Raw genomic sequence first — 54,677 nt, forward strand, 5'->3', positions numbered from 1 at the left:
AAATGTCGTCAGCGAGTTGTCCCGATTCTGCATTACCAGGATGATGATCGAGCGTTGAGCGCGCCGGCGGAAACTCAACATCTGACGTCCGCTCGTCGGCTCTGCGATCATTCGGTCAATCATTTTGCGCCAGCGGGCTTTTCCAGGGTCTCCATCGGTCAGCGGCGTGAAGAGCCCGCCGATCGCGTTAAACCCCGGCCCGAATCGGACCGGCTCGATATGTGTGTCGTCACGCGGATAGAAGGAGGACGTGATGGCGATTCCCTGCGAAGTGTCGCGAGCCGCGTCGTAACGGCGCCGGGTGGCACACAGTATCGATTCCGAATTCGTCCTCGTGAGATGTCCGAGCCTCGGCGACATCAGCGGCAGTTTGCCGCGCCCGCTCGAGTGATGCAAGAGGCGCTGGGTGTTGTACGTCCCTGCCGCTACCACCACGTGATCAGCGGTGATCGTCCGTGGTCGCGGACCGATCGGCCCCCACGAGGAAGACGACGCCGTTCTGACCTCCCATCGATTACCAAGTGGTTCAATCGATTTCACCGTCGTCCGATCGATGATCCGTGCGCCCGACCCCTCTGCGAGCGCAAGGTAGTTCTTTATCGTGGTGTTCTTAGCACCCACCCGGCATCCGGTCATACACGAGCCGCATTCGGTACATGACACTCGATCCGGCCCGGCACCACCGAAGAAGGGATCACCTGCTGGCGAACCTTTTTGCCCTTCATCGCGCTGCCCTTTGTCGCCGAAGTAGACCCCGACCTTTGTCGGCGAAAAGGTATGGGACACACCGAGATCGCGCGCGACATCGCCCATGATCTGATCACTGTAGGTCCGCAGCGGGTTGGTGACCACCCCGAGCATGCGTTCGGCCTGGTCGTAATGCGGCTCCAACTCGCTACGCCAGTCGGTGATGGCGGACCATTGGCGGTCCTCGAAGAATCCGGCCGGTGGGCGATAGAGAGTATTGCCGTAATTCAATGAACCGCCGCCAACCCCCGCCCCGGCGAGAACCGCGACATTCCGCAGCAGATGCACCCGGTACAGCCCGTACATCCCCAGCTTCGGCGCGAATGCGAGTTTGTGGAGCTTCCAGGCGCTATCGGCGAAGTCCGTATCGGCGAAACGGCGCCCAGCTTCGATGACGCACACCCGATACCCCTTTTCGCTCAGTCGTAACGCCGCGACGCTTCCGCCGAAACCTGAACCGACGACCACGACGTCGAAGTCAGATGTCGATTCGGTCGATCCATTGACTGCGTTCCTCTTCTGCTGCATCATCAGCACTATGATGACACACAGAGATGCTTTAGTGTCAAAGGTTCTCCCGGCAATCGATCGAGCCGACGTCGAGTTCAACCGACTTGATCGCCCCGACTCACCCCTGCGGCCCATTCCTCCTGGCCGGGACTATTTCGCTCCACGCTGGAAGCGTAGCCGCGAGTTCCTGTTCGGCCCGTGGATCGACATCGAGGAGGAGGCCGCGCCGAGTGAATTCACCCGCTGGCGGGACGACTATTTCTGGCAGGCCGACGAACACATAATCCCGGTGGTCGACATGTTCGAACGCCTGGGACACGGCGACGCCCGAGCGATATTCGAGCAGGCGCTCACCAACGGGATCGACACCGTGGACTCGCCACCGCCAGAGTTGGTCCGGTTCTTCGATCGAATCGACACCTTCCCCGACTGGCTCGATCTGGCAGCGGCGCAACGCGGGCGCACCTTGGTGTCATCAGCGACGATGTTATCGGTGATGGCAATACTCGGCTGGGCAGTATTCGAGACCACGATGACCGGAGACATCTCGGCCGCTACCGGCGCGGCTGGACGATTCCAGCATCAAGGGCTGCGTCGTCAGGTGGAGACCGTACGCATGTTCGGCCTCATGTCTCATCCCTCGGTATTCGAGCGACACAGCGAGGCCTTTCACACCATCACCCGAGTGCGACTCATGCACGGTCTGGTCAGCCGTGGACTCAAACGCAAGTGGGGACCCGAAATCTATCTGAAGTACGGCGAGCCGATCGCCGCGAGTTCCCTACTCGGGTTCGGCAACGGTCCACTGCTGCTTCGTCTTGCCGACCACCAACTGGGACGCCGGTTGTCACGTGGTCAGCTCGACGACATCGCGATGTACGCCGCCTATACGTCGTGGCTGCTCGGCGCACCCGACAATCTGCGTACGCGAGATGGCATCGAGTTGGTGAAGTCGCTCAACTACGTCTTCGCGCGCGGCGGAGATCCATCCGCGTGGCGCGCCGAGTTACTCGATTCCTTCGCGGGCATGATCCGCGAGTCGACCGACATCCGGCTCCGGAAAGCCTCGCCTGCGGCGCGAGAGCGATCGGTCCACGTGGCCAAGGTCGGGATGGCATGCTCATCATTCGTTCCGCTCGCGATGATCTTCGGCCCCGACCAAGTCGACGCCATGGTCGAAGGAACCGAGTTTGAAAAACTGGGGATCGACTACACGCTCGCCGGCCGGTGGTTCGAACGTGCGGCGCGGATCTACGCGCGAACCGCGGCACTGCGCGAGCGCGCACCGGGAGTCACGCTGTTACGCAACCAGGTTCACGGCCGGATCGTTCCGCAAGCAGTTCTGCGGATAGTCAACGAGTCGGAACGATTGCTACTTGCCGGACAGGGTGCGGGATCGACCTACACCCATCACGACAAGTCGACCGGCGGCGCTGGGCTCACCGGTTAGAGTGTGCCGCTTGCGGTATTGCCACTCATAAACGACAGAAAGTAACCGCCAAGGTGGACAAGACCGATCGCGTCAACGAACCCGCGATACCCCACCTTCCGCTGGTTAATCATCTCCGGCCGCGGAATCGATAGTGGCCCGCCACAGCGCCCCGGCTCGCTCATCGGCTCCGATAACCGACCCGTTGAGACCCATCAGCGCTAGCACCGCATCGGCGGCGGCGTCGGCAGCGGTATCGACATCCACACCGAGTTCGCCCTCAGCCCAGCGACGACCGAATTCCACGACCGCGCCCTCGATCATCGTGGCGAGAACTCCATTGCGCGACTTCACTTCAGAATCGATGTCGTCTTCCGGCGCGGACACCAGGGTCCGGAACGCCGTCAAGGCATCGACCCGCTTTCCCTGCAACGCCGGCTCTGAATCCCGCCCCACCATCAGAGCCGCATGCGCACCGCGCTGCCGAAGATGCGTCAGACCTGAGCGGATGAATACCCGCAGTGTCGCCTGAGTGGAATCCGGCCGGGCAGCACGGATCGCGTCGAGCACTTCGGACACCAAGGCCACCGCAGCTTCATCGAACATCGCCCCAAGCAACTCATCGCGCGAGGAGAAGCTCTCGTGAAAGTATCGCCGGTGGACACCGGCATCGCGGCACACCGTCCGGATGGTCACATCACCGATGTCGCCCCCGGCGTCCAGCAATGCGAATGCCGCATCGAGAATCAGCCGACGACGCTCGCCGGTGCGCTCGGCCAACGACAATCCGGCCCACCGCGTGCGCGGTTCCTCGACAGCCATGGGTCCATCCTTCACCATCGGTGAATCCCCTCTCTCACCGTGTATCGCAACGGACGCGTTCTGCTGACCTCAGCGAGCTATGCCGGCTCCTGACAGACTCCCGTCATGGGCGACGTAATCGGCGCGGTTTCCCGCTGCTAACCGCTGCCGAAGGAATTTTGTCGCGGCGGTAAGTATTACCCCAATTGCCATGCGACGCTTGCGGATTAACTCGATTCCGGGCACGCGGTCACGGACGGCGGCGATCCGCACGAGCGGCCGCGCGACGATGCGTAGAATTCGCGCACCGCCTCTGATGCCAAGCCGTCGTTCCCAATAGGTATCGGCGAACATCCGCTCCGTCAGCGCCTCGCCGAGAAGTACCCCTGCGCACGCGGCGAATACCCGCGCGACGACGAGGGTCACCGGGTTGGCCGCGCCAGTGAGCGGGACCCCAATCAGGGCATCAAGGAGCTCGGCCCGCCATTTCGACGGTTTTCCGTTGCGCGCCAAGAGATAGTCCAAATTCTTGAGAGCGTCGACGCCGGTACGCGGCAGGATCTCGTCGGAGACACCCATCAACCACGACCAGTAGGACAGGAAATGCCACGCGTCGTCCAGGTCCCGCTTCGGGCACGGTCGCCCCAGCGAGTGGTCGATCAGCAGGCTCAGCATCATCGACTCAAAGAATCCGCAGAGCGCGGCGTTGGAGATCGGATTGCCATTCGCTGCGAAATATTCTGGCCCCCAAGCGATTCGCAGCCCCCTCCGGGCCTGGGCATGCATAAGTCTTACTCGTAGAGCAGCAGCATAGGCACGTGAACCGGGTCCCGGCCGAGAGGTGGTCAGGACCTCGGTGAAGAACAGCGCGGTTTCTACGCCACGCCGATTCCCGTCATGCCGGAACCGCCCGGTCGCGCCGGTAGCAGCCGAAACGTCCCCATTCATCACCGTGTCGATGACCGCGAAAGTGCCGGTGATCAACAGACTCGGAATAGTCGATGCCTGGATGCGATCAAGCCCCCGGTCTCCCCGCTGTCGGTCGTACCAGTGCGGCATACCTTCCACGGAACTGAAGAAATTGACGAGTTCGGCCGGCGCGTCGACTACTGAGTCAATACCACCCGCGACCGCCTGTTCGAATAGCGCACGACCGCGTTCGGCACCGATCCGCACGAACATGACGACGACCGCGTCCGCGAGTTCGTCCCCCTGCCACATATGGTCATCGAACATACGTGTCTGGTCGGTCGCGGCTACCGAATCGCTGACCTCGAACCACGGCTCGAATACGAACTGCCGACACGGAAGCCAGGCGTCGGCGAATTCATCCTTGTCCGGGGGGATCATCCGCAATGTCGTTCCGGGTCGATAGAAATAGTCGTTGACATGCGTCGACCCCGGCCCTTTGGTGTTACTCGCACCGTTTGCGGCCGTCGCTCCCACAGTCAATTCCGCACCGGTTGACTCTGTCGCAGTCATATCCAAACCTCCCGCCGTGCACGGACGATCCGTGCCGGACATCCCGACCGTATTAGATTGGCCCCAGGTGGGTCAATAATGTCGGACAAGTTATTGCCCCAGGTGGTGCCATTGTGATTAGCTACCTCTATGCGCTTCATCACACCAAGGGGCGGGCCGCCCAGCGAGGTAGCGGGGATATGACTTCCACCGATGTCACGACCGATCACCTTCCGGCCGACCGCGCCGATTGGGATCACTACCACCGGCCCGGCATGGCACTTCGTCCGGCGCCGGATCGAGCCGCCACTCCCTCATGGAAGACGTTGCGGCACAACCTTTACCGCAATTGGCTCGACGTCGGGCCGGGGTGGCTGGACACTCCGCAATCGAGACTCCTCGATGACCACCGATGGCAAGGTGATGAATTGATGGACGCCGTCGTCGACCTATTCGACGACCTGGGTTCTGCCCGCGGTCGAGAGTTGGTGGAACAGGCCCTCGCCCAAGGCATTTCGTCCATCGACGAGCCACCAGCCGAGCTCATCGCACTATTCGAACATCTCGATCGAGTTCCCAGCTGGTACCACGCCGAGCGAATCGAGCGAGGCCGGCTGATCCTCAACGACGTGACCCCGCTGGCCAAACTCGCCGCCGGCGCATTCGGTGTATTCGCTACCGCGACATCGCAAGACGTATCCGCGGCGACCGGAGCGACCGGCCGAATAGTCGAGCAGCCGGTCCGGCGCGCGGTGGAGTCCAACGAATTCTTCGAGAAGATCACCTATCAGGGCGCACTCGAGCGTGATAGCGATATCTTCGCCATGATCGTGCGGGTTCGGCTGATGCACTCCCAAGTCCGCCGCGGTCTGCGTCGTAGTTGGGGGACCGAAGACTTCCGGAAGCACGGAATGCCGATCTCCAATAGCCGCCTTGCCGAGGGATCGGCTTGGTTCGCGTCGATGCCACTGCTCGTCGACCATCTGCTCGGTCGGCGAAAAACCGCCCGTGACCACGACGACGTCGCGCTGTACTGGGGATATATCCTCTACCTCTTCGGTGTGGAGGAACGTCTTATCCCCACTACCGGCCACGAGGCCATCACCTTGGCCAACCATATTTTCTCCGACGCCGGGACTCCGTCGAAATGGCGACCGGAACTGATCGAATCACTGCTGGCCCCGGTCGCCGACGGCGCGGGCAGATTCGGCCGGGTCGCGGTGGGCATGTTCATCGGCGCCGCCGCAACGGTCATGGGAGTTCCGACGGTCGCCGCGGCCCTCACCGGCACTCGTTTCGAGTCGGTAGCTGTCCACCGATGGCACCTGATCCATCGATTACTCGGCCGACTACACGCCCGAATAGTCACCCGGACCGAACATATTCCGGTGATCGCCCGGCGTCGGCGTGCGAACGCGACCCCTGGCGACCCACTACTCATCGCCGCCGGCCGCGGCATCCGGGCCTTCGGACGACGCAACGGCGTGACCGATATTCCCTTCAGCCATCACGACAACAGCGTCTCGGGCACCGGACTCGCTTCGCACCAGTAGCACCTCCCAAACAACCACTAGCACAAGCTTTTCCACCGACCAAAGGACTCAGATTCATGACGCGACTGCGCTCCGAACACCTCGACCGCCAGCGCTTTTTCATCGACGGCAAGTGGGTCGACCCGGTCGACGGTTCCACCCGGGTGAGCATCGAGGCCGCGACCGGACAACCACTTGGACGCGCAGCACTCGCCGGGCCCGCCGATATTGATCACGCGGTCCGCGCCGCGCGCGCCGCACTCGATGAAGGACCGTGGGGTCGCAGCAGCCCTGCCGAACGTGCCGATGTCATGCGCCGCATGGCGGCCGCCCTGCAACAGAGCGCGGATGTCGCCGTGGAATTGGTGTCGCGTGAGAACGGTATGCCCAACGCACTCTCCCAGGTGTTCAACGGACAGGCGCCGGCGGGTCTGCTCGGCATCTACGCCGACCTCATCGGCGACTATCCGTTCGAAGCCGAGGGCGGTTTCGACAACACACTCATCCGACGCGAGCCGGTCGGCGTGGTCGCCGCTATTACTCCGTGGAATCTGCCGCTATCACTGGCGATGATGAAGATCGCGCCCGCTCTCGCGGCCGGGTGCACGATTGTGCTGAAGCCGTCACCCGAAACGGCACTGGACTCGTACCTGTTCGCCGAAGCCGCCGAAGCCGCGGGATTGCCGCCGGGAGTTCTTAACGTGGTGGTCGCCGATCGCGAGGCAGGCGGGTATCTCGTCGCACATCCCGACGTCGACAAGGTGGCCTTCACCGGCTCGACTGCCGCGGGCCGGGCCATCGGCGCCGAATGCGGACGACTCATCCGGCGAGTCACCCTCGAGTTGGGCGGTAAATCCGCGGCCATCGTGCTCGAGGACGCTGACCTGGACAACTTCCTCGTCGGTCTCGATACGGCGACATTCATGAACAACGGTCAGGTATGCACTTCGCAGGCCCGGATTCTCGCGCCGCAGTCACGGTATGAAGAAGTGGTCGATGCGGTCGCGAGTTACGTGCAGAAGCTGACCGTCGGCAACCCGCTCGATCCTGCCGTGACCTGCGGGCCGATGGTCAGCGAGCAGCATCGCGATCGGGTACTTGGCTATATCCGCCAGGGCGAGCAGAGTTCAGCACGGCTGATCACCGGCGGATCGTCGGCGGCTTTCGACGCGGGCTGGTTCGTCACGCCGACCCTGTTCGCCGACGTCGACAATTCCGACACCATCGCCCGTGAGGAGATCTTCGGGCCGGTCGCGGCGATCATTCCCTACGAGTCCGATGCCGACGCGATCGCCATCGCCAACGACAGCGAGTACGGGCTAGGCGGATCGGTGTGGACCACCGACGAGGAACGCGGCACCAATATCGCTCGCAAAGTGCGCACCGGCACGATCGGGGTGAATCACTACGCCTATGACCTGGGCGCGCCCTTCGGTGGCATGAAGAACAGCGGAATCGGGCGCGAGCTGGGCCCGTTCGCTCTCGACAACTATCTGGAACTGAAGTCGATCTACCGCAGCCCACGGGCCTGAGGAAAGTCTCCGAAACTATGAGCGCACAGCTCGACCACACCACCACCCGCGACATCGAACCGTTGAGCCGCTACTACCGTCCTGGCGATACCTTACGTCCCATTCCGCCCGGAAAGGACGCCTTCGCCGATGACTGGCTGCACTGCCGCCGCTTCTTGTTCGAGCCATGGTTCGCCGTCGAACAGGAGGTGACCCCCACCGAACAAACAAGACTGTTCGACGACCACATGTGGCAGGGCGACGAACTGATGGACGATGTCGTTGACCTGTTCACGCGGATCGGCGTGGAGCGGGGACGCGCACTATTCGAGCAAGCCGTTAGTAGTGGGATTGCCACGGTGCCAGCAGCGCCCGTCGAATTGGTGCGCTTGTTCACCTGTGTCGAGGCGGTGCCCGACTGGTATGACGCAGAGCGCGCAAACCGCGGCCGGGACCGGATGTTCGCCGCAACGCTGCCCGCCACGCTCCTGAGCGCGGCGTTCGCCGTCATCGACACCACGATGAACAGCGACGTGTCGACCGCCACCGGGGCGACCGGACGCTTCCGGCACGACGGCAACCGGCGACTGCGTGAGACCGCACTGTTCTTCGCCGAAGTGCTGTCGGCCGACCACCCGGGACCGGGCACCCCGGCCTTCGCCGCGGCCATGCACGTCCGGCTGATGCACGCTCAGGTGCGGCGCGGCCTCCGTGAGGCGTGGGGAGATGATCGGTTCGCGGAATTCGGTGATCCCATCTCCAACTCGGCGTTATGCGGATTCTTCGAGGCGATGCTCATCTTCGTGCTGGCCGACCATACGCTCGGCCGCCCGGTCAGTTCCCGCGAAGCGGACGACGCCTGGCACTTCCTGCGCTACTGGTCGTGGCTCATGGGCGTGTGCGACGAACTCCTCCCTCCGTCGGCCCTGGATGCCATGCGCAATCTCGACTATCTGCTGGCGCGCAACGGCGAAGCATCCCCATGGCGGATCGAACTCGTCAATTCCCTCGTCGGCACCGGCGAAGATCGCGGTGAGCACGACGCACTGGTCGCGCGGGGCCATTATACCCGTTATGGCGCAGCGGTTTTCGCGGCAACCGCGGACGTGATTCTGGGTAGCGAACTCGCCGCGAAGATGTTCGCCGGCACGTATTGGGAGACCGCGATCGATCACCGTCGAGACGGTCGTATTCTCCGCGCTATCACGTGGCCGCTGACCCGATTCGCCCGTTTGCGTGATCGCGTTCCGGGCATGAGCCGGTTCCGCAGACGCCGTGTCAACTTCGCCGGTGTCGCACTGGCACTTGTCATTCGGGCGTTCCGCGAGTCACCCGACGTCACTGACGACGGCTACCGGATGCATGATCACACGCCGGCCGCACCAAGTATCGAAAGATGAATAATCCAGCGCCCCAATCGTTTTCCACCAGTCCACTGACCGTCACCGCCTTTCTGCCGCGAGCCGCCGCCGTATTCGCCGACCGCCTGGCGGTAGTCGACGGCGACACCCGGTTGACCTACCGCGAATTCGCCGACCGCACCGGCCGCCTGGTCTCCGCGTTGCACGGATGGGGTATCGCCCCCGGCGACCGGGTCGCAGCGCTCTGCTCGAATAGTCACGTGATGCTCGAGTTGCATCACGCGATACCCGCGATGGGCGCTGTCCTGGTTCCGGTGAACACACGATTGGCCGCGGCCGAAGTTGCCTATATCCTCGACCACAGCGGCGCTCACGTTCTGGTCGTCACCGGGGAGTATCGAGAGCTAGCTCTGGCTGCCACCGCCGCTAAGCCCGATATTCGCGTCATAGTCGCCGACGGGCCCGGCAGCGAATACGAAAGTACCCTTAGCACAACCGGTTTCACCGAAATCGGACCCATCGAGGCCGACGACGCTTTGCTGGCCATCAACTACACATCCGGGACCACGGGACGCCCCAAGGGAGTCATGTACAACCATCGGGGCGCCTACCTCCAGGCGATAGCGATGGCCTATCACGCGGGGCTCACGCCCGACTCCGGTTACCTGTGGACATTGCCGATGTTCCATTGCAACGGTTGGTGTTTCCCATGGGCGGTGACCGCATCAGGTGGGACCCACATCTGCCTCCGAGCCATCGACACCACTCAGATCTGGCATCACTTGGCTGCCGGCTCGGTGACGCATTTATGCTGCGCTCCAACAGTTCTCACCATGGTCGCCGAAGATGATTTGGCACGCATTCTGAAGGCGCCGGTTACCGTGCTGACCGGTGGCGCACCGCCGAGCCCCGCGCTGCTCCGGCGCGTCGACGGGCTCGGTTTCCGAACAACACATCTGTACGGAATGACCGAGACCTACGGTCCCATCGTCGTCAATTGGTGGCAAAGCCGTTGGGATCAACTGACTCCCGACGAGCGGAGCCGCCTGCGGGCGCGGCAGGGTATTGGCAACATCGTCTCCGAACAGCCCCGCGTGCTACACCCCGACGGCGGCTCCGAAGTGACGCCGGACGGTACCGATGTCGGCGAACTGGTGGTTCGCGGAAACAATGTCATGGCGGGCTACTACCGCGACCCAGCAGCCACCGCCGCGGCTACCGTTTCGAGTTGGTTGCGGACCGGCGATCTGGCCGTGGTGCATCCGGACGGCTACCTCGAATTACGTGATCGCGCAAAGGACATCATTATCTCCGGCGGCGAGAACATCGCTTCGGTTGAAGTGGAGCGTGCGATCGACGAGCACCCAGATGTCATCGAATCCGCGGTTGTCGCACGCAGCGATGAGAAATGGGGTGAAGTACCCGTCGCCTTTGTGACGGCTCGCCGCGCCGACCTTAGCGAGCGCGAGATCATCGAACACTGCAGGGCCCGCCTTGCCCGGTTCAAGGCTCCCAAAGCGGTGTTCTTCACCGAACTCCCGAAGACGTCGACCGGAAAGATCCGCAAAAATCTACTTCGGGAGAGTTGAGACGAACACCGCCGTCATTTCTCGACGGCATCTAACTCCGGTTCCACTCCCTGCTCGGGAATTCCGGTGCCGCGCAACGATGCTCCGACCGTCTCTTTCAGGAATACCAGTGCGACCATGCCGACCACGCAGGCACCCATCATGTAGGCGGCTGGGAACAGATTCCATCCGGTGTTGTCCACCACGGCTTCGTTCACCAGCGGCGCCGTGCCACCGAATGCAGCGGTCGCAACGTTGTAGGAGATTGCGAATCCCGCGTAGCGGACCTGCGTTGGGAACATCGCGGGGAAGGTCGCCGAAATGGTCGCGAGCTGCGGGATGTAGAGCACGCCGAGCACGACGAATCCGACGATGGCCCACGCAAATCCTTGTCCCATAAGCCAATACATTGGCAATGCGAGTACGAACAGACCGATTAACGACGCCCACCACATCGGCTTACGACCGGTCGAATCCGACCATCGCCCGAAGAACGGTATCAAGAGCATCATCACGACCTGACCGATCAAGACGACTATCGATCCGTCGTCCTCGTCGAGTCCGATGGTGTTCTTCAGGTAGTCGGGTTGATAGGCAAGCAACGTGTAGTTGGCGACGTTCAGCGCCACCACCATGCCGAACATGATGAGGATCGGCTGCCAGTAGTTGCTCACGAGGTCGGTCAGCCGCGACCACGCTGAACCCTCGATGGCGTCGGCCTTTTCCAGTTCGTTGAACAGCGGCGGATCGTCGAGCTGGCTACGCAGGTAGAGACCGATCGCGCCGAGTGGCAACGCCAACAGGAATGGGATACGCCAGCCCCACGAGTTCATCTGAGCGTCGTTGAGCATCAGATTGAAGAGCAACACCAATGCGGTGCCACCAGCGAAACCCGCGAGCGTGCCGAATTCCAGGAAACTGCCGAAACGGCCACGTTTGTTATCTGGGGCATACTCCGCCATAAACGTTGCGGCACCGCCATATTCGCCGCCCGTGGAAAAGCCCTGCACTATTCGCAGCGCTATCAACAGGATCGGCGCCCAGACACCCGCTACCGCGTGCGACGGGAGCACACCGATAAGTGCCGTCGCACCCGAGATAAGCAGAATTGTCATGGCTAGCACGCGCTTTCGGCCTAGCCGGTCGCCGAGCGGCCCCCACACCATGCCACCCAGCGGACGCAGCACGAAGGAGATCGCAAAACCCAGCATCGTGCCGACGCCGCCCCATGAGCCGGGAAAGAAGGTATGCGTGAGATAAGTGGTGGTCGCGGCGTAGACGCCGTAGTCGTACCACTCGGTCGCATTGCCGATCGCCGACGCCCCGATCGCGCGGCGGAGAACCTGCGGGTCGGGAGTGACAGTTTTGGTCGCCTGGTCAGTCATCTACGCCTTCCGAATCCCCGCCTTTGGGCGAATTCTTCGTCGGCCAGGCGAGGTATACGTGTCTTCTCGAGTTACGTGCGTTAATAGGCAAAGTAAGTAGCTGCTCTTAGTTGTCTACCCGATCAACTCAAGCAAGGCCAACCACCTTGTCTCACCAGACACCGTCGGCTACCCCGCTGACCTGCGTAGATATCGCAAGGTCACGATGAGGCAACGGTCACTGTCAGCCAATACACAGGTTTCGGTTAGGTCATTCCAACGCGAGGCAACTACCATTCCGATGGTTGTGCATGCACAACTAACCAGTTGTGAGATCGGAGACGCGCTTGTCCGGGATCGTCGAAAAGGACACCGAATCGACGCCCGCGCCAGCACCGCCCAAATCCGACAGTCCACCCAAACGGCGCGATAAGCACCTCTACCAACTCGACCTCGTGCGGCTGGTTACCTTCGCCGCGGTCATCCTCGACCACGTAATGCTCGGCGTCATTCCGCTCACCAATGTCGCGGCAGGCGGCATCGAAATCTTCCTCCGGTATTCGCGCTACTCGTTCTTCGCGCTAACCGGCTTTGTGTTGGGCTATCAGTACCGCAACCGCGACCTCGACGCCGTGACGTTCTGGCGACGTCGCTTCAAACTGATCGGCATTCCGTATGTCGCCTGGACGCTCTTCTACTGGGTGTACTCGCGCTATCGCGTCGGCGGTTGGGACAATGTCTGGAACACCATCGATTCCGGCGAGCATCTAATCGTCACGGCCAAATCACTCGCTTACGACCTCGCGACCGGCAATGCTTGGTACCACCTGTATTTCTTGTTCGTGAGCATGCAGATCTACTTGGTATTCCCAGCGGTTCTGTGGGTGCTCAAGCGGACCTGGGGCTACCACCGCTACCTACTTCTCGTCAGCGGCGCGTTCCACGCGGTATTGCTGTTCGGCATGCTGCGGCCCCCACTCGGCGTCCTACAGCACGGCCCGCAGGGAGAGATCTGGTCGCACCTGCTGGTGACGATCCTCCCCTACCAGTTCTTCGTGTTGTCGGGATGTGTTGCGGCACTCCACTTCGAGGCATTTCACGCATTCCTCAAGCGTTACCGCCTCGCGAGTTTCGCCATCGGCGTCTCGGTAATGGCGGCAACCCTCGGCTACTACCTGTACCGGATCGACTCGGGTGAAGAAATGTTCCGGGCGACCAATGTGTTCGTGCTGCACAACGCATTTGCCTACATCGCGATCATCGTCATCCTGTACGGCCTTGGCTCGATCTGGCAGGAACGTCGCAATCCTGGTTCGATCGCCGATCGCTTCCTCAAGACCGCGGCCGACCGTTCGTTCGGCATCTACCTGGCACACGGCCTGGCGCTCGAAGAGCTGATGGATATCGTGCACGCCCACCCCACCTGGCAGGTGTGGCCGACGATGTTCCTCACCTACCTCGGCACTGCGATACTCACCGTATTCATCGTAGAAGTGTTGCGGCGCAGCCCAATTAGTCTGATGACCACCGGACGTGAAGCGCTAGCCGCCGACGGTCAGCGACCGTGGCGGCTGATCGGAGTCGGGCTTACCGGGATGGTGATCGGTGTCGCCATTCGACTGGTATTCGACCTCCGTGTCGGCGATCTGACCGCACTCGTCGGTGCGGTGTTGATCGCGACCGCGGGATGGGTCGCGGTGCGGCAGCGTTCGGAGGCGATGGATGTCGAAGGCACGACCGACGGCGAACTTCCGGTCTCCGAGAAAATCGGAGCAAATAGCTGAAGTACCCCACACGAAAATCGGGGTTCACGTCAATTATTGACGTGAACCCCGATCTATCTGGTGGCTACCGCTAGCCGACGCTCAACGACTCGCCGTCGGCGCTGACGTCGACCGGTACCGTGTCGCCGTCGCGGACATCGCCCGCGAGCAACGCCTTGGCGAGTTGATCGCCGATGGCCTGCTGCACGAGCCTGCGCAACGGACGTGCGCCGTAGAGCGGGTCGAATCCGCGCTCGCCGAGCCATTGTTTCGCCTTCGGCGTGACGTCGAGGGCCAGCCGGCGTTGTGCCAGACGCTTATTCAGCGCATTGAGCTGGATATCAACAATCGACGTCAACTGCTCTGGCGTCAGCGCGTGGAAGATAATCACGTCGTCGAGCCGGTTGATGAACTCCGGCTTGAACCGTGCCCGCACCGCACTCATGACCTGCTCGGCGTCGCCGCCCGCGCCCAGGTTGGACGTGAGAATCAAGATGGTGTTGCGGAAATCCACCGTGCGGCCCTGACCGTCGGTCAGCCGACCTTCGTCGAGTACCTGCAGCAACACGTCGAACACGTCCGGGTGAGCCTTCTCGACCTCGTCGAAGAGGATCACCGAATACGGCCGGCGGCGCACCGCTTCGGTTAGTTGACCGCCCGCGTCGTAGCCGACGTAGCCGGGTGGCGCCCCGACGAGCCTTGCCACACTGTGCTTTTCACCGTATTCACTCATATCGATCCGGACCATCGCCCGCTCGTCGTCGAACATGAACTCCGCCAACGCTTTCGCGAGCTCGGTTTTACCAACGCCAGTCGGCCCGAGGAACAGGAACGAGCCCAACGGCCGGTCCGGATCGGCAACGCCGGCGCGTGCGCGACGCACTGCGTCGGAAACCGCTTGGACGGCTTCGGATTGGCCGATGACGCGAGCGCCGAGTTCACTTTCCATCCGCAGCAGTTTGGCCGTCTCGCCTTCGAGCATGCGGCCGGCCGGAACGCCGGTCCACGCGGAGACCACGTCGGCGACGTCGTTGGGACCGACCTCTTCCTGAAGCATGACGTCCTCATCGGGGGAGGTACCGGTCTTCTCCAGTGCGGCTGTCAGCTCCTTCTCCAACGTCGGGATCTGGCCGTAACGCAGCTCGGCTGCCTTGCCGAGGTCGCCGTCGCGCTCGGCACGATCGGCTGCGCCCCTGAGGCTTTCCAGTTGCTCCTTCAGATCTCGCACAGCGTCGATGGCAGATTTCTCCGACTGCCACCGTGCGGAAAGCTCATTCAGCTTCTCCTTGTTGTCAGCGAGTTCGGCGCGCAACTTCTCCAGGCGATCCTTCGATGCCGCGTCCGTTTCCTTCTCTAGCGCAAGCTCTTCCACTTCGAGACGTCGGACGATACGTTCCACCTCGTCGATTTCGACTGGGCGAGAATCGATTTCCATCCGCAGCCTCGACGCCGCTTCGTCGACAAGGTCGATGGCCTTGTCGGGCAGGAAGCGCGAGGTGATGTAGCGATCGGAAAGTGTTGCGGCAGCGACCAACGCGGAGTCGGTGATTCGTACACCGTGATGCACTTCGTAGCGATCTTTGAGTCCGCGCAAGATGCCGATGGTGTCTTCCACCGACGGCTCGCCGACGTAGACCTGCTGGAAACGGCGTTCCAGGGCGGCATCCTTCTCGATGTACTTGCGGTACTCCTCGAGGGTCGTCGCACCAACCAGGCGCAGCTCGCCACGCGCCAGGAGCGGCTTGATCATGTTGCCGGCGTCCATCGCGGAATCGCCGGTCGCACCGGCACCGACGATGGTGTGCAATTCATCGATGAAGGTGATGATCTGGCCGTCGGCGGCTTTGATCTCATCGAGGACAGCCTTGAGCCGCTCTTCGAATTCGCCGCGATACTTGGCACCCGCGACCATCGAACCGAGGTCGAGGGAGAGAACGGTCTTACCGCGCAACGACTCTGGGACGTCACCTTCGACTACGCGGGCGGCGAGCCCTTCGACGATGGCCGTCTTTCCGACGCCCGGTTCGCCAATGAGCACCGGGTTGTTTTTGGTGCGTCGGCTCAAGACCTGTACGACGCGACGGATTTCGGTGTCACGACCGATGACCGGATCGAGTTTGCCTTCGCGGGCCCGTGCTGTCAGGTCGGTTGAGTACTTCTCCAACGCTTGATACGACGACTCCGGGTCCGGGCTGGTGACTCGCGCCGCCCCACGCACTGACACGAACGCGTCGCGCAGAGCTTGCGGAGACGCGCCGTTGTTGACCAGCAGTTTGGCGACGTCGGAATCTCCGGTTGCCAGACCCACGGTCAGGTGTTCGGTGGAGACGTACTCGTCGCCGAGCTCGGTGGCCAACTGCTGGGCGGCGGTAACCGCGGCTATCGACTCGCGGGAAAGCTGCGGCTGAGCACTCGTAGACGCCACTGTCGGCATGCGATCGACCAGGCCGTGAGCCTGACGCCTGATATCGGCGGGATCGGTACCGACCGCTTTGAGTAACGGCGATGCGATTCCGTCGGTTTGGTCGAGCAGAGCGACCAGAATATGGGCTGGGCGGACGTCGGGATTTCCGTTCGACGCCGCGCTCTGTACGGCAGCCTGCAACGCAGCCTGCGTCTTGGTGGTTGGGGTGAAACTGTCCACTCTCGCTACCTCTCGTTTGATACCTGGCCTGGGCACAGACGTGTCTGCATCCAGAATGCCAGAGTTAAGTGTTCTAGGCTCAGGTTTGAACCTTCGGTAGGTGTAACGCACCATAAGTTGAGTTTGTTCCGCTCAAGTTTGTCACGGCCCCAGGCGCGCGCCAACCAACGTCGGAACCGCGATGCACGCATCCAGGGTCGCGAAGTTGACGAGTCGCTCACGGATCCCGCCGCCAGGCATCCGCATCCAAGCCCGCGGCAATTGGTGTACCAATCTGCCACTTGTCCATGAATTGTCCGGGTGATTCATTGACTAGATTCGCGGGAAAGTCGCACCGCGAAACGCACACAAGGGCCTCGATATTAGATCAGGCAGCGTAATTCGCGATGACAAATATACCATTGGGTTCGAAAGCGCTCCGTCCTCATGCGACGTTGCTCATCAATCCGAAAAGCAAGCGAATGACTCAATTTATCGAGCCTGAGGCCCCATTCGGTAAACATGGTGACTATTGCCGTTCATATTGAATGAGTCAGCGAGTTGCGAATGGGCGCACCGCGACACGACGGAAATGCCCCTCTCCAACGTCCTCACGTCCCAACTCCGCGCAGCTTCATTCAGGCAGAACACGCCTCCAACGACCACAACGTGAGGGCTAGATACCGCGTTACCAGCCGATATACCCCGATGCCGGGTAACAAACTGTAGATAATTCGCGAAGGCGAAGGTTTACTCGAATTGATCAGTAAATGTGAAAAGTAGATGACGCAACGAACCAGACGCCCCACAATTCACTTTCTATATACCACGATCACAATCACCTGCGCCCATCCATGTGCGGTGACATTCGATAAGTATTTCCGTGGCTCTAATCGGCCAGTATGGAGTTGGCCCTAGCCGTGGTCAAGGCTCTGCGACAGTGACGATCACCACTACCCTTACCACTCGCCAAGTAATTCGCATTGTCTTAGCTTTTATTCATATAAGGTCCGCTAGCGACAGCAGGGTAGGAACCCTCATGACCACAATTCTTCGCCGCCTCGCATCATCCGAGTGCGGCTTTGTGGGGCCCGCTCCCACGACATGCGCCTTCGAACTGACGCTGCGCGGCGCGTTAGACCTGACGGCACTTAACGATGCCTTTGCCCAACTCCGTACCACTCACCCGGCCCTCGACGCCGCGGTGGTCGACGATGCCGACGGTTACGCATTCGTGGCTCGCGGAAATTCGAGCGCGGCGGCGTTCACCATCGACCGGGTCGATGCGCTGCCCGACGAGTACCCGCCTCTAGTGATCGACCCAACGGTGGCTCTCGGCCGGCTGCACGTGGAGTCCGCCGGCGACCGGCATCGCGTCACCTTAGGGGCGAACCACGCGCTCGCCGACGGCACATATCTTCTTGCTCTGGTCGCCGAATTATGGTCGCGCTACTCCGCTCTTCTGCGAGATGACGCCGTGGCAGCCGCGCCGCACGACTTCCCCGACTCGGCCCAACACGCGCTAAACACCGCTCGCACCGGCTCGGACACCGGCCGCGAGCGGCTAGCCGATATACGCTGGTACGGCGCGGCTCCCACTGGTGTTACCCCCGGCGCCCGCCTCCCCGAGGTGGCCTCGCTGCTGTTCTCCCCCGAGGTGACCGCTCGATTCGCAGCTGCTGCCGCGGGGATCGGGTTCAACGCACTGCTCTCCGGTGTACTGCTGTGCGCCGAGCGTGCCGGATTCGTCGACGATGCTCCCGACGAAGCGATCAAGGTCGGCGCGATGACATTGGTAGATCTGCGCCATCGGGTGCGACCAGCGCTCGCTGCCACCGACGTCACCAACTTCGTGGGTGCGTCCTTCGCCGCACCCGAACTCACCATCGCCGCCGATCCCGTTCACATCGGCGCGGCCATCGCCGATACCGTACGCGCGGATCTCGCCGCCGGACTGTGCCTCAACGTGCTATCCGCGGCGGCACCTCCGGGCCCCGGCGAACCGCCAGTGGTGTTGAGCAACCTCGGCTCGATCGCTCTCGATCTCCCCGAAGAACTAGTGGGCGAACGGCTCCGCCCGGTCATGTCGATGGACTCCACTCTGCTGCATGTCCCGCCGGGCCCGCGGCTTCCCTCCCCGTCAGCAACCATCTTCCAAGCGTGCACATTCGGCGGCCGTCTCGGCATCGAAGCGATCACGCTCGGTGGCAGCGCCTCACCGGTCGCCCGCGCGGCGGTCACCGAACGAATAGGCACCCTCGTAAACGCCGCCGCACAACTGGCCCCGGTGGCCTGATGAACGAGTCAGGAGATCGGATGCGGACCTACCGGGCACTGACCTTCTCGGAGGCATCTTTCGTCCACCCGACCTCGCGGGAGGTGATCGGCGGCTCATACGAACTTCGCGGATCGGTCGACGTCGACGCGTGGCGGCTGGCCTTCGGCGCCCTACTCAGGGAGTATCCCGTCCTCGCCGCCCGGGTCGTAACGGTAGACGGCAGACCGCATTTCGCCCCCGGCGATCCGGCGATCGCCGCCGTTACCGGATTTTCCGACGAGGCAGCTCCGTGGTCCGGCTACACCCAGACGCCACCTCCATTCGTCGGCAACGAGCAACTGTCAGCACTCACCCTCCGTGGACTCGATCAGTCCTACCAGCTCACACTGTGGGCCAGTCACGCTGCCACCGATGGGGCCGGCATAATTTCCATACTGGAGCGCCTGTTCGAGTTGTACACCGCGTTCGTGAGCGGAACTCCGCCAGTTCTGTTGCCCGACAACAGTTTCCCGGCCGAGCCGGATGCGGTGATGGCGGCGCGCGGCCACCTTCCCGGCAAGCCCGACTACGAAGATCGGCTCGTGGGAACCACCTGGCATGGCGCGGTGCCGAGATTCGACGAGACCGTCACCGATGCACCCGACGTCGACAATCCGTTTCGGGTGCGCTTCGACGCCCACCAGACCGCGGGCCTGCGAGCCGCCGCTCGCTCCCACGGCGTATCTATGCACGCGTTGGTGAGCGCGCTGATCGCGCGGGCCGAGCTCGCCGAATGCCACGACGGCGCCGCGATCGCACTGCTTACCCCGGTGGACTTCCGTGCACGTCTCGAGCCACCGATCCCACTCCGCTCGGTGACTGCTCTGTGCGGGTTCTCGTACGTGGCCGTCACCGACGACGTCGTCCCGGCGCTCGCACGCATCATCGCCGATTCGATTCGATCCGACGTCCGCGACGGAACCGTACTGCGCACCGCGGTGAGCCCGATGCCTGACCCGATGACCCGACGACATGGCCCACCGGTACTGATCAGCAATATCGGCGAGATGCCCGCGTTTGCCGTGCCGCCCGGTCTGGCGACGCTTGATTTCCATTCCCAACTCGTGCGCAGCGCGGCCGGGATACGCGAGTACGCGAAGGGGTGGACATCCGAAGGTGTTCCCCCCTCCCCGATCGGCTCGTCCTATCTGATCCTCACCTTTATGGGCCGACTGTCGGTCGAGCTGAGGGTACTGCCGGGCACCCTGAGCGACGACGCCCGCGCTCGCCTCCTGCGTCACATCGAACTGGGCGCACACGCGCTACTCGACGTCGGGGCAACGGTATGAGTCTGCCTCTCGCCGATACCGAATCGCCGCCGGCTCCACCGACGGCTCTGATACTTGACGTCGTGCTGCAGCTCAGCGTGTATTTCACGCTGAGATACCTGTTCGGCACTGATCAACTCGTGGCGCTGGTCGCCGGCACCACACTCGTCGCGGTTCGCATCGTGGTGCGCAGCGTAATTCGCCGATCAACCGATCCGCTGGAACTCTTCACTCTGACTCTGCTCGGGTGTTCGATTGTGGCAGCTGCCATCTCGGGCAGCCCTCGGGTAATTCTTTTGGTAGAGACCAGCATTGGCGCGGTTACCTTCTGCATGATCGCGGCGGGGCTGGTGCTGCGGCGTCGTGCCGCGGCCACGCTGATCATGCGGATGAGTGTCCACGGCGACACCGAGCGCGCACGTGCGTGGAACCGCCGCGTGCGGGTCGACCCCGCCACCGCGCGCAACGTACTGATGATCGACCCGCTGTGGCTGGTCGCCGTCGCAGTCAGTACCAGCGCATCTGTCACCGCGGCGGTGGGCCTGCCCATCGACTTCGCCGTGGTCGCCTGCCAGCTGATCCCATTGCTGGTTGTAGCACCGATCCTCGCGATCACATTGCTGTTGCTCCGCCCCGTGCTCGCCGCGCTCGCAACGACCGGCCGCACCTCCCCAAACACCGAAACTCGTCGTTGAAAGACGTCGAAAGGACGAACTGATCATGAAAGTGTGCATCCTCGCCATGGGCAGCCGCGGCGACGTCCAACCTACGATTGCGATCGGACTGGCACTGCGCGGACGCGGTCACGACGTGACGATCGCGGCGATGGGCGATCCGTTGGTCAAGCTGATCCGCTCCGCGGGCCTCGACGCGCATCGCCTCAACGACATCGTCCCCGATTATGACGACGACTACCGCGAGGTAATTCACCTACCAATGGAGCGGATGCGCGCGTACGGCCGGTTCCTGCTACGCAATATCGCGACTATCTCACGCGAGATAGAGACGGTGTGCAAAAGCGCCGACGTCGTGCTAACCCATTCGGACGCAATCGATTTCGCGCTGCCGATCACACGTCGCACCTCGGCTCCGATTATCAGCTATCGGTTTTTCCCGGGCACCACCAACAGCGTCTACCCGATGACGCAGTACACGCCGGCCGGGCTCACCAGTCATGTGCTGTCCCGAGCGCCAAAGATGGTCAAGCGCGCCACCTGGACTCTCGGCGACTCGTTCACGTGGATGCATGTGCGGGCAGCGGTGAATTACCATCGCGCTTCCGTCGGCGAGGTGCCCTACCGCTCACGACGCGCCAAGAACCGCGACGCGCATGAGATCGTCGATCTGCAGCTTTACGATCCCTCCCTGACCCCCGACCTGGTACCCGAATTCAGCCGTACCCGGCCGATGCTCGGCTTCCTCGAGGTGCCGTCGGACGCATGGCGCCGCGAGGGTGAACAGACCCGCACCGACGCCGAGTTGATGCGTTGGCTGCAAGCCGGCGACAAACCGATCTATTGGGGCTTCGGCAGCATGCGAATCACCGATCCCGACGGTAAGGCGCGAGTTTTCGCACAAGTATGCAAGGAGCGCGGCCGACGCGGTCTCATCGTCGCCGGCTGGAGCGATCTGCGGAGTGTCGATCTCGGCGACCACATCCGCGTCGTCGATGAGGTGGTCCACGCGGAAGTATTACCGCACTGCTCGGCCGCCGTGCATCACGGCGGTGCCGGCACCACCGCCGCTTCCCTTCGCGCGGGCCTGCCGACCCTGATCTGCCCGGTTCTCGCCGATCAGCCATTTTGGGGTGCACGGGTCGCCGACCTCGGCGTGGGAGCGTGCCTCCCGATGCGCAACATCACCTCGGAACGATTGCACGCCATCTTTGACATGCTGCTCGAACCAGCAACAAAACGCCGGGCCGAGCGAATCTCGTCGCTCATCGATATCGGGCAGATACCGGCCCGCCGCGCCGCCCTCATTGTCGAGTCGATCGCCGAAGACCACGGTGTGAAGCTGAATCCGTCTCTGGTACAAGGCATCTCGGAGCCCGCATCCGTCGACTTCGCCGTCTCGGCGCCCGCCACGGGCGACTTCGCGGTCCCAGTCCAGTCGCGGACCTCACCACTGGAAGCAATGGAGGTATGACATGCCGCGCCGCGACCTAAGCCCGCTGGAAATCCCGTATGTCGTCACGAACACCACTTCGAGTGGCAGTGTCGTCTTCCGCGGCTCGTTAGACGTCGACCGATTGGCGCAGGCATATGCCGCGTTGCGCCGGGAGTACCCCGACCTCACCGGCAAGATCGTGCCAACCGCGCTCGGTTTCGAGTTGGTTACCCCGGATACCCCACTCAACGAGACCGTCGCGCCGATCATCATCGAACACCGCGCGTTCACACCCAGTGACGTGCGGCTCGGCATACGCCCGGAAGTTGCGACCTCAGCGCTGCAACTCATCTCAGACGGGCCGCTGCACCGGATAACCCTCGGGGTCAACCACGCGCTTGCCGACGGCACGCGCGCCATGTTCTTAAATCTGCGTCTATGGGTGCTCTACACCAATCCGTCGGAATACGTTGGCCCGACTGCCGAGTTGCCGCTTGCCCCAATGGATTTCGCCGCGCGCCTCGGCGGTCCCGCCACTGCGCCGCCGGTGCACGCCGTCGTGCCGGCGGTATCGGCCGGGGTTCTACCCACTCCAGACGCGGTAAACGCGGGAGAGTTCGGGTTCGAGCGAATCCGACTCGAGGCAGGCGCCACCGACGCCTTACGACGGCGAGCGAAGGCTTCCGGCGTCAGCATGCACGGCCTGCTGGTCGGGCTGATCGTGGCGGCCGAACGCGCCGAGTTGGATGTCCCGGTCGATGAAGCGGTGACCATGGCGGTATTCAGCCCGGTCGATTTGCGCGGCTATTGCAATCCGCCGATCGAGCCCGCCGCGGTCACGAATTTCGCCGGGTCGTCGACCGTGTCGGTCTCGGTGCGCGGCGATTCGTCACCAATCGAGATCGGACGCACGGTCCTCGATCGTCTGCGTGCGGACCTGGCGGACGGCACCGCGGCTGCAACGCTGACCGGGGTGACCGGGGTGCAGGTCACCGGTGGCGCGCCGGTGCGGTTGAGCAATATCGGCGCGTTCCCCGCACCCCCGCCGCCCGACGGACTCGCCATACTGGATGTCCACACCAGTTCGGAGGTCGACATCGAACAGGTGCGGCTTCTTGTCCAAGGCGCGCCACCTGAGGCATTGGCACCGCTGGTAGGTATGCATTATCACGCGTTGACCTTCGACGGTCGCCTATCGATCGAGCTTCGACACGCGCCAGGCACCTTAAGCTCCGATGCGGTCACGCGGATCCGCGACCGCATCGAGTCCTCTCTCACCGAACCTGTGGGAGCGGCGGTATAGCCCGCACTCGCAATCTTCTGCGCTCCGTCACACCCAAGTTGCTCCTGCGACCCCTCCGCAAACCCGACACGGGCGGACGTTTCCGACACGGAAACTGGGTCGGGAACGTCCGCGCGAGTGGGGTTTGCGAAAAGGTGGGGCCTCCCCTGTCTCGTCGATAAGCCCCTCGCGCCGTCGCCGTATCCCGTTTCCGACAACGCGCGGATCGCCTACTGGCGCTGGGAAAAAAGCCCCGAAGCGCACCGCACCGCCCTCAATGAAGCTGTGACTCCGGTGCACGCTTGAGATCCGCGGTCATCGTTATTTGATCGTGATATTTTCCCCTCGCTCTTGCGTCGATCCAAGGCGAGAATTGCACCCATATCGACCTCACTAAGGATCGAATAGCCCTGCGCGACAAAGGGTTCTATTGGCAGACCGAACTCACCTCACCACCAGTTGCCTGAGCGTTATTCAATGTCCGGTATATCCGCTACGTGAGCCTTTGCAAGGTTGCATGTTCCGATCACCGTGCGTTTACTCGCTAACGAGTGCGGATAGCGAATCCCACTTCTCAGAAACCAATAATTCGCGTCGAAAGGTGAAGAACTGATTATGACTCGTACACCAGAACTAGACGCCGTTGCCCACTCCACCGTTTTCGACCACGCAGGTGAAAAGGTCGGCAAAGTTGAGCAGGTATACATTGACGATCGCAATAGCCTGCCAACCTGGATCGCGGTAAAGACCGGGTGGTTCGGTTCGTCCTCGCTGGTCCCCCTCGCCGGCGCGAAGCATCAAGGTGATCGTGTCGACGTCGCGACTACCAAGGACAAGATCAAGAGCGCGCCGCATTTGGACACCGCTGACGGGATTTCGACTCAGCAGGGCAAGGAACTCCTTGACCACTACGGACTGACCGAGACGTCGTCGGGCTGGGCGGACTACGGCAAGCACACCGGGCCTACACAATCCGATAAGACACCTGCCACCGGCTCCACCAGCAACGATGCTGATGGTGAAACTCTCGTACGGTCCGAGGAACAATTGAATGTCGGCACCGAGAAGGTAGCCACCGGGAAGGCCCGGCTGCGCAAGTACGTGGTAACCGAAGAACAGTCGGTGACCGTTCCGGTAACTCACGAAGAGGTTCGGGTGGTTCGTGAGCCGATCAGTTCCGACGCACCCGTCGGTGACATCGGCGAAGCGCAAACCGAGGTCACGCTGCACGAAGACCAAGTGGTCGCCGAGAAGAAGACCGTGCCAGTCGAACGTGTTGGACTCGAGGTCAATGAGGTCACGGACAAGGAATCCGTCTCCGACACCGTCCGCAAGGAGAAGATCGAAACCGAGGGTATTGAATCTAGCGGTTCAAATAAGTAATACCCCGAGTTCGCCCGCAGCACCACATATATGGTGCTGCGGGCAGGCTTGCGACATACCTGAATATCAGTCATCACACGACTACCCGAAATAGGATGGAAATACCATGATTTGGACCATCATCAGCGCTATTGTCATCGGCCTTATCATCGGCGGACTAGCTCGTCTGATAATGCCCGGCGATCAGAAGATCGGCCTCATCATGACGGTTATTCTGGGCGCGGCGGGCTCCTTTCTCGGATCGTGGCTCACCTACCAGCTCGGATACAAGAACTCCAACGGCGGGTGGGAAGTCATCCCATTCATCGTGGGTATCGTCATCGCAATCATTCTGATCGGCATCTACGTGCGCATTTCAGGTGGTCGCCAACTCAAACGCGCCACCGGCTCCCGCGACTGACGGGACCCCGGCCCATCACACGCCGATCGCACACGGCGAGCCGCTGACACGCCCTGGCGCAAGCCGCTCGCGTGTCTCGGGCACCGGATTCCACTGCCCCTCGACTCGACCGTAGTTCCACCGTGCACCCCGCTCAACCAGCGTGCCGACAGCGGCGATCAGCCGATCGACCTCATCGGCGCAGGTGCCCAACCCGATGCTGGCGCGCAGCGCGCCGTCCACTCCAAGCCGCGCCAGCAGCGGGTGCGCACAGAATCGACCATCTCGGAGACCGATGCCGTGTTCTGCTGAGAGGTACGCGGCAACGTGGCCGGGTTCGAAGCCGTCGATGGTAAAGGCCACGATTCCCACCCGGTCGGCGGTATCGGTCCAGATATTCAGAAACCGCACTCCCGCAACGGTTTCCAAACCCGATCGCAGACGCTCGACGAGATTTCGCTCATGGTCGACGACGGTTGCCTCGTCGAGCAAGCCGAGGGTGTCGCATGCCGCTGCCAGCGCCGCCACACCCAGTACATTCGGCGAACCGGCCTCATGTCGTTGTGGAGACAAAGCCCACTGGACATCGGTGCTAGTCACCTCTCGCACTGCGCCACCACCAGCCAGGTACGGCTCAGCGGCGTCGAGCCAATCCCGACGTCCAACCAGCACTCCCGCGCCGAACGGGGCATACAGCTTATGCCCGGAAAATGCCAGGTAGTCAATTCCGCTGGCGCGCAAATCAATTCGTCGATGTGGCGCGAGTTGCGCGGCGTCGACCAGGATTCGGGCACCGTGGCGATGCGCCAGCGTGGTCAATCGCTCTAGCGGCAGAATTTCCCCGGTTACATTCGAGGCGCCGGTAATGGCAAGTAGCGCAGCTGGTTTGGCACGCAACTCACTGGCGATCCGACGTATCGTCTCCTCGATGGTGTCAGCGCTGGCCACTACTCGCCGACCGTTGCGCGTCCACGGCAGAAAGTTGGCATGATGCTCGATATCGAGTACGACGGTGTCGCCCGGCACGCAGGCAGCCAACAGATTCAACGAGTCGGTCGTGTTGCGGGTAAAGACAACGACCTGGTCATCGGCGCCATTAACGAAGCGCGCCACTGAGTCTCGAGCCGACTCGTAGCACTCTGTCGAGATACGAGAGGCGTACCCAGCGCCCCGGTGCACGCTGGCGTAATACGGCAGCAACTCCGTCACCCGGTCGGTAACCTGCTCGAGCGCGGGAGCACTGGCGGCGTAGTCAAAATTGGCGTAGGCGCGAAATCCGCCCTGTACCAACGGAACTGAAAGATCGCTACCTGAAACACAGGCAATGGGTGCACAAAAGCGGTCGAGCGTAGAAGTCATCAAGAACCCCTTGGTCAGGGACCCCGGGGTACGACAGTCGGAGTCCGCGCTTGCCGCACCCAATCAGGCAACGGCCTGGTCGTCACCCGGAGCACCCCGCCGCGGTGGAGGGTTGCCGACCAGCAAGCCGGGGCTTAACGCTGGTACTCATGACCTGTGCCGAGGTTCGCAGATCGCGCGCCCACTTGTCAACCGACCCCACGTCGGACGAACTGGCCGCCGCGTCCGCGAAAATCGTCCGATAGTCAGCCAACCTGGGGCGATATGCCCTTGGTGCAGTCTTATTCGGACGATTTTCGCGAACTATGTCACGGCACCAATAGAGCGGAGACACCCGGGATCACGCTGATCGGCATCCCCGGCCTCTCCCACTGCTCACGGAACACCGTGACAGTCGCAACCACTGGGCCCGACCCGGTGACGACGGTCGCTGATGTAGGCAATGTCCATGAATATCCCGGCCCCGAATCTGTCGCTGGCGCTTGCCAGTGCCGCAGGTCGACCGTTCCGGTCTTGCCGGTCTGCAGATTCCGCCAGGAGACCCCAACGTAACGGTAGGTGTATTGGCCGTAAAGATAGGAATTCGGACCACTCCACGTCACCGGATTGGCGACCGAGAAGGTCACCGATCCAGCAGTCGACGCGGGTCGGGCATTGACAGTGGTTTGCTGGAATGAACCGCCGGGGACGCCGCCCGGAGGTGTTTCGATGCCGCCGATCGCGGGGATTGAGAAACTCAGCGCATTCGTCGTTGCGACTTTCGTCGCCGCCGGAGCGGCGGGGGCCGCGGATGCGATGGCGGGGGCGATGGCGATGGATACCGCTGCACCTACCGCAGCAGCAGCGGCGATGACTCGTGTTCGTGACATTTGGGTCAATCCTTCCGGTGTGGGTCGCTTGGGATACGAGACGTCCACGGGCGAGCTGTTGCCCTACCGCGGTCGATTTCCCGAACGTGCCGACGCGTCTTATGCGAACCCGAATCGGCGTCTACTTCGTGATGTCGGGAAGCACGTTCATAATCCATATCGGCAAAGACACCCCACCCCGTTAGCTTTTCAAACTGATCGTCATCGAATGTCATGCGAACGACCGACCCGACCGCGCCTCGGAACACAGCAGGTCAGGCACTCTTTTCGGGTAGTGCTTCCACACTCATCGCCGCGGCGGTGCGGTCTCCAGTCACGAGCCACGCGTAGAGCGTTGCGCCTTTCCGGTGTGCGAGTAGCCGCGGCGCGTCTTCAATCTGCAACGGAGAATTGTGTTCGACGACGCCCCGCAGCGGAAGCTGCTCACGCAGATCTGGCGCAGTCGCAAGCACTTCTTCGAGCGCTGTCCAATACACCGCGTTGTTGACGTGCTGGATGATGTCGAGGTCGGCAGCACGCAGAAGGAATGGCACCTCGAAGGCATCAGGATGCGGCGCGGGGTCGAGCCACTGTTTCCATCGCAGTACACCGGGCTCCGCCGCGGACCCCACAGTGTTGACGAAGCTTTCGCTCAGCGCAGACGGTGTAACCGTTTTGACGTTGAAATTGATCCAGAACGCCTCTGTCTCGATCCGAGTGCCACGCTGGCCGTCCAGGTCGATTCGCACATTGCACCACCGCGAACCTAGCTTCGAGCCCCACCGCTCAACATTGAGCACATCAGGCTGTTCACCACCGGCCAGGATTTCAATCACCGTCCTGCGGACAACCCAGTGCGGATGGATATCTTCGTGGCCGATATGAAGCAGGTGGTCTTGGCCCGCATCCTGGAGGTAACGTGCGACACCGTCGAATTTGAGGCGGTGGTCATGGCTAACCGAGTCCCCCCGGACAGTACGCTGCGCGGTGAAGATGGCACCACTTTCCAGCAATTCTTGTCGCCGTTGCGGATCGACGACACGCCCCGGCAATCGTTCTCCAATCACCTCAAAGAGTGTTCCACACGCACTCGAAATGCGTACGACGTGTTCAACACCGTCTTGTTATCCCTCCGAATATCAGGACGATGCGGCTGGCCGAACTACTGACTGGGCTCGGGCAGTTTGACGTTGCAGTCGGTCACTTTGGGGTTAACCCCGAAGTAGTTCAACGGGCCGGCGACAACTGTTAGTGCGATGGTTCCGGCAGTCGCACAATTGGTTTCAGCGTTACTGAAGTAATCCCGCTGAAATGCGGCCAACAGGCCGATCAGCAACCAGACCACTATGAGGAAACTCAGGATTCCACCACCACGCCGCATGTTGTTACCTCCGTGTCGACCGCGATTCAAATTTGGTGTTCCCGATATTCGCGGCAACCAAACATGAATCTCCGGACCACCGTCATCCCGACCGTCGGCCTAGCAAGATCCGCTATCTCAACTTCAATGTTCAGCGCAGGCGATCAGATGGGGCTGCGCCCACACCGCGAACAGTGGAATCAGCAGAACCAACCGTGATCTGAATCTAGCCGCGCCACAAGGCTTCTTGAGCCGTCGACGCGATCAGCGTGCCGTCGCGACCTACGATCGCACCCCGCACCAATCCGCGCGCGCTGCCGGTAGTGACCGGCGTGATGTCGTAGCAATGCCAATCGTGCGGGTCGAACGGCCGATGAAACCAGATCGAATGGTCAAGGCTGGCAGCGAGATTCGGCGTCATTAGTGCTTTGAGCGATGCACCCGGTGGTCGCGCGGCCGGTACCGGACCGATATCGGACAGCAGGGTTAGGACGCATGCGCGCAGCAGCGGATCATCAGCGATTGGCCGCCGCGTTCTGATCCAAAACGGCGCTAGCACAAAGGGTTCCGGGTCCCCCGCGCGACCACGCATTTCAAAATCTTTCGATAGCACCATGGTGGTACCGACCTCAACCGAATCCTCAAGCGCGAGAGCCGGAATCGGCGGCGTGTAACCGTCGGTTCCTTCCTCGCTGCGATGGAAGGAGGTGATCATCTCGAAGATGGCGGCGTCGTTCTGTTCCACCGTGACCCGACGAGTGGCGAATGATCGGCCATCGCGAACGCGTTCGACGCGCAGCACGATATCCACACCGTACTGCCCACCGCGGATGAAATACGCGTGCAGCGAATGCGGCAGTTTGTCGCCGTCGACGGTGGCACCCGCCGCCGCGAGCGCCCGCGCGGCGATGTATCCGCCGAATAGCCGCCCGTCCTCGCTGCCTCCGGGGCTGCGCGCGACGAAGGTGTCGCCGTTCCGGGTGAAACTCAGCAGCGCGGCCATTCGGGCGTCTTCGGCCACTGGTTCTTTATCGGTCACCAATTGAGCTTGGCAGATGGTGATGTTTCCCCCTGAATCAACCCGACAAAATCGTCAACGCCCGCTCAGCCAGCAGGCCCGGCCGACGGGTCAGCAGATCGAAGTCGACATCCTCTGCCTCACCCATCGCACCCGCGCGATACCGAACCAGCACGCCCTCCGCAATACAGGCCAGGCGCCACAGGGCGAATGCGTGGTAGTAGTCGATATCGGACGCATCGTATCCGGTCGCGTATTCGTATCGGCTAACCAGCTCATCAGGGGTGAGGAAGCCTGACCCGGCACATGGTGCCCACCCGACGACGTCCGGCGACGACCACGTCGCGACCAGCCACCCGACATCGGCGAGCACATCACCGACGGACCAGAGCTCCCAGTCGAGGATTCCGCGGACCGCACCCGCGTCGTCGATCAACAGATTCCCGAGTCGATAGTCACCATGCACCACGCCCACATACCTCTCCGCTGGCCGTCGATCCACCAGTAGCCGGTATGCCCGCGACCATTCGGCTGTGGCGCCGCCGGAGCCTTCGATCTGCGCCGACCAACGCCGCAATTGACGTTCAAGATACGTACCCGAGCGTCGGAATTCATCGAACTCGGTTGTCTCACAAGGGATGAGGTGGAGCGCGGCCAGGGCATCGATCGTCCCTTCGGACAATTTGCGCTGCATCGCGGCGCTGAACTGCTCCGCGTCGTCGTCGCATTCCACAACAATGCCGGGCACGTACTCCATCACGTAGAACTGCGCTCCGGTGACCGCGGGCTCGCTACAGAGCGCGATCGGTGTGGGAGTGGGAGCCACCGATGGCTGCAACAAGCTCAGAATCGACCATTCCCGCGTCATGTTGTGCGCTGTCGGCGCCGTCGATGTGAGGGGCGGCCGCCGCAGCACCCAGCGTCCGCCGCGCGCATCATCGACAAGATAGGTCAGATTCGATCGACCGCCAGCCAGTTGGGTAAAGTCCAGCGGCAGAACCGAATCAGGCACGTTGACGGCGAACCAATCCGAGACCGCCTCGACGTCAATTCCAGCTGGCGAGTGCGTTGGCATACAAACCTCGACATATCCTAGTTTCGTCGCTCCTGGCGACGAGATCACGAAAAGCGCTCTGCCGCAAAGGTCACCCTGTCACATCAGCCAGTCGATATCTGCGTTACTGCGATCGTCGCGTGTGCTTCGACGACCGACGCGGCTACCGTAACCACATGCAAACGATCCGTCCCCGCGAACTGGTCTTGGCTGTCATATTGACCGGCACCGCCGGCTTTCTCGACGCGGTGGGATTCTTGAATCTCGGCGGCTATTTCGTTTCATTTATGAGCGGCAATACAACTCGCATGTCTGCCGAGTTCATCCACGGTTCGTGGACTTCAGTCGGCAAGGCCTTCGGCATCATCGGGCTATTCATCGCCGGCGCTGTAATCGGCTCGGTACTCGCACGATTCGGCGATGGCCGAGTGACTGTTCTGGCCAGCACGACCGGCGTCGTCGGGCTGTCCGCGCTCGCAACTACGGCGCACTGGTTTCCAGTGCCGCCGATCTTGATCGTCGCAGTCGCGATGGGGATACTCAACGCCACCTTCCTGTCGAATGGCGAAGTCTCCGTCGGCCTTACCTACATGACAGGCACCCTGGTCAAGGCAAGCCAGCGCCTCGTCGACGCCTTCTACGGCGGCCCTCGTTGGCTGTGGCTGCGCTACTTCGGCCTCTGGCTCGCGCTCGCTTTAGGCGCACTGCTGGGAGCATGGGCATATACACAGATCGGACTCGACGTGCTGTGGTTCGTATTCGGCGCGCTAGGACTGATCACGGTGGTCACCTGGCGAATCCGCACACAATTAGCCATCAGCGACGCCGACTAACTCCATTGTGCGCGGAGCACAACGGACCGAACAAAGTCTGGCCTCACAGACCGTTTCCCATCACATTCTCTGGCAATAGTGTCGTAGCTCACAACCAGTTCCTGTTGGAAGGCTTCGCACCGTGACCCGATCTTCTTACTTCGCCTGGGATGCCGTCGAGAATCCCGACGCCCCCTGCGTCCGCGACGATTCCGGCGCGCTGAGCTACGCAGACTTCGCCGACCGCGTCGAGGCATGCGCGGAGCAGCTGTGCGTACTGGGCGTAGAACGCGGCGACGTCGTTGCCACCTTCCTCGCCAATAGAGTCGAACTGCTGGTCGTCCTGATGGCAGCCTGGCGATTGGGAGCGATTGGCACACCGGTCAATCCGGCGTTCACCGCCGACGAGGCCGAGTATCAACTGGCCGATGCACAGGTGCGCGTCGTCGTCGGCGATACCGCCGGAACACCCAACCCAGATCGAATCATTCTGCGGACCAACGACATTGCCCAACTGCCGAGCGCCAGCTGGCGGGCACCGCGAGCGCCGCACCCCGACGAAGACGCACTACTCATCTACACGTCGGGATCCACCGGACGTCCCAAAGGAGTTCGCCTCACTCATTCGAACTTGCATTTCATGGCGGCGTCGATGGTGACCTATTGCCGCCTCACCGCACAGGATCATGCACTACTCATCCTGCCCCTGTTTCACGTCAACGCCATCTGCGTGAGTTTCCTCGCGCCGATGCTCGCCGGTGCCCAACTGTCAGTGACCGGAAAGTTCTCGGTCAGTAGATTCTTCGACGACGTGAGCCGCCTTCGACCTACGTATTTCTCCGCCGTCCCAACCATTTACGCACTACTGTCCTCCCGACATGACGCTCCGCCGGCTTCGCTCGAATCAATTCGCTTCGCGATCTGCGGTGCCGCTCCGATCTCCCGCGAACTTCTCGACAGAGCAGAGTCGTTCTTCGGCTTTCCCATCGTCGAGGGATACGGATTGACCGAGGGAACGTGTGCGTCGGCCTGCAATCCTGTTGCGGGCGTTCGCAAATTGGGTACCGTCGGGCCCGCCCTGCCCGGCCAGGTGATACGCATCGTCGACGCCGAGGGCCGTGATGTTCCCGTCGGGCAGACCGGCGAAGTCATCATTGGGGGCCCAAATGTCATGCGCGGCTATCTCAATCGCCCCAAGGCCACGGCCGAAACTGTCGTCGACGGCTGGCTCCACACCGGCGATATCGGCCTGCTCGACGACGATGGCTACCTGTCCATCGTCGACCGCATCAAGGACATGATTATTCGGGGCGGCGAGAACGTCTATCCCAAAGAGATCGAGAACGCTCTCGCAACCCACCCGGCAATCCTCGAATGCGCCGTCGTCGGTGAGCCCGATGACCTTCATGGTGAAGTTCCTGTCGCGTACGCCGTGGCCTACCCCAACCACGACGTCACTGTTGCCGAACTGATCGCACACCTCGACGCACGGCTTGCCCGGATCAAAGGTCCGGTCGCCATCCACCTACTGCCCGAACTCCCCCGCAACCCGGTTGGCAAGATCGACAAACCCACCCTGCGGTTGAAATCACCTACCCCCCAAACGATTTAGTCCCTCTCACTCTGAGCGACCTCGCGATCGAGAAGCGGTCGGCGAGCAGATACTCCCTGCGCCAGTCACCCGGCCGGCGCACCATCCTCCGCATATCCGTGATTGGAGAAAACCATGGGATTCACCCAGCCCGACTTCCCACCGGTGGAGCCGGAAACCTTTCTTGACAAGCCGTTCTTCGAGCGCATCCGCATCCTTGGCACGCATTGGGCCGAATATGGTTTCGGCACACCGAAGATGGTGCATGTCATATACCTGCTGAAGGTATTCGTACTCTATATCGGCATTGGATTGTCCATCGCCACTTTTACTTCCGGGCTCAACGTCCTGCAGGTGACCGACTGGTGGAATGAGCCGATTGTCTACCAGAAGGCCGTGCTATGGACGATCCTCCTCGAGTCCGTCGGACTTGGCGGATCCTGGGGACCGCTGGCCGGTCACTTCAAGCCGATGACCGGCGGAATAACATTCTGGGCTCGCCCCAAAACGCTCCGCTGCCCACCGTGGCCGGGCAAAGTGCCATTCACCGCGGGCGACTCGCGCACTATTTTCGATGTCGTGGTATATCTGGCGATCTTGTCCAATCTCATTGTTGCGCTGGCACTTCCGGGCAAAGACACGTCATCGTTCAATGCTGTCGTCGCCGACAACCACGGCCTGGTGAACCCACTCCTATTGATCCCGTTGCTAGTGCTATTCGCGGTCATCGGCCTGCGCGACAAAATCATGTTCATCGCCGCGCGCTCCGAGCAGTATCTTCCGGCGGTGTTTTTCTTCAGTGTGCTGCCATTCGTCGACATGATCATCGCGCTCAAGTTGCTCATCGTGACAGTGTGGGTCGGAGCGGGAATCTCCAAGCTGGGCAAGCATTTCTCGATGGTTATTCCACCGATGATCTCGAATACACCGTGGCTCGCCAACAAGGCGATCAAGAGAATGCACTACCGGTCATTCCCCGATGACATGCGGCCGTCGAAGCTGGCGGGCACTGTTGGTCATGTGCTCGGCACCCTCGTAGAGGTGATCACCCCGCTGGTATTGCTGTTCTCTACCAACAAATGGCTGACACTCGCCGCGGTGATACTGATGGTCGCTTTCCACATCTTCATCTTCTCCACCTTCCCGCTCGCCGTGCCGCTTGAATGGAACATCCTGTTCGCGTGGGCCGCTGTCTTCCTATTTTGGGGTTTCCCCGCGTGGGGCGATTACGCGCTAACCGACACCTCGATGCCGTGGGCGATGGTCGCGATCGGCGCAGCACTCGTCTTCTTCCCGATACTCGGTAACCTGCGTCCGGATCTGGTGTCCTTCTTGCCGTCGATGCGTCAGTACGCGGGCAACTGGGCCTCTGCCACTTGGGCTTTCGCACCAGGTGCCGAGGAGAAGCTCAACGAATTCGTCGTGCGCTCCTCGCCGAATACCCGGACTCAGCTGCTGGCTTCGTATCCGCCCGAGGTCGCCGACGTTGTCATGCATCAGATGCTTGCGTGGCGTTCGCTACACAGTCAGGGCCGTGCGCTGTACTCACTGATGAGCCGCCACCTCGGCGATGACATCAACACGTACACACTGCGCGAGGCCGAGTTCGCCTTCAACTCGTTGGCAGCGTTCAACTTCGGTGACGGCCACTTCCACGACGCGAAGTTCATCGCGGCCCTGCAGCGCCGATGTGGCTTCGCTCCCGGCGAGTTCATCGTCGCCTGGATCGAGTCCCAGCCGATCCATAAGTCAACCCAGGCATACAAAGTCATCGACGCCGCGCTCGGAGTGATCGAGACCGGCACCTATCAGGTGGCCGACGCCGTCGCCGAACAGCCGTGGTTGCCCAATGGGCCAATCCCGTTCGAGGTGGAATGGACCCTCCCCGTTGACGCTGGCCGCGCCGTGACGGACCCTGGGATGGTGCACGTACCACAGTTGCGGACCACTGACCGCGAGCAAAATGAGGTCAGACGGTGACCACTGCCGTCGTTGTCGGCGGCGGGCCCAATGGGCTCGCCGCCGCACTGCACCTCGCCCGAAACGGTGTCGACGTGCAAGTCCTGGAAGCTTCCGACGAAGTCGGCGGCGGTGCCCGCTCAGGTGAACTGACCGTCCCCGGAGTCATCCACGACTATTGTTCGGCTTTCCACCCGCTCGGTGTCGGCTCGCCGTTCTGGGCCGCCGTCGGACTCGAACGCTACGGCCTGGAATGGAAGTGGCCGGAAATAGACTGCGCTCATCCGCTCGACTCGGGTGATGCCGGTTTGCTCTACCAGTCGATCGATCGGACCGCCGACGGCCTGGGCGCCGATGCCAAGCGATGGCGGATGGCATTCGGCGACCTGGCCCGCGGATTCGACGACCTCGCGCACGACCTACTTCGTCCAATCGTCAACGTGCCATCGCATCCCCTGCGGCTGGCGGCATTTGGCCCGCGCGCCCTGCTGCCCGCAACCGCCCTCGCCAAATGGTTTCGAACCGAACCAGCCCGCGCACTCTACGGCGGCATCGCAGCGCACGCATTCACCCGGCTCGACCGCCCGCTCACCGCATCGCTTGGGTTGATGATCGGCGCGAGCGGGCACCGGTTCGGCTGGCCCGTCGCTCAGGGCGGATCAGGTTCTATCACTTCGGCTTTGGTCGCAGCGCTCGACGACGCGGGCGTGAAAATAGCCACGGGTATCCGAGTCAGCAGCCGGGCCGATATTCCTCCCGCCGATCTGATCCTGTTGGATCTCACACCAGCACAGGCACTTTCGATCTATGAAGGCGACATGCCTGCTCGCATCTCGCGCTCCTATCGCAACTATCGGATCGGATCGTCGGCCTACAAAGTCGACTACGCGATCGAGGGCGACATCCCCTGGACGAATCCCGCCTGCGGCCATGCCGGCACCGTTCACCTCGGTGGAGACTTCGCCGAAGTCGCAGCGTCCGAACGCCAACGCGCCCAAGGGATCATGGTCGACCGCCCCTTCGTCTTACTGGGACAGCAGTACCTCGCCGATCGAACTCGAAGCAATGGATCGATCAACCCGATATACGCCTACGCTCATGTGCCGCGCGGTTTCGACGGCGACGCAACCGAAGCGGTCACCGCTCAGATCGAACGGTTCGCACCCGGATTCCGCGACCGGGTAGTCGCGACTCATTCCACAAGCACCCGCCAACTACACACGCATAACCCGAATTTCGCCGGCGGAGACATCATCGGCGGCTCCAACGATCGCCTGCAGATTGTCCTTCGACCTCGAATCGCGTTAGATCCCTACGCGATCGGTGTCGACGGAGTCTTCCTTTGCTCACAATCAGCGCCGCCCGGCGCAGGCATTCACGGACTGTGTGGCTACAACGCCGCACAGTCGGCGCTGCGGTACCTGGGCCGCCGCGACCGCCGATGACATTGGCCCGGGTCGGCGACGAGGGCGATGCCGCCCGACGTCGCCTTGCGCGTGTCCCGGCGATGGCCGATAAAGAAGTCCTCGCCTGTGCCGCCACCGTGGCGCGACAACTCCGGACGGACTATCCCGAGGTTGTGAGTGAAGTGACCACCACCCTGGCCCGCGAAATCGACTATCTGGATGCCGATCCGATAATCCACGAATTACTCGATGCCAGTGTGCAGGGCAATATCTCGACGATCATTCACGTGCTAGCCAACGATATCCCGGTAGACCATCTCCAGCCGACCACCGCGGCTGTCGAATACGCATTACGTCTCGCCCAACGCGACGTTCCGTCGAATTCCCTTGTGCGGGCATACCATATGGGACAGAGCGTGGTGATGCGACGCTGCTACCGACTAGTCGACGAGCTCATGCTGCCCGCGCCCGCCGCGATGGCGGTGACCCTGCACATCTCCGACGTCATCTTCTCCTACATCGACTGGATCACGCTATATGTGTTCCAGGCCTACGAAGACGAACGTCGACGTTGGCTCGGGGCGGAGGGAAATGTGCTGTCTTCCACTGTCCACCAACTACTTTCCGCCACCGACGCCGACACTGCCCTATTTGAGCGTGAGACCGGTTACCCGGTCGACCAATTTCACCTGGCTGTGATCGCATGGCCGGCCGACGAAACGTCCGACCTCACCGACCTCGATCGTGCCGTACGGACCCTGGCCGCGAAACTCAATTCCGATGGACCGCCGATCGTCACCGCGATCGATCGGGGGACCGTCTGGGGCTGGATTCCGCTGGGCGCTCGCAACCGTGTCGTCGATACCTCCGCCGTCGCCGGGCTGATGAGTACCGACGCGAGAACCCGGATAGCCCTTGGACTCCCGGCCAACGGCGCGCGAGGGTTTCGGCGTTCGCATGCGCAGGCTCAGGCCGCATTCTCGGTTGCCACGGCCCCGAACTCGCCAACCGGCGCTGTCATCGGCTTCGGCGACCGTGGCATTGCGGTGGTCTCATTGCTTGCCCGCGACCTCGACTCCACGCGCGCCTGGGTTCGCGAAGTACTCGGAGATTTGGCGGACGACACTCCTACCGCGGGCGACCTGCGTCAGACCTTGTCGGTCTTCTTCGCCAACCGTGACAGTCATCTCCGCACCGCGGAGCAACTGAACCTGCACCGAAACACGGTGAAATACCGCGTCGACAAGGCGATGGGCGAAACGTCCGCCAACGGTGACCGACTAGATCTGGCGTTGGCACTCGCGGTCTGCGAGTTTCTGGGATCGACGGTCATCGGCTCCGATCGAAACTAATTCTCGCCGACCTGTCACACATCCTCCCCGGGCGGTGTCTCATGTACGACCCACCGAACAAGGAGGAAGAAAATGACCACTGCTCGTCTCCCCAAGAAAGAACTCACCGGTATCTACGGCAAGCTGGTGAAAGTCATCGGCAACAAGATGGTTGGCGCGGTGCCCGAGCCGGCCGAGGTGATGTGGCATAGCCCACGAGTCGTGAAGTCACTCAACACATTTGGCGGCAAGGTCCGCAAGTGGAACGACTGCGACGAATCGTTGAAGACTTTCGCGCATATGGCAGTGGCATCGTTGGTCGGCTGCTCGTGGTGCCTGGACCTGAATTACTTCCTCGCCCACACCGAAGGCCTCGACGAACGTAAGGCGAGCCAGGTCCCCCGGTGGCGTGAATCCGATGTGTTCACCCCGCTCGAACGCGACGTACTGGGCTACGCCGAGGCGATGACGCAGACGCCCCCGACAGTGACCGACGAGATGGTCGAAACGCTGACCGCACAACTGGGGGCGGCGGCCGTCGTCGAGTTGACTGCGGCGATCGGATTCGCGAACGCGACAACCCGGGGTAACAACGCGCTGGGCATCGAATCCCAAGGCTTCTCTGCCGCTTGCGAATTCGCTCTGTCCGAGCCGTCTCGCCCCGAGGCCGCGAACGAGACGTTAGCCTCGAACGCGTGACCGTCGACCCATTCGTGGACCATCGCAGCCTGTTGTTCACCGTTGCCTACGAGATGCTCGGCTCGGCAGCCGACGCCGAGGACATCGTGCAGGAGACATGGCTGCGGTGGTCCGACGTCGACCAGGCGACAATCGCCGACCCGCGGGCTTACCTGGTCACCGTCGTGACACGGCAGTCACTCAATCGACTGCGCAGCCTGGCGCGCCGGCGCGAAGATTACGTCGGAGAGTGGCTGCCCGAGCCGTTGTTGACCACTCCCGACGTGGCCGACGACGTGGAACTGGCCGAAAATGTGTCGATAGCGATGCTCACCGTGCTCGAGACACTCGCACCCACCGAGCGGGCGGTCTTCGTCTTGCGGGAGGTCTTCGATCTGTCTTACGACGAAATCGCCAGTGCCATTGGGAAATCCGCTGCGGCCGTACGTCAGATCGCGCATCGCGCCCGTAATCACGTGTCAGCCAGACGCCCTAGGATGCAGGTGAACCGGGCCGAGCAGCAACAGGTCACCGAACGATTTCTCGCCGCCGTCGCGGGCGGCGACATGCAAGCCCTACTAACCGTGCTGGCACCCGATGTCGTATTGGTTGCCGACGGCGGCGGCATAGTCAACGCGGTTCGGCGCCCCATCACCGGTGCGACCGGTGTCGCCCGATTGCTCGGTGGCCTCGCCCGTGTCGCACCAGACGCGGCAGTCGAGGTCGGATTGGTCAACGGCGCGCCGGGCGGACGCATCATCGTCGGCGGCCAGCTCGACACCGTCGTCGGCGTGACCATCGAAGACGGGCTGATCACCCGCATCTACGCGATTCGCAACCCGGAGAAGCTAATTCGGTTCGATGAAGCCGTTTCCCTCGATCGGTGAGTCAGCACTGGATGTCGGCGAAGACGGTCCGTTTGGAATCGGTAACGATCCGCGGTGAATATCCCGGATAGGCGTCGGCGGAGAGTGACGAGTAGGCCCGGTACTTGCCCGGGTGGTCACCACGCCAGCAGAACGCGCTCACGGTCGCGCGGAAACTGCGGCCGGAGGTTCTGGTTGGTTCGGCGATACCGATCGGCAGAATGCTGTTGTAGAGGACCACGTTGACAGCGACCGCTTTCAGCGGCGCATCGCATTGATAGCTGACCGTCGACTGCACGGTCTGGCGAACCTTCTTCGGCGTGGTCAGCGTGTACTTGCAGTGGACAGTTCGCGCGGCATTTGCCGTTCCGGTAGTAACGGTGCCGCCGGCAGCGACTGTGAATGCCAAAGCCCCCGCGATAATCGCCTTGCGCATAGCAAATCTCCCCAATTCGACGTGTTGCGTCGCAGCGTAGCAAGGATTCAAGATCGGACACCGAAATTCGGGAAAATAGTGCGCTGCAAAGGGCAGCTTGCCCTCGGCAGCGTGCTGCTCTCCCGAATTTCAGCAACGCCTCAGCAGCGGATACCGAGCTGTCGGTTGCCCGATCGACAGCGCACGACGGGCTATCCACCAGCTCAAGTCCACCGAATAGGCGATTCAACATCGCTGACATCGCCAGGTCATTTCCCCAGGTCACAGCACGTCGTCTCGTCGACTTGCCGAATAGTGCCGAGGTTCCCCTACACTGGCCGGGACCGCAGCAATTAACATCGCGCCACTGGCGCAGGAAAGGCAGAAGACATGAGACGCGCCACTTCACGTTTCACCAAGCGCGCCCTGGTTACGGGCATCGCGGGCCTTGGCCTTGCCGGTGCACTCGGACTGGCCGCAGCGCCGGCGAACGCCGCGCCGACTAAGCCCCCGTCAAAGTCGGATATCGCGAACTCGCCGACCACTGACAACATCCGCCTCGCGCTCGACAAGCTCGCCGAAGACAATCCGAGCCTTGCGCCCGCGATCGAACTCGCGAAAGGCGCCCTGGGCGCGAAGTAGAAACCTCACCATTCGGGCCGTTCCACGTCGGTGGAACGGCCCGTTTGCGTTTCTTCGGCATCGAAATCCCGCGACTGGAGACAATTGACAACAGACGTTTTCAGATTTACCGTCAGTCCATGAGAACGCCGTTTCGCCAGCGAAATGTTCCGCCGACGACCATTCCACAAGCCACTACCGCACTATTCTTCGGAATGGGGGTAGCCAACATCATCATGCAACTGTCGATGCCCGGTGTTGGGCGTGGAGTATTCGAAAGCCGCGTCGACTCGGGCAGCGCGTATCGACGCGTCATCAAACGCCAGCGCACCACCGGTCAATATCTCGCCGTGGCGATAGTCGGGTCGAAATCAGACAAGCTGGCCTACCACACGGCCGTTCGCGAAGTGCATAGTCACGTGCATTCCACTTCCGACTCCCCCGTGCGCTACAGCGCCAACGATCCTCGCCTGCAGCAATGGGTCGCGATGTGTCTCTTCAAGGGATTCCTCGACTCGTGGGAACTAACTTACGGCCAGCTCGACGACACGACACGTAATCATCTTCTCGCACAAGGAAAATCGCTGGGCACAACGCTGGAGATGCGCGGGCATGACTGGCCGGAAACCTACGCGGAATTTGAACAACGTTGGGCAGCAACGCTTCCCGAGCTCTCCATCGACGACGACGTACAGGGCCATCTCGCGGCACTCGCCGATCTTTCCTTCCTGCACAGCCAGTGGGGCCCGGCGGGCCGGGTCATGTCACGCGCACTGGGACCTCAACTGAAGTTCATGACGCGGGCGACGCTTCCGCCGGAATTCCGCTCGATGATGGGCTGGACGTGGTCAGAGCGAGATCAACGGAAATTCGAGCGCATGGTGGCACTACACCGGGCGATCGACTTCGTCGCACCGTGGCTGAGCCCGGTATCACTGCGCGCCTACATCGTCGATCTTCGAGTCCGCCAGGCGCTCGGCCTCCCGACACTCGGCAAGCTCAAGGTCCGACCGGCCGCCTGAGTTCACCACCGGAGTTGACTCGTACACTCGGACAACATGAATCGCGAGTCAGACCTGGCCGATGCGGTCGCGGTGTTCGACGAGTCCCGCCCGCGACTGTTCGGCATCGCCTATCGAATGCTCGGCAGCGTCGTCGAGGCCGAAGATATCGTGTCGGAAGCCTGGCTTCGCTGGCAGCAGACCGACCGCGGCGGGATTCGCAATCCGCCCGCCTACCTGACCACCGTGACCACCCGGCTAGCCATCAACACCTTGGATTCGGCCCGATTCACTCGCGAGTCGTATTTAGGACCGTGGCTGCCCGAACCCGTTGATACCAGCGCTGATCCCACGCTCGGCGCCGAGACGGCGGAAGCCCTCGACCACGCGGTTCTCGTTCTTCTCGAATCCCTCCCCTCCGATCAGCGCGCGGCATATGTGCTCCGGGAAGCATTCGCATACGACCACGAACAGATCGCCGACGTGCTGTCCACGACCGCCGCCAACAGTCGACAGTTGGTCAGCCGAGCCCGCAAACACGTTGGGGCACAGCGGAAAATGCCGGTGGATCCCGCCGAGCATCGGTCGCTTCTCGACGCGTTCGTCGCCGCGGCGCAGGACGGGGATCTGAGACGTCTGGAAGAAGTTCTCGCCGGCGACGTCGTGAGCATCTCCGACGGCGCGGGTATCGCCCCGCGTGCCGCACGCCGACCAGTCATCGGCATCGACAAGGTCGCCCGAATGGTCGCTGGCTTTGCCGATTGGTGGATCGACACAACAGTCATTTCGGTGAACACCAATGGCGCGCCATCGGCGGTGATCCGCCGCGGCAACCAAACACTCGCCGTACTGACCATTAGCGCATCGCCATCCGGAATTGAGCGACTGCACTGGGTGATGGCACCGGACAAACTGACAGCGCTCTGAGCAGCGCTGTTGCCGACGTTGTCACATCTGGACCCGCTGATCGGTCAATAGTGGTGACGCGTTCACTACATCTGAAAGGCACGCTATGAAAATCGTGGTCATCGGCGGAACCGGACTGATCGGCAGCCAGGTCGTCACCACCCTCACCGAACAGGGACACGACGCTATCGCCGCCTCCCCACAAACGGGTGTCAACGCCCTTACCGGAGAAGGCCTCGACTCCACCCTCGCCGGAGCCGATGTGGTCGTTGACGTATCGAACTCGCCGTCGTTCGCCGACGATGATGTCCTCGACTTTTTCGTCACCTCAACCGGCAATCTGCTCGAAGCGGAACGTCGGTCGGGAGTGAAACACCATGTGGCACTGTCGGTTGTGGGTGCGGGAGACCTTCCAGATAGCGGCTATCTCCGCGCCAAGGCCGCGCAAGAAGAACTGATCCGTTCGTCGGACATCCCGCACTCGATCGTGCAAGCGACGCAATTCTTCGAGTTCACAAGAGCGATCGCCGATTCCTCGACTGTCGACGGCGCACTGCATCTCGCGCCGGTGGAGTATCAACCGATAGCCAGCGCCGACGTCGCGGTGGCTATCGCCGGAAAAGCGATCGGTAGCCCGCTGAACGCGACGGTCGAGATCGCCGGACCGGCGAAGCTACGGATGGACCAATTCATCCCGGCGGTTCTCGCGCAGGACGACGACCCGCGCCCGGTCATCGTTGACGAACACGCGACCTACTTCGGAACGGAGCTGACCGATTCCAGCCTCGTGCCCGGACCGGGTGCCGAGCTGGGCGAGATTACCTACGAAAAGTGGAGCGCTTCAGTGTGATTCACTCCTCGCCAATCGCCGGAAGACAGTGATGACGGCGTAGATCAGATTGAGCACGGCCAGGGCCATCATGGACGAGTAGACGGTCAGCCCGGTGTCACCACGTCCCGACGTATAGCCGCCCTGGCCGTGTCCACCGCCGGGACCGTGGCCGCCGCTTGGCGCGTGCCCGCCTCCCTGCCTGTCGGCGAAACTATGACCACCGGGCCCGCCGCGCTGCCCCGGCCCACCACCGAACCGGCCCATCGACTGGTCGCCGCTCAGCGACGAGTGATAGACACCAATCGCACTGGCCTGCACCAGAATCGGGACGATCACATATCGCAGCGGCAGGTAGAACGCGAGGAGCACGGTAAGGATCTCGGCGAGGTAGAAATACCGATCGTGCATGGCGGGCAACACGAATGGCACGATCACCGCGCTCGCGGTCGACACCAGCAGAATCGTCGTCGCCGTCACCGGCGGCCTCTTCCACACTGACCATCCGAGGAAGACCGCAATTATCGCTGCAGCACAGGCGATTCCAGCGTGTGCGAGCCACGTGGCATCGCCGCTAATCGGTATCAGCTGATAGAGATTCGCCGCTCCGAGAGTGAGCTGCTTGTATGAGTCGGTCTGATCGAGGTACACCGACAACACGGTTCGCCAAGGCGCTCCGACGATCAACGCGGGTGCGTCGAGCAGTAGGTACACGGCCGGAATGGCGAACAAGGTGTACCAAGGCAGCTTGCGGCGCAACAGTACGAATGCCAGGACGGGAACGACGAAAATGGCCTGAAGCTTGAAAGATAGTGCGAGGCCGAAGAATACGCATGCCCACCACGAGTTCGAACGCCAGTCGTCGCGCGCTTGGGCCCGCATCAGAAAGTAGATGCCGCCGACCACGCAAGCGGAGTACACGGCGTCGGCCTGACCCCAGATGGAGCCGTTCGCGATCACTGAAGGCAGCAGCAGGACCAGCCCGAAAGCTAAGGCGCGCAACCCAAATCGCTCGGTCCGCAGCGCGACGATGCGATAGGCGAATACCGCCAAGATCAGTTCGAAAATGACGGAGATCAGCTTCACACCGACCAGCGCCGGGATATGGAGGTAGGTCAGAATCGCCAACAGATACAGGTAGGGGTAGTTATAGTCGGCGAACCTCTCTTTGAAGGCGGGAAAACCTCCGGCGTCGGCGATCTGCTGATACCAGCGACCGAGGAACGCGCGGTAGTCCATCGTCTCGAAGTCGATGAACTGATAGCGGATCGCCACGGCGACTACGACGATGAGGGCGAGCGTCCCCCAGCGAACCCATCGCGGCGGTACGCGCGGCGCGGGAGGGGACGCGACGCCGACTCCATTAGTCGGGGCATCAAGCAGCAGGGTGGCCATCTGGCCACTATGGCGAGCGAGACTGTGAAGGCGGTGGGAGCCGACTGTGGGGTCAGTATTTCCGCGCGGCAATTACCCCTTCCCAAATGCCCCCCTCGAGTTCTACTATCGATTGTAGTAGAAGCCGCAATCTGCACGTTGGGAGCAGGGCATGGCCACATCTACCCGCCTTTCCAGACAGGCGAACGACGTCGACTCGCGTTATCACCTGGCCTCTGGCCTCCGACGTCAGATCAATAAGGTCTTTCCGACCCATTGGTCATTCCTGCTCGGCGAGATCGCCCTCTACTCGTTCGTCATCCTGTTGATCTCCGGCGTCTATCTGACGCTGTTCTTCGATCCGTCTATGTCGGAAGTCGTCTACCACGGTGATTATCAGCCACTCAACGGCGTGATGATGACCAAGGCCTACGAAACCACGCTGAATATCTCCTTCGAGGTGCGCGGCGGCCTGTTCGTGCGCCAGGTACATCACTGGGCCGCACTGCTCTTCGCTGCCGCGATCATCGTGCACATGATGCGCATCTTCTTCACCGGCGCATTTCGCCGCCCACGTGAAGCCAACTGGGTCATCGGCTGCGTATTGCTCATCCTCGCCCTCTTCGAGGGCTTCTTCGGATATTCCCTACCCGATGATCTGTTGTCCGGCACCGGAGTTCGCGCGCTAACCGCTGGCGCGCTCGGCCTACCGGTGGTGGGCACGTGGATCCACTGGGCACTCTTCGGTGGCGACTTCCCTGGCGACATCATCATCCCGCGCCTCTATGTAATCCACGTGCTACTGTTCCCGGCGATCATTCTGGCCTTGATCGGCGCACACCTCGCGCTGGTGTGGTATCAGAAGCACACGCAATTCCCCGGGCCCGGCCGCACCGAGAAAAACGTTGTGGGCGTTCGGATTATGCCAGTCTTTGCCGCCAAGGCCGGCGCGTTGTTCGCGATTGTTTTCGGCGTCATCGCCATCATGGCCGGCATATTCCAGATCAATCCGGTATGGGTTCTCGGCCCGTATAACCCGGCACACGTCTCCGCTGGTTCTCAGCCCGACATCTACATGATGTGGACCGACGGCCTTCTCCGGCTAATGCCCGCTTGGGAATTCTATCTCGGCAATTACACTGTGCCAGCATCGAATTGGGGCGTGCTAGTCATCGGTCTGGTCTTCACCTCAATGTTGACGTACCCGTGGGTCGAGAAGCGACTCACCGGCGACCGCGCGCATCACAACCTGTTGCAGCGTCCACGCGACGTTCCGGTCCGGACCGGAATCGGCGCGATGGCCGTCTCGTTCTACGTCATCCTCACGCTAGCCTGCATGAACGACGTCATCGCGTTGAAGTTCCACATTTCCCTCAACGCGACGACATGGGCCGGCCGGATCGGACTGATCGTGGTACCGCCGCTCGCGTACTTCATCGCCTATCGCTGGGCGCTCGCGCTGCAACGCGCCGACCGCGCGGTGCTCGAACACGGCATCGAGACCGGCATCATCAAGCGTCTCCCGCAGGGCGAGTACATCGAGATCCACCAACCGCTCGGGCCGGTCGACGACCACGGGCATCCAATTCCGTTGCCGTACCAGGGCGCAGCACTGCCAAAGCGGATGAACAAGTTGGGATCGGCCGGGTCTCCGGGCTCGGGAACATTGCTGCTCGCCGATCCACCGGAGCAGCAAGAGCTCGCAGAGAGACACGAGCGCGAGCATCGCCGAGCGGAAAAGGCTGTGCTACAAGAACTTTCCAGTCGGCAGGACTAATCATGACCATCCTGGGGTTCATCGTCGCGGCCATCGCCGTTGCCGCATGGACCCTCTCCTACCGTCGTTCGACAGCTCCGATTCGCGATCCGCACTTCTTTATCGCGGTCTCACATCTGGACGCTGGAATCCGACGACCCTCGATCGCCGAGGCCGAATTGATCGACGAGAAGCATCACTTGGAGGCTCGAGCTATGTGGCCGGCGGTGATCGTAGGCATCCTGTGCGCTGTCGGCGCGCTGTTTCTCGGGCTAGGCAACTACTACTATGTATCTGTCATCGTCGAAATTCGTTGGTTCGCAATCGAATTGGTGACAATAACGGTGCTGTCGGCTATCGTCGCCGCATTATGCGCCGCGCGCACCGGACGGCGGGCAGCCAGTCAATCCCAACTCTACCGACACGCGGGATAGAACAAGTTCTAATATTGATATATGACGACACCGGCGGACAGGTCCGCATTGCTGGCCACGGCGCTTCGGTCACCCCAAGCGACCGCGGCCCACGATCGCGCCGCCTGGTTGGATCTGTTCACCGACGACGGCACCGTCATCGACCCGGTCGGGTCGCGACCGCATCAGGGCCGGGAAGCGCTCGGTAAGTTCTACGACACTTTCATCGGTCCGCGGAACATCGTCTTCTCGTCGGACTCCGACGTGGTATCGGACGGCTCGGTATACCGGGATGTCACTCTCTCGGTACAGCTTTCGACATCGGTGACGATCGACGTTCCGACAATCCTGCGCTACGACATCGTCGGCGTACACGGTGCGATGCACGTATCGCGACTGCGCGCGTACTGGGAAATGCGCCCGATGATCGGAGCTCTAGGTCGCAGCGGGTTGGCCGCGCTACCGGTCGCCGCCGCACTATCCGGTGCGATGCTGCGAAACCAAGGCGTCGTCGGCGCCGCGGGGTTTCTCACCGCATTCCGGCGACCCGGCCACGACGCCGTCGAGGCCCTTCGCACAATCGTCACCGCCGCATCGGTGGCCGACCACGAACCGGTCCGGAATATCATCGGGCCATCGACGCCGGTAACTCTCAATGGGCGCAAGCTCATCTTTACCGCCGAACTCGTTGTCGCACTTGATAATGCACATGGCCGAAAGTTCATCGCCGCCGGCACTACGGTTGCCGCGGTCCTCGATCATGACGCGTGGGCCGGTTTCATCTTCGCCGAGTTCACACACTCGACACCTACATCGCTGGCCATCGTCACCGAGCCGCGCCGAACACCTACTTCTTAGGCGTCCGGCCGGCGTCGTCCAGTGCCCGGCGTAGCGCGTATTCGATCTGCGCGTTGACGCTGCGCAGATCGTCGGCCGCCCACTTGGCTATCGCTTCGTGGATGGCCGGATCAAGCCGCAGCAGAACCTTTTTCGGCTCTCGTTTGCGGCGGCGCGGCGGCTGCTGCGCTGACTGCTCCTGCGACATCAGGCGTAGAGGGTACCTGCGTTGACCACCGGCTGGGTGGCCCGGTCACCACAGAGGACCACCAACAGATTCGACACCATCGCGGCGCGTCGCTCCTCGTCAAGTTCGACGACGCCTTGTTCGGATAGCCGGTCCAGTGCCAAGCCGACCATTCCGACCGCTCCTTCGACGATCTGCGCACGCGCGGCAACCACCTGGGCAGCCTGCTGTCGAACCAGCATCGCCTGGGCGATCTCCGGTGCGTACGCGAGATGCGTGATGCGCGCTTCGATGACCTCTATACCTGCGGATTCGGTGCGCTCGCGCAACTCGTCGGTCATTTCCTCGGCCACTTGTGCGCCGTCGCGCAGGCTCATCCGATCTTCGTTATGCGAGTCGTAGGGCCGCGTGGTCGCCAGATGCCGGACCGCAGCCTCAGACTGGGTCTCGACAAACTCTTCGTAGTCGTCGACGCTGAACGCGGCCTTGAAGCTGTCGGTGACTCGATACACGACCACGGCCGCGATCTCGACCGGATTGCCATCAGCATCGTTGACCTTGAGCTTCTGCGTTTCGAAGTTGCGCACCCGCAACGAGATGCTGCGCCGGTCGGTGAGCGGGAGAACCGCGAAGAAACCTGGCTCGCTTACCGATCCAACGTAACGCCCGAAGAACTGAATCACCTTGGCCTCGTTGGGATTAACTATGGTCAACCCGGTCGCGAGGACGATGACCACCAGCGCGACGACGCCGGCGACGATCGCACCCACTAGCGATCCGACCCTCTCATTGTTGGCAAAGTCGACGAGGCCGAGCACCAATCCGACGATCGCGGCCACCAAGACCACAAAACCCGGCAACAACACAGCGAATCCGTTTCGGCGAACGGCCTGACGGAGTTCCATGACTACCTCCTAAGCTCTGGCGGCCACTCGGCTGCCTATCAAAGTGATATCACATTGATAGTTTCAGCGCCACTAGAGCCGACCGTGTAGATTTCACCTTCACCGCACTTGAAGGGACCCTGGGTATGAATCTCGACGACGCCATCACGGCCGGACGTCGGGCCTACGAGCTCGATCGCAAACATGTCTTCCACTCGTGGTCGGCGCAGAAGCAGATCGACCCGATGACGATCATCGCCGCGGCCGGCTCGTATGTATGGGATGGCGACGGACACAAACTGCTCGACTTCTCCTCGCAATTGGTCAACACCAATATCGGCCACCAGCACCCAAGGGTGACCGCGGCCATCGCGGCCCAGGCCGCGAAACTGACGACCATCGCGCCGCAGTACGTCAATGAGGCCCGCTCGGAGGCCGCCCGGCTGATTTGCGAACGCACCCCGGGCGATCTCGATCGGGTGTTCTTCACCAACGCCGGCGCCGACGCCGTCGAACACGCGGTGCGGATGGCCCGTTTGCACACCGGCCGCTACAAGGTCATGACGCGCTATCGCTCGTATCACGGCGGAACCGACACCGCCATCAATCTGACCGGCGATCCACGGCGCTGGCGCAATGATTACGGGACCAGCGGCGTCGTGCGTTTCGACGGACCGTTCTTGTACCGCAGTGTCTTTCACGCCGAGAACGAAACGCAAGAATGCGAACGAGCGCTCGAGCATCTCGAGCGCAAGGTTTCGCTGGAAGGCCCCGACACCATCGCGGCGATCGTGCTGGAGTCGGTGCCCGGCACGGCGGGCATTATGGTTCCGCCGCCGGGATATCTGGCTGGCGTACGCGAGATCTGCGACCGTCACGGCATCGTCTTCGTCGCCGACGAGGTGATGGCGGGCTTCGGACGGACCGGTAAATGGTTCGCTATCAACAACTTTGACTCCGACGGCGCCCCGGTGATACCCGACCTCATCACCTTCGCCAAAGGCGTCAACTCCGGTTACGTACCACTGGGCGGCGTAGCCATCAGCGACGCCATCGCGGCCACCTTCGCCGACACCGTCTATCCGGGCGGACTCACCTACTCGGGCCATCCGCTGGCCACCGCCGCGGCCGTGGCAACCATCGAGGCAATGGAATCGGAAGGCATCGTCGACAACGCTGCCCGTATCGGCCGCGATGTACTCGGCCCTGGACTAGCGGACCTGGCGCGCAAACATCCCAGCGTCGGCGACGTTCGCGGAATTGGCGTGTTCTGGGCTATCGAACTCGTCACCGACCGGGTAACCAAGGAACCGTTGGCACCCTACGGGGCATCCAGCCCGGCGATGACCGCGGTCGTCGCCGCATGTAGGGAGAACGGACTGCTGCCGTTCGCTAATTACAATCGGATACACGCGGTGCCGCCCTGCAACGTGTCCGATGACGAAGTGCGCGAAGGACTTTCGATCCTGGACCGAGCACTCGACGTCGCCGATGGTTACGTAGTGTGACCCGACTCCAGCCCATCCATCAGTCGGTGCGGACCGGGGCCTTGCTTGGCCATCTCGTCGTGTGGGTTCAGTAGCCGGCAATCGGTCATCGATAAACAGCCGCAGCCGACGCAGGAGCCCATGAGGTCGCGCATCCGCTCCAACAGTTCGATGCGCCGGTTGAGGTCGGCAACCCAGCGACGTGACGCGTGTTCCCACATCTTTGGTGTCGGAGAATCGCGAGATCCTAACGCTCCCAACACCTCTGAGATCTCCGACAACGGGATTCCAGCGGCTTGCGAGGCCTTGATGAAGGCTACGCGGCGCAGCATCGCACGGTGATAACGACGCTGGTTGCCTGACGTGCGTCGGCTAAAGATGAGGCCGAGTTCGTCGTAATAGCGGATCGCCGACGTCGCCACACCGGACCGGTCGGCGAGTTCGCCGACGGTCAGTTCCAGATGCTGGGCGGGCACGCGGTCTACTGTACCGCGAAATTCGGCCTTGACTTCAAGTGAACTTGAACTTGAATGATCGGTGCTATGAACTCCACCGCACGCAAGATTGCCCTGGTCGTGGCCCTCGGGACGCTCATGGTGATGTTCGACGTCACCGTGACCGCCATCGCTATTCCCACACTCACCACCACATTCGGCACCACACTGAGCACGGTTCAGTGGGTCACCACCGGATATACCCTCGCCCTGGTCGCGGTGATGCCCACCTCCGCCTGGCTCGTTAGCCGCTTCGGCGACAAGCGCACCTATCTGACCGCGCTGGCGTTATTCGTCGGCGGTTCAGTCATGGCCGGATTGGCCTGGAATATCGGCAGCCTCGTCGCGTTTCGCGCCTTGCAAGGCTTGGGCGGTGGACTACTCGCGCCCGTCGGAATGACCATCGTCATCCGGTCGGCCGAGGTAGCTCACCGCGGGCGGGCGATGGCAGTCCTCGGGCTCCCGCTGTTCATCGGTCCCGTCCTCGGACCCACCCTCGGTGGTGTCATCGTCGACTCGGTGGGGTGGCGCGTGTTGTTTCTGATCAACCTACCGATCGGAATGATTGCCATCGCGTTGGCGGCACTTCTGTTCCCGCGCAGCGAAACTGGCGTGCGCACCGGACTCGACTGGCGCGGCCTGCTCACCCTGCCGCCCGGAGCGGTCCTCGTCGTCGCTGGACTGTCCCGGCTTGGCGAGACCGGCGATGTCGCCGATCCGATCGGACTGGTTTCAACCGCCCTCGGGATCACACTAATTCTCCGCTTTGCCCTACGCGCGCAACGTGTTTCAATTCCGCTGCTGAATACCCGGCTGTTGCGTCGGCGGCCGATGTGGTCAGCTCTCGCAACCCTGGCTCCGTTCACCGCGGCATATTTTGGTTCGATGATCGCCTTGCCGATTTATGTTCAGCAGGTGCGTGGCGACTCGGCGACGATAGCCGGCATGCTGACGATCGCGCAGGCATTGGTCTCAGCGGTAACCCTGCAGATAGCAACCCGACTCGTCGATCGCATCGATCCACGACGCATCGCACTTGTCGGCATCTCGTCGGCACTAGCCGGCTATGTCGCCGTCGCCGCGTGTATCGCGACGAATGCGCCCTATCCCTTGCTGGCCACGGTGAGCATATTGATCGGCATCGGCGCCGGCGCGACGATGATGCCGTTGATGACGGCATCGACCCGAAACCTCCCAGATACCGATGTGCCTTCTGGCTCAACACTTCTCAACACCAATAGCCAGCTCTTCTCGGCGATGGGCGCGGCCGCACTCGCGACGACACTGTCGATCACCTCGCCCACGAGCGCGCCAACGGGCCACTGGGTGGCGCTCGCCTACCTAGTGCCGATCTCGCTGGTTAGTATCGCGCTCGTGGTCGCGGCAACCGCATTGCCCCGTGACATTAAGAATCTATCCGATAGATGCGACGCGCATTTTCCCGAAAAACGCTGCGCAGCAAAGCATCTCCATGTGGTTCAAGTATCTCGGCCAGCCCCGCGACGATATTCGCCAGTGACGCGTTCGGCTTATCGATCGGAAAGTTACTACCGAACATCAACCGCTCGGCTCCGAAATGCAGTAAGAGGTGGTCGACTAGCGGAGTGATCATCTCCTGAAGCGTCGCCTGACTACCGATATTTCCCGACGGCATCCGGCCATAACCGAGAATGGGAAAAGCCAACCCGGACAGCTTCATCACCACATTCCGGTTTTGCGCGAGTGTCGCAGTTCGCTCCCGCCACAGGCGAAGGACATCGGCGCGTGCCGCCGCGGTGGCACCGGTCCGCGATCCGACCGGGCCGAAGATCCCAACGGGTACACCAAGATGGTCGACGACAATCCGCGTGTCGGGATACTCACGAGCGAGGCTTACGACGTCGTAGAGTTGATGCGAGTAGACAAATGTTTCAAATACCAAGTCCCGCTCGGCGATCCGCCCAAAGCCATCAAGGAAGTCGGGAGAGATCAATACGGCGTCGTCGTCGATCCAGTCACGCACTTTGGGGTCGGAATGCCGCGCACCCATCAGCCGGACCCCGCGCAACTGCGGCACAACGGTGCCGATCAGATCGAGCTGCGCGGTGACGTTGTGATGACGTGGGTCAACATGCGCGACGAACGCCCCCAGCTCGGGCGCGCCACGTTTTCCGAAGGGCAGTCCGGCAACATAACGCGCCTCGTCAATTCCACTGTGATTACCTGCGCGCCAGTGTGATTCGACAAACACGACCGATTCGACCGGCACCCCCACGGCAGCCGGCACCGGACGCACATCCGTTTGATATTGCTCGGGCTCGTAGACGCGCGCGACGTTGCGCGGCGTCAGCGCGAACTCCCGGTCCGCCTGCGGCACAGCCGCGGCGAAAACCACATCGCTGACGACCCGGGGCATGAACCGATACGCGCGGGACAGGCGATTAGCCGCCCACGGTGTCCGTGCCGGATTCCAGAAATGGGCGTGAGCGTCGACGACCCCCGGTATGACTCCCGCCAACACCTGCATTAGTCGAGCGTGCCACATCTGCCACCGAGCCGCCTCAGATCCGTCATTACGCGGCTTTGGACGCAACTTGGCCAGGCAGACTAAAGTCGGAGCAGCACACTAGCCACAATTGGAAGGAGGGCTTTTGGAAATGTCGGATCCTGAAGGCAATCCCATTGAGTATCTACGCCAGCGAATTGCTGATGACCCAGCGACTTTCACGCGCCACTTCTTCGCCCGGCTATTCGCGATCCGCCCGGATCTTCGAGAACTCTACCCCGCATCGATGACGCATCAGCGGGCGTCCTTCCACAAGATGATCAACCACATTCTCGCGGTGGTGCCGCAGCCGGCCGGACACGCCGACCTCATTGAGGTGCTCGGTCAACTCGGTCGGGACCATCGCAAATTCGATGTACTACCCGAGTACTACCCACTCGCGGCGAAGGTCGTGGTCGACGAGTTCGCCGAGATCCTCGGCGAGGCGTGGACCCCGGACACCGCGGCGTCGATCACCGAAGCGGTGAACCTGGCGACCGGTGTCATGCGCGGCGCGGCCGAGTATGTCGAAGGTCCAGCGGTGTGGACAGCGCGCGTGGAAGAGAAGTTCCGCGTATCGCGCGGGGTGTCGGTAATCCGGCTGGTCGCCGACTCGCCCTTGCCGCACAAATCCGGACAGTATCTTGAAGTCCAAATTCCGCAGTGGCGACGCGTGTGGCGTAATTTCTCACCGGCCATTCCGCCGAACCCGCAGGGCGAGTTGGAGTTTCACATCCGCAGCGTCGAGGGCGGAACGGTCAGCAAGTCGATCATCCTGGAGACACGCGTCGGAGATGTGTGGGCGCTTGCCCAGGCACACGGCACCCTGCACGTCGAGTACGGCGGCCCCGAAGTCTTGATGATCGCCGGCGGCACCGGCTTGGCGCCGCTGCGCGCGATCTTGACCGACATGTCGCGGCGGGTCGATGCCCCTCGCACAACGCTGTATTACGGCACGAAGTATCCCGGCGAACTATACGAACTCGGCGTCCTGCGTCGGATGGTCGCGACCAACCCGTGGCTGCGAGTCGTCGTCGCGTCGGAGGAGAAAGATGACCCGTGGTGGCTGAATGCCTCTGCGCTGCCACAGGATTCGACGATCGAGCATCGATACGGCACCGCGGTTGAGGTGGCACTCGCCGACGGTCGGTGGACCGAACATCAGGTCTTGGTTGCCGGGTCACCCGATATGGTTCAGAACACCCGACGCCAACTGCTGATCGCCGGGGTGCGCGCCAGTTCTATCCAGCACGACCCGA

General features: G+C 62.1%; 46 protein-coding genes, 2 pseudogenes and 1 riboswitch. Of the genes and pseudogenes, 30 read left to right on the plus strand and 18 right to left on the minus strand.

Annotation, left to right across the window (positions count from 1 at the left end; genetic code table 11):
- A partial coding sequence (locus GOEFS_RS03590) for an FAD-dependent oxidoreductase (protein WP_040524440.1) occupies window positions 1-1,275 on the minus strand: 1,275 nt, incomplete at its 3' end.
- Between the two features lie 10 nt (window positions 1,276-1,285).
- Between GOEFS_RS03590 and GOEFS_RS03595 the strand changes: the two genes are divergently transcribed.
- Window positions 1,286-2,707, plus strand: coding sequence for an oxygenase MpaB family protein (locus tag GOEFS_RS03595; RefSeq protein ID WP_245549762.1), 1,422 nt, complete (start codon window positions 1,286-1,288; stop codon window positions 2,705-2,707).
- 14 nt (window positions 2,708-2,721) lie between these two features.
- On the opposite strand, the pseudogene GOEFS_RS24005 reads toward GOEFS_RS03595, so the two are convergent.
- The 3 genes and pseudogenes from GOEFS_RS24005 to GOEFS_RS03605 form a co-directional block, all read right to left on the minus strand.
- Window positions 2,722-2,820 (minus strand): annotated as a pseudogene (locus GOEFS_RS24005) (DUF1275 family protein); the annotation flags it as partial.
- Entirely contained in the window at window positions 2,813-3,508 is a 696-nt protein-coding gene (locus GOEFS_RS03600; protein ID WP_007316514.1) for a TetR/AcrR family transcriptional regulator, read from the minus strand. The gene GOEFS_RS03600 and the pseudogene GOEFS_RS24005, both read right to left, overlap by 8 nt.
- Before the next feature lie 69 nt (window positions 3,509-3,577).
- The gene (locus GOEFS_RS03605; RefSeq protein WP_007316515.1) at window positions 3,578-4,969 is read right to left on the minus strand and encodes an oxygenase MpaB family protein; all 1,392 of its coding nucleotides are present in this window, start codon (window positions 4,967-4,969) and stop codon (window positions 3,578-3,580) included.
- A gap of 179 nt (window positions 4,970-5,148) precedes the next feature.
- Between GOEFS_RS03605 and GOEFS_RS03610 the strand changes: the two genes are divergently transcribed.
- Genes GOEFS_RS03610 through GOEFS_RS03625 form a run of 4 tightly spaced genes read left to right on the plus strand, consistent with a single transcriptional unit; the run spans window position 5,149 to window position 10,941 of the window.
- The gene (locus tag GOEFS_RS03610) at window positions 5,149-6,501 is read left to right on the plus strand and encodes an oxygenase MpaB family protein (protein WP_050949771.1); all 1,353 of its coding nucleotides are present in this window, start codon (window positions 5,149-5,151) and stop codon (window positions 6,499-6,501) included.
- Window positions 6,502-6,557: 56 nt separating this feature from the next.
- Window positions 6,558-8,012 (plus strand): aldehyde dehydrogenase, encoded by a 1,455-nt coding sequence (locus GOEFS_RS03615; RefSeq protein WP_007316517.1) that lies wholly within the window; start codon window positions 6,558-6,560, stop codon window positions 8,010-8,012.
- A gap of 17 nt (window positions 8,013-8,029) precedes the next feature.
- Window positions 8,030-9,391 (plus strand): oxygenase MpaB family protein, encoded by a 1,362-nt coding sequence (locus GOEFS_RS03620; protein ID WP_007316518.1) that lies wholly within the window; start codon window positions 8,030-8,032, stop codon window positions 9,389-9,391.
- A complete protein-coding gene (locus GOEFS_RS03625; protein WP_007316519.1) occupies window positions 9,388-10,941 on the plus strand; it encodes an AMP-binding protein in 1,554 nt (517 codons plus the stop codon). Before GOEFS_RS03620 ends, GOEFS_RS03625 begins: the two co-directional genes overlap by 4 nt.
- 14 nt (window positions 10,942-10,955) lie before the next feature.
- Here the strand turns inward: GOEFS_RS03625 and GOEFS_RS03630 are convergent, their stop codons facing one another.
- Window positions 10,956-12,305 carry an MFS transporter gene (locus tag GOEFS_RS03630; protein ID WP_007316520.1) on the minus strand — a complete coding sequence of 450 codons (1,350 nt, stop codon included), beginning with the start codon at window positions 12,303-12,305 and terminating at the stop codon, window positions 10,956-10,958.
- Between the two features lie 326 nt (window positions 12,306-12,631).
- On the opposite strand from GOEFS_RS03630, the gene GOEFS_RS03635 reads away from it, so the two are divergent.
- Entirely contained in the window at window positions 12,632-14,068 is a 1,437-nt protein-coding gene (locus GOEFS_RS03635; RefSeq protein ID WP_007316521.1) for an acyltransferase, read from the plus strand.
- A gap of 70 nt (window positions 14,069-14,138) precedes the next feature.
- Here GOEFS_RS03635 and clpB read toward each other — a convergent pair whose 3' ends face one another.
- On the minus strand, window positions 14,139-16,691 hold the full coding sequence (gene clpB, locus GOEFS_RS03640) for an ATP-dependent chaperone ClpB (protein ID WP_040524438.1): 2,553 nt from the start codon (window positions 16,689-16,691) through the stop codon (window positions 14,139-14,141).
- 1,018 nt (window positions 16,692-17,709) lie between these two features.
- Here clpB and GOEFS_RS03645 point away from each other — a divergent pair.
- From GOEFS_RS03645 to GOEFS_RS03675, 7 genes are all read left to right on the plus strand, one after another.
- A complete protein-coding gene (locus GOEFS_RS03645) occupies window positions 17,710-18,966 on the plus strand; it encodes a phthiocerol/phthiodiolone dimycocerosyl transferase family protein (protein WP_007316523.1) in 1,257 nt (418 codons plus the stop codon).
- Complete coding sequence (locus tag GOEFS_RS03650; RefSeq protein ID WP_245549763.1) at window positions 18,966-20,276, plus strand: phthiocerol/phthiodiolone dimycocerosyl transferase family protein; 1,311 nt, start codon at window positions 18,966-18,968, stop codon at window positions 20,274-20,276. The genes GOEFS_RS03645 and GOEFS_RS03650 overlap by 1 nt, the downstream gene beginning before the upstream one ends.
- Window positions 20,273-20,950, plus strand: coding sequence for a VC0807 family protein (locus GOEFS_RS03655; protein ID WP_007316525.1), 678 nt, complete (start codon window positions 20,273-20,275; stop codon window positions 20,948-20,950). The genes GOEFS_RS03650 and GOEFS_RS03655 overlap by 4 nt, the downstream gene beginning before the upstream one ends.
- 25 nt (window positions 20,951-20,975) lie before the next feature.
- Window positions 20,976-22,403, plus strand: coding sequence for a glycosyltransferase (locus GOEFS_RS03660; protein WP_007316526.1), 1,428 nt, complete (start codon window positions 20,976-20,978; stop codon window positions 22,401-22,403).
- 1 nt (window position 22,404) lies between these two features.
- Window positions 22,405-23,667, plus strand: coding sequence for a phthiocerol/phthiodiolone dimycocerosyl transferase family protein (locus GOEFS_RS03665; RefSeq protein ID WP_007316527.1), 1,263 nt, complete (start codon window positions 22,405-22,407; stop codon window positions 23,665-23,667).
- A gap of 594 nt (window positions 23,668-24,261) precedes the next feature.
- On the plus strand, window positions 24,262-25,029 hold the full coding sequence (locus GOEFS_RS03670; protein WP_007316528.1) for a DUF2382 domain-containing protein: 768 nt from the start codon (window positions 24,262-24,264) through the stop codon (window positions 25,027-25,029).
- Between the two features lie 106 nt (window positions 25,030-25,135).
- A complete protein-coding gene (locus GOEFS_RS03675) occupies window positions 25,136-25,429 on the plus strand; it encodes a GlsB/YeaQ/YmgE family stress response membrane protein (RefSeq protein ID WP_007316529.1) in 294 nt (97 codons plus the stop codon).
- A gap of 15 nt (window positions 25,430-25,444) precedes the next feature.
- Here GOEFS_RS03675 and GOEFS_RS03680 read toward each other — a convergent pair whose 3' ends face one another.
- The 6 genes from GOEFS_RS03680 to GOEFS_RS03705 form a co-directional block, all read right to left on the minus strand.
- Window positions 25,445-26,767, minus strand: a complete 1,323-nt coding sequence (locus GOEFS_RS03680) for an aminotransferase class V-fold PLP-dependent enzyme (RefSeq protein ID WP_007316530.1) — start codon at window positions 26,765-26,767, stop codon at window positions 25,445-25,447.
- 41 nt (window positions 26,768-26,808) lie between these two features.
- Window positions 26,809-26,922, minus strand: a riboswitch (SAM riboswitch).
- Window positions 26,923-27,075: 153 nt separating this feature from the next.
- Window positions 27,076-27,636 (minus strand): hypothetical protein, encoded by a 561-nt coding sequence (locus tag GOEFS_RS03685; protein WP_007316531.1) that lies wholly within the window; start codon window positions 27,634-27,636, stop codon window positions 27,076-27,078.
- A gap of 254 nt (window positions 27,637-27,890) precedes the next feature.
- On the minus strand, window positions 27,891-28,682 hold the full coding sequence (locus GOEFS_RS03690; protein WP_245549764.1) for an acyl-[acyl-carrier-protein] thioesterase: 792 nt from the start codon (window positions 28,680-28,682) through the stop codon (window positions 27,891-27,893).
- A gap of 95 nt (window positions 28,683-28,777) precedes the next feature.
- Entirely contained in the window at window positions 28,778-28,996 is a 219-nt protein-coding gene (locus GOEFS_RS03695; protein WP_007316533.1) for a hypothetical protein, read from the minus strand.
- A 205-nt stretch (window positions 28,997-29,201) separates the two neighbouring features.
- A complete protein-coding gene (locus tag GOEFS_RS03700; protein WP_007316534.1) occupies window positions 29,202-29,978 on the minus strand; it encodes an acyl-CoA thioesterase in 777 nt (258 codons plus the stop codon).
- A 73-nt stretch (window positions 29,979-30,051) separates the two neighbouring features.
- On the minus strand, window positions 30,052-31,068 hold the full coding sequence (locus GOEFS_RS03705) for a phosphotransferase family protein (protein WP_007316535.1): 1,017 nt from the start codon (window positions 31,066-31,068) through the stop codon (window positions 30,052-30,054).
- Between the two features lie 155 nt (window positions 31,069-31,223).
- Here GOEFS_RS03705 and GOEFS_RS03710 point away from each other — a divergent pair, with 155 nt between their 5' ends.
- The 7 genes from GOEFS_RS03710 (at window position 31,224) to GOEFS_RS03740 (ending at window position 39,711) form a co-directional block, all read left to right on the plus strand.
- Window positions 31,224-31,880, plus strand: coding sequence for a YoaK family protein (locus GOEFS_RS03710; protein ID WP_007316536.1), 657 nt, complete (start codon window positions 31,224-31,226; stop codon window positions 31,878-31,880).
- Window positions 31,881-32,001: 121 nt separating this feature from the next.
- Window positions 32,002-33,471 (plus strand): class I adenylate-forming enzyme family protein, encoded by a 1,470-nt coding sequence (locus GOEFS_RS03715; RefSeq protein ID WP_007316537.1) that lies wholly within the window; start codon window positions 32,002-32,004, stop codon window positions 33,469-33,471.
- 114 nt (window positions 33,472-33,585) lie between these two features.
- Window positions 33,586-35,430: a DUF3556 domain-containing protein gene (locus GOEFS_RS03720; protein WP_007316538.1), complete on the plus strand. Its 1,845-nt coding sequence runs from the start codon at window positions 33,586-33,588 to the stop codon at window positions 35,428-35,430.
- Complete coding sequence (locus tag GOEFS_RS03725; RefSeq protein ID WP_007316539.1) at window positions 35,427-36,854, plus strand: phytoene desaturase family protein; 1,428 nt, start codon at window positions 35,427-35,429, stop codon at window positions 36,852-36,854. The genes GOEFS_RS03720 and GOEFS_RS03725 overlap by 4 nt, the downstream gene beginning before the upstream one ends.
- Window positions 36,851-38,167: a PucR family transcriptional regulator gene (locus GOEFS_RS03730; protein ID WP_007316540.1), complete on the plus strand. Its 1,317-nt coding sequence runs from the start codon at window positions 36,851-36,853 to the stop codon at window positions 38,165-38,167. The genes GOEFS_RS03725 and GOEFS_RS03730 overlap by 4 nt, the downstream gene beginning before the upstream one ends.
- Window positions 38,168-38,239: 72 nt before the next feature.
- Window positions 38,240-38,845: a carboxymuconolactone decarboxylase family protein gene (locus tag GOEFS_RS03735; RefSeq protein ID WP_007316541.1), complete on the plus strand. Its 606-nt coding sequence runs from the start codon at window positions 38,240-38,242 to the stop codon at window positions 38,843-38,845.
- Entirely contained in the window at window positions 38,842-39,711 is an 870-nt protein-coding gene (locus GOEFS_RS03740) for an RNA polymerase sigma-70 factor (RefSeq protein ID WP_007316542.1), read from the plus strand. The genes GOEFS_RS03735 and GOEFS_RS03740 overlap by 4 nt, the downstream gene beginning before the upstream one ends.
- Before the next feature lies 1 nt (window position 39,712).
- Here the strand turns inward: GOEFS_RS03740 and GOEFS_RS03745 are convergent, their stop codons facing one another.
- Window positions 39,713-40,126 carry a hypothetical protein gene (locus tag GOEFS_RS03745; protein WP_007316543.1) on the minus strand — a complete coding sequence of 138 codons (414 nt, stop codon included), beginning with the start codon at window positions 40,124-40,126 and terminating at the stop codon, window positions 39,713-39,715.
- Window positions 40,127-40,495: 369 nt separating this feature from the next.
- On the opposite strand from GOEFS_RS03745, the gene GOEFS_RS03750 reads away from it, so the two are divergent.
- From GOEFS_RS03750 to GOEFS_RS03765, 4 genes are all read left to right on the plus strand, one after another.
- Window positions 40,496-40,747 carry a hypothetical protein gene (locus GOEFS_RS03750; protein ID WP_007316544.1) on the plus strand — a complete coding sequence of 84 codons (252 nt, stop codon included), beginning with the start codon at window positions 40,496-40,498 and terminating at the stop codon, window positions 40,745-40,747.
- A 119-nt stretch (window positions 40,748-40,866) separates the two neighbouring features.
- A complete protein-coding gene (locus GOEFS_RS03755) occupies window positions 40,867-41,748 on the plus strand; it encodes an oxygenase MpaB family protein (RefSeq protein WP_050949772.1) in 882 nt (293 codons plus the stop codon).
- Between the two features lie 36 nt (window positions 41,749-41,784).
- Window positions 41,785-42,654: an RNA polymerase sigma factor SigJ gene (gene sigJ, locus GOEFS_RS03760; RefSeq protein ID WP_007316546.1), complete on the plus strand. Its 870-nt coding sequence runs from the start codon at window positions 41,785-41,787 to the stop codon at window positions 42,652-42,654.
- Window positions 42,655-42,739: 85 nt separating this feature from the next.
- A complete protein-coding gene (locus tag GOEFS_RS03765; RefSeq protein WP_007316547.1) occupies window positions 42,740-43,483 on the plus strand; it encodes an SDR family oxidoreductase in 744 nt (247 codons plus the stop codon).
- Here GOEFS_RS03765 and GOEFS_RS03770 read toward each other — a convergent pair.
- A complete protein-coding gene (locus tag GOEFS_RS03770; protein ID WP_007316548.1) occupies window positions 43,475-44,857 on the minus strand; it encodes a putative hexosyltransferase in 1,383 nt (460 codons plus the stop codon). The two genes, GOEFS_RS03765 and GOEFS_RS03770, sit on opposite strands and share 9 nt — an antisense overlap.
- A 151-nt stretch (window positions 44,858-45,008) precedes the next feature.
- Between GOEFS_RS03770 and qcrB the strand changes: the two genes are divergently transcribed.
- Genes qcrB through GOEFS_RS03785 form a run of 3 tightly spaced genes read left to right on the plus strand, consistent with a single transcriptional unit; the run spans window position 45,009 to window position 47,863 of the window.
- Entirely contained in the window at window positions 45,009-46,613 is a 1,605-nt protein-coding gene (qcrB, locus tag GOEFS_RS03775; RefSeq protein ID WP_007316549.1) for a cytochrome bc1 complex cytochrome b subunit, read from the plus strand.
- A gap of 2 nt (window positions 46,614-46,615) precedes the next feature.
- Window positions 46,616-47,026, plus strand: coding sequence for a hypothetical protein (locus GOEFS_RS03780; protein WP_007316550.1), 411 nt, complete (start codon window positions 46,616-46,618; stop codon window positions 47,024-47,026).
- Window positions 47,027-47,047: 21 nt separating this feature from the next.
- On the plus strand, window positions 47,048-47,863 hold the full coding sequence (locus GOEFS_RS03785) for a nuclear transport factor 2 family protein (protein WP_007316551.1): 816 nt from the start codon (window positions 47,048-47,050) through the stop codon (window positions 47,861-47,863).
- On the opposite strand, the gene GOEFS_RS03790 is transcribed toward GOEFS_RS03785, so the two are convergent.
- Together GOEFS_RS03790 and GOEFS_RS03795 are read right to left on the minus strand one after the other, a co-directional pair.
- Window positions 47,853-48,050, minus strand: a complete 198-nt coding sequence (locus GOEFS_RS03790) for a type II toxin-antitoxin system antitoxin (RefSeq protein WP_007316552.1) — start codon at window positions 48,048-48,050, stop codon at window positions 47,853-47,855. The two genes, GOEFS_RS03785 and GOEFS_RS03790, sit on opposite strands and share 11 nt — an antisense overlap.
- Window positions 48,050-48,934 (minus strand): SPFH domain-containing protein, encoded by an 885-nt coding sequence (locus GOEFS_RS03795; RefSeq protein ID WP_007316553.1) that lies wholly within the window; start codon window positions 48,932-48,934, stop codon window positions 48,050-48,052. The genes GOEFS_RS03790 and GOEFS_RS03795 overlap by 1 nt, the downstream gene beginning before the upstream one ends.
- 125 nt (window positions 48,935-49,059) lie before the next feature.
- Between GOEFS_RS03795 and GOEFS_RS03800 the strand changes: the two genes are divergently transcribed.
- Window positions 49,060-50,421: an aspartate aminotransferase family protein gene (locus GOEFS_RS03800; protein ID WP_007316554.1), complete on the plus strand. Its 1,362-nt coding sequence runs from the start codon at window positions 49,060-49,062 to the stop codon at window positions 50,419-50,421.
- Here GOEFS_RS03800 and soxR read toward each other — a convergent pair.
- Window positions 50,409-50,876 (minus strand): redox-sensitive transcriptional activator SoxR, encoded by a 468-nt coding sequence (soxR, locus tag GOEFS_RS03805; RefSeq protein WP_007316555.1) that lies wholly within the window; start codon window positions 50,874-50,876, stop codon window positions 50,409-50,411. The genes GOEFS_RS03800 and soxR overlap by 13 nt on opposite strands.
- 66 nt (window positions 50,877-50,942) lie before the next feature.
- On the opposite strand from soxR, the pseudogene GOEFS_RS23745 reads away from it, so the two are divergent.
- Window positions 50,943-52,169 (plus strand): annotated as a pseudogene (locus GOEFS_RS23745) (DHA2 family efflux MFS transporter permease subunit); the annotation flags it as partial.
- A gap of 130 nt (window positions 52,170-52,299) precedes the next feature.
- On the opposite strand, the gene GOEFS_RS23115 reads toward GOEFS_RS23745, so the two are convergent.
- Complete coding sequence (locus tag GOEFS_RS23115; RefSeq protein WP_138917871.1) at window positions 52,300-53,400, minus strand: amidohydrolase family protein; 1,101 nt, start codon at window positions 53,398-53,400, stop codon at window positions 52,300-52,302.
- Window positions 53,401-53,530: 130 nt separating this feature from the next.
- On the opposite strand from GOEFS_RS23115, the gene GOEFS_RS03820 reads away from it, so the two are divergent.
- Window positions 53,531-54,677 (plus strand): FAD-binding oxidoreductase (locus tag GOEFS_RS03820; RefSeq protein ID WP_007316558.1); only part of this gene is annotated, 1,147 nt, incomplete at its 3' end.

This window comes from Gordonia effusa NBRC 100432 (assembly GCF_000241305.1).
Classification (GTDB): domain Bacteria; phylum Actinomycetota; class Actinomycetes; order Mycobacteriales; family Mycobacteriaceae; genus Gordonia; species Gordonia effusa.

Bases quoted from the DNA above. Each gene is read 5' to 3' on its own strand.
- GOEFS_RS03595 (WP_245549762.1), top strand. From the start codon at position 1,286: ATGATGACACACAGAGATGCTTTAGTGTCAAAGGTTCTCCCGGCAATC.
- GOEFS_RS03600 (WP_007316514.1), bottom strand. From the start codon at position 3,508: ATGGCTGTCGAGGAACCGCGCACGCGGTGGGCCGGATTGTCGTTGGCC.
- GOEFS_RS03605 (WP_007316515.1), bottom strand. From the start codon at position 4,969: ATGACTGCGACAGAGTCAACCGGTGCGGAATTGACTGTGGGAGCGACG.
- GOEFS_RS03610 (WP_050949771.1), top strand. From the start codon at position 5,149: ATGACTTCCACCGATGTCACGACCGATCACCTTCCGGCCGACCGCGCC.
- GOEFS_RS03615 (WP_007316517.1), top strand. From the start codon at position 6,558: ATGACGCGACTGCGCTCCGAACACCTCGACCGCCAGCGCTTTTTCATC.
- GOEFS_RS03620 (WP_007316518.1), top strand. From the start codon at position 8,030: ATGAGCGCACAGCTCGACCACACCACCACCCGCGACATCGAACCGTTG.
- GOEFS_RS03625 (WP_007316519.1), top strand. From the start codon at position 9,388: ATGAATAATCCAGCGCCCCAATCGTTTTCCACCAGTCCACTGACCGTC.
- GOEFS_RS03630 (WP_007316520.1), bottom strand. From the start codon at position 12,305: ATGACTGACCAGGCGACCAAAACTGTCACTCCCGACCCGCAGGTTCTC.
- GOEFS_RS03645 (WP_007316523.1), top strand. From the start codon at position 17,710: ATGACCACAATTCTTCGCCGCCTCGCATCATCCGAGTGCGGCTTTGTG.
- GOEFS_RS03650 (WP_245549763.1), top strand. From the start codon at position 18,966: ATGAACGAGTCAGGAGATCGGATGCGGACCTACCGGGCACTGACCTTC.
- GOEFS_RS03655 (WP_007316525.1), top strand. From the start codon at position 20,273: ATGAGTCTGCCTCTCGCCGATACCGAATCGCCGCCGGCTCCACCGACG.
- GOEFS_RS03660 (WP_007316526.1), top strand. From the start codon at position 20,976: ATGAAAGTGTGCATCCTCGCCATGGGCAGCCGCGGCGACGTCCAACCT.
- GOEFS_RS03665 (WP_007316527.1), top strand. From the start codon at position 22,405: ATGCCGCGCCGCGACCTAAGCCCGCTGGAAATCCCGTATGTCGTCACG.
- GOEFS_RS03670 (WP_007316528.1), top strand. From the start codon at position 24,262: ATGACTCGTACACCAGAACTAGACGCCGTTGCCCACTCCACCGTTTTC.
- GOEFS_RS03675 (WP_007316529.1), top strand. From the start codon at position 25,136: ATGATTTGGACCATCATCAGCGCTATTGTCATCGGCCTTATCATCGGC.
- GOEFS_RS03680 (WP_007316530.1), bottom strand. From the start codon at position 26,767: ATGACTTCTACGCTCGACCGCTTTTGTGCACCCATTGCCTGTGTTTCA.
- GOEFS_RS03685 (WP_007316531.1), bottom strand. From the start codon at position 27,636: ATGTCACGAACACGAGTCATCGCCGCTGCTGCTGCGGTAGGTGCAGCG.
- GOEFS_RS03695 (WP_007316533.1), bottom strand. From the start codon at position 28,996: ATGCGGCGTGGTGGTGGAATCCTGAGTTTCCTCATAGTGGTCTGGTTG.
- GOEFS_RS03700 (WP_007316534.1), bottom strand. From the start codon at position 29,978: ATGGCCGCGCTGCTGAGTTTCACCCGGAACGGCGACACCTTCGTCGCG.
- GOEFS_RS03705 (WP_007316535.1), bottom strand. From the start codon at position 31,068: ATGCCAACGCACTCGCCAGCTGGAATTGACGTCGAGGCGGTCTCGGAT.
- GOEFS_RS03710 (WP_007316536.1), top strand. From the start codon at position 31,224: ATGCAAACGATCCGTCCCCGCGAACTGGTCTTGGCTGTCATATTGACC.
- GOEFS_RS03720 (WP_007316538.1), top strand. From the start codon at position 33,586: ATGGGATTCACCCAGCCCGACTTCCCACCGGTGGAGCCGGAAACCTTT.
- GOEFS_RS03730 (WP_007316540.1), top strand. From the start codon at position 36,851: ATGACATTGGCCCGGGTCGGCGACGAGGGCGATGCCGCCCGACGTCGC.
- GOEFS_RS03735 (WP_007316541.1), top strand. From the start codon at position 38,240: ATGACCACTGCTCGTCTCCCCAAGAAAGAACTCACCGGTATCTACGGC.
- GOEFS_RS03745 (WP_007316543.1), bottom strand. From the start codon at position 40,126: ATGCGCAAGGCGATTATCGCGGGGGCTTTGGCATTCACAGTCGCTGCC.
- GOEFS_RS03750 (WP_007316544.1), top strand. From the start codon at position 40,496: ATGAGACGCGCCACTTCACGTTTCACCAAGCGCGCCCTGGTTACGGGC.
- GOEFS_RS03755 (WP_050949772.1), top strand. From the start codon at position 40,867: ATGAGAACGCCGTTTCGCCAGCGAAATGTTCCGCCGACGACCATTCCA.
- sigJ (WP_007316546.1), top strand. From the start codon at position 41,785: ATGAATCGCGAGTCAGACCTGGCCGATGCGGTCGCGGTGTTCGACGAG.
- GOEFS_RS03765 (WP_007316547.1), top strand. From the start codon at position 42,740: ATGAAAATCGTGGTCATCGGCGGAACCGGACTGATCGGCAGCCAGGTC.
- GOEFS_RS03770 (WP_007316548.1), bottom strand. From the start codon at position 44,857: ATGGCCACCCTGCTGCTTGATGCCCCGACTAATGGAGTCGGCGTCGCG.
- qcrB (WP_007316549.1), top strand. From the start codon at position 45,009: ATGGCCACATCTACCCGCCTTTCCAGACAGGCGAACGACGTCGACTCG.
- GOEFS_RS03780 (WP_007316550.1), top strand. From the start codon at position 46,616: ATGACCATCCTGGGGTTCATCGTCGCGGCCATCGCCGTTGCCGCATGG.
- GOEFS_RS03785 (WP_007316551.1), top strand. From the start codon at position 47,048: ATGACGACACCGGCGGACAGGTCCGCATTGCTGGCCACGGCGCTTCGG.
- GOEFS_RS03790 (WP_007316552.1), bottom strand. From the start codon at position 48,050: ATGTCGCAGGAGCAGTCAGCGCAGCAGCCGCCGCGCCGCCGCAAACGA.
- GOEFS_RS03795 (WP_007316553.1), bottom strand. From the start codon at position 48,934: ATGGAACTCCGTCAGGCCGTTCGCCGAAACGGATTCGCTGTGTTGTTG.
- GOEFS_RS03800 (WP_007316554.1), top strand. From the start codon at position 49,060: ATGAATCTCGACGACGCCATCACGGCCGGACGTCGGGCCTACGAGCTC.
- GOEFS_RS23115 (WP_138917871.1), bottom strand. From the start codon at position 53,400: ATGCAGGTGTTGGCGGGAGTCATACCGGGGGTCGTCGACGCTCACGCC.